This window comes from Novosphingobium sediminicola (assembly GCF_014196525.1).
Lineage (GTDB): Bacteria > Pseudomonadota > Alphaproteobacteria > Sphingomonadales > Sphingomonadaceae > Novosphingobium > Novosphingobium sediminicola.
In genome coordinates this window covers 1-55,074 of record NZ_JACIDX010000005.1, presented here as the reverse complement: position 1 = coordinate 55,074, position 55,074 = coordinate 1, and the positions used below count along the sequence as shown (strand labels likewise).

At 63.6% G+C, this 55,074-nt stretch carries 54 protein-coding genes, 2 tRNA genes and 1 pseudogene (1 of these 57 only partly in view); 25 read left to right on the top strand and 32 right to left on the bottom strand.

What is annotated here, in order from left to right; genetic code table 11:
* The 9 genes in view from GGR38_RS07560 to GGR38_RS07520 are tightly spaced (at most 11 nt apart) and all read left to right on the top strand, a layout consistent with a single transcriptional unit that may run on beyond the window.
* Positions 1 to 45 carry the end of a HypC/HybG/HupF family hydrogenase formation chaperone gene (locus GGR38_RS07560; RefSeq protein WP_183624190.1) on the top strand. It extends 198 nt beyond the left edge of the window, so the window shows 45 of its 243 coding nt (coding positions 199-243); its start codon lies beyond the left edge, outside the window; the stop codon is at positions 43 to 45.
* Positions 42 to 1,169 carry a hydrogenase formation protein HypD gene (gene hypD, locus GGR38_RS07555; RefSeq protein ID WP_183624188.1) on the top strand — a complete coding sequence of 376 codons (1,128 nt, stop codon included), beginning with the start codon at positions 42 to 44 and terminating at the stop codon, positions 1,167 to 1,169. The genes GGR38_RS07560 and hypD overlap by 4 nt, the downstream gene beginning before the upstream one ends.
* Positions 1,166 to 2,203, top strand: a complete 1,038-nt coding sequence (gene hypE / locus GGR38_RS07550; protein WP_183624186.1) for a hydrogenase expression/formation protein HypE — start codon at positions 1,166 to 1,168, stop codon at positions 2,201 to 2,203. Before hypD ends, hypE begins: the two co-directional genes overlap by 4 nt.
* An 11-nt stretch (positions 2,204 to 2,214) precedes the next feature.
* Entirely contained in the window at positions 2,215 to 3,705 is a 1,491-nt protein-coding gene (locus GGR38_RS07545; RefSeq protein ID WP_183624184.1) for a sigma-54-dependent transcriptional regulator, read from the top strand.
* Positions 3,702 to 4,757 (top strand): sensor histidine kinase, encoded by a 1,056-nt coding sequence (locus tag GGR38_RS07540; protein ID WP_246404326.1) that lies wholly within the window; start codon positions 3,702 to 3,704, stop codon positions 4,755 to 4,757. Before GGR38_RS07545 ends, GGR38_RS07540 begins: the two co-directional genes overlap by 4 nt.
* On the top strand, positions 4,754 to 5,782 hold the full coding sequence (locus tag GGR38_RS07535; protein ID WP_183624182.1) for an NADH-quinone oxidoreductase subunit B family protein: 1,029 nt from the start codon (positions 4,754 to 4,756) through the stop codon (positions 5,780 to 5,782). The genes GGR38_RS07540 and GGR38_RS07535 overlap by 4 nt, the downstream gene beginning before the upstream one ends.
* Positions 5,779 to 7,248: a nickel-dependent hydrogenase large subunit gene (locus GGR38_RS07530; RefSeq protein ID WP_183624180.1), complete on the top strand. Its 1,470-nt coding sequence runs from the start codon at positions 5,779 to 5,781 to the stop codon at positions 7,246 to 7,248. Before GGR38_RS07535 ends, GGR38_RS07530 begins: the two co-directional genes overlap by 4 nt.
* Complete coding sequence (hypF, locus tag GGR38_RS07525) at positions 7,248 to 9,488, top strand: carbamoyltransferase HypF (protein ID WP_183624178.1); 2,241 nt, start codon at positions 7,248 to 7,250, stop codon at positions 9,486 to 9,488. Before GGR38_RS07530 ends, hypF begins: the two co-directional genes overlap by 1 nt.
* Positions 9,485 to 10,720: a DUF3422 domain-containing protein gene (locus tag GGR38_RS07520; protein WP_183624176.1), complete on the top strand. Its 1,236-nt coding sequence runs from the start codon at positions 9,485 to 9,487 to the stop codon at positions 10,718 to 10,720. The genes hypF and GGR38_RS07520 overlap by 4 nt, the downstream gene beginning before the upstream one ends.
* Before the next feature lie 12 nt (positions 10,721 to 10,732).
* Here GGR38_RS07520 and GGR38_RS07515 read toward each other — a convergent pair whose 3' ends face one another.
* From GGR38_RS07515 to GGR38_RS07485, 7 genes are all read right to left on the bottom strand, one after another.
* On the bottom strand, positions 10,733 to 11,431 hold the full coding sequence (locus GGR38_RS07515) for a cupin domain-containing protein (protein ID WP_183624175.1): 699 nt from the start codon (positions 11,429 to 11,431) through the stop codon (positions 10,733 to 10,735).
* The gene (locus tag GGR38_RS07510; RefSeq protein ID WP_183624174.1) at positions 11,431 to 12,588 is read right to left on the bottom strand and encodes an amidohydrolase; all 1,158 of its coding nucleotides are present in this window, start codon (positions 12,586 to 12,588) and stop codon (positions 11,431 to 11,433) included. Before GGR38_RS07510 ends, GGR38_RS07515 begins: the two co-directional genes overlap by 1 nt.
* 12 nt (positions 12,589 to 12,600) lie before the next feature.
* Positions 12,601 to 13,095 carry an Lrp/AsnC family transcriptional regulator gene (locus GGR38_RS07505; protein WP_221227038.1) on the bottom strand — a complete coding sequence of 165 codons (495 nt, stop codon included), beginning with the start codon at positions 13,093 to 13,095 and terminating at the stop codon, positions 12,601 to 12,603.
* Between the two features lie 14 nt (positions 13,096 to 13,109).
* Positions 13,110 to 14,498 (bottom strand): aminotransferase class III-fold pyridoxal phosphate-dependent enzyme, encoded by a 1,389-nt coding sequence (locus GGR38_RS07500; protein ID WP_183624173.1) that lies wholly within the window; start codon positions 14,496 to 14,498, stop codon positions 13,110 to 13,112.
* A gap of 74 nt (positions 14,499 to 14,572) precedes the next feature.
* Positions 14,573 to 15,640 (bottom strand): tartrate dehydrogenase, encoded by a 1,068-nt coding sequence (locus GGR38_RS07495; protein ID WP_183624172.1) that lies wholly within the window; start codon positions 15,638 to 15,640, stop codon positions 14,573 to 14,575.
* A 5-nt stretch (positions 15,641 to 15,645) separates the two neighbouring features.
* Entirely contained in the window at positions 15,646 to 17,106 is a 1,461-nt protein-coding gene (locus GGR38_RS07490) for an NAD-dependent succinate-semialdehyde dehydrogenase (protein ID WP_183624171.1), read from the bottom strand.
* A gap of 3 nt (positions 17,107 to 17,109) precedes the next feature.
* Positions 17,110 to 17,964, bottom strand: coding sequence for a GNAT family N-acetyltransferase (locus tag GGR38_RS07485; protein WP_183624170.1), 855 nt, complete (start codon positions 17,962 to 17,964; stop codon positions 17,110 to 17,112).
* A gap of 237 nt (positions 17,965 to 18,201) precedes the next feature.
* Here GGR38_RS07485 and GGR38_RS07480 point away from each other — a divergent pair, with 237 nt between their 5' ends.
* Positions 18,202 to 19,671, top strand: coding sequence for an aldehyde dehydrogenase family protein (locus GGR38_RS07480; RefSeq protein WP_183624168.1), 1,470 nt, complete (start codon positions 18,202 to 18,204; stop codon positions 19,669 to 19,671).
* Positions 19,672 to 19,709: 38 nt separating this feature from the next.
* Here the strand turns inward: GGR38_RS07480 and GGR38_RS07475 are convergent, their stop codons facing one another.
* The 15 genes from GGR38_RS07475 to GGR38_RS07405 form a co-directional block, all read right to left on the bottom strand.
* Positions 19,710 to 20,846, bottom strand: a complete 1,137-nt coding sequence (locus GGR38_RS07475; protein ID WP_183624166.1) for an NAD(P)/FAD-dependent oxidoreductase — start codon at positions 20,844 to 20,846, stop codon at positions 19,710 to 19,712.
* Positions 20,843 to 22,213, bottom strand: a complete 1,371-nt coding sequence (locus GGR38_RS07470; RefSeq protein WP_183624164.1) for an FAD/NAD(P)-dependent oxidoreductase — start codon at positions 22,211 to 22,213, stop codon at positions 20,843 to 20,845. The genes GGR38_RS07475 and GGR38_RS07470 overlap by 4 nt, the downstream gene beginning before the upstream one ends.
* Positions 22,195 to 22,533 carry a (2Fe-2S)-binding protein gene (locus tag GGR38_RS07465; protein WP_183624162.1) on the bottom strand — a complete coding sequence of 113 codons (339 nt, stop codon included), beginning with the start codon at positions 22,531 to 22,533 and terminating at the stop codon, positions 22,195 to 22,197. The genes GGR38_RS07470 and GGR38_RS07465 overlap by 19 nt, the downstream gene beginning before the upstream one ends.
* Positions 22,530 to 24,302, bottom strand: a complete 1,773-nt coding sequence (locus tag GGR38_RS07460) for an ABC transporter ATP-binding protein (RefSeq protein WP_183624160.1) — start codon at positions 24,300 to 24,302, stop codon at positions 22,530 to 22,532. The genes GGR38_RS07465 and GGR38_RS07460 overlap by 4 nt, the downstream gene beginning before the upstream one ends.
* Positions 24,299 to 25,132 (bottom strand): ABC transporter permease, encoded by an 834-nt coding sequence (locus GGR38_RS07455; protein WP_183624158.1) that lies wholly within the window; start codon positions 25,130 to 25,132, stop codon positions 24,299 to 24,301. The genes GGR38_RS07460 and GGR38_RS07455 overlap by 4 nt, the downstream gene beginning before the upstream one ends.
* Positions 25,129 to 26,103: an ABC transporter permease gene (locus tag GGR38_RS07450; protein WP_246404324.1), complete on the bottom strand. Its 975-nt coding sequence runs from the start codon at positions 26,101 to 26,103 to the stop codon at positions 25,129 to 25,131. Before GGR38_RS07450 ends, GGR38_RS07455 begins: the two co-directional genes overlap by 4 nt.
* Positions 26,100 to 27,617 (bottom strand): ABC transporter substrate-binding protein, encoded by a 1,518-nt coding sequence (locus GGR38_RS07445; protein WP_183624566.1) that lies wholly within the window; start codon positions 27,615 to 27,617, stop codon positions 26,100 to 26,102. The genes GGR38_RS07450 and GGR38_RS07445 overlap by 4 nt, the downstream gene beginning before the upstream one ends.
* On the bottom strand, positions 27,617 to 28,897 hold the full coding sequence (locus GGR38_RS07440) for an NAD(P)/FAD-dependent oxidoreductase (RefSeq protein WP_183624154.1): 1,281 nt from the start codon (positions 28,895 to 28,897) through the stop codon (positions 27,617 to 27,619). Before GGR38_RS07440 ends, GGR38_RS07445 begins: the two co-directional genes overlap by 1 nt.
* A 5-nt stretch (positions 28,898 to 28,902) precedes the next feature.
* Complete coding sequence (locus GGR38_RS07435) at positions 28,903 to 29,571, bottom strand: haloacid dehalogenase type II (RefSeq protein ID WP_183624152.1); 669 nt, start codon at positions 29,569 to 29,571, stop codon at positions 28,903 to 28,905.
* 147 nt (positions 29,572 to 29,718) lie between these two features.
* A complete protein-coding gene (locus GGR38_RS07430; RefSeq protein ID WP_183624150.1) occupies positions 29,719 to 30,645 on the bottom strand; it encodes a 2-hydroxyacid dehydrogenase in 927 nt (308 codons plus the stop codon).
* Positions 30,642 to 31,619, bottom strand: coding sequence for a PepSY-associated TM helix domain-containing protein (locus tag GGR38_RS07425; RefSeq protein ID WP_183624148.1), 978 nt, complete (start codon positions 31,617 to 31,619; stop codon positions 30,642 to 30,644). The genes GGR38_RS07430 and GGR38_RS07425 overlap by 4 nt, the downstream gene beginning before the upstream one ends.
* A 78-nt stretch (positions 31,620 to 31,697) precedes the next feature.
* Positions 31,698 to 33,830: a TonB-dependent siderophore receptor gene (locus GGR38_RS07420; RefSeq protein ID WP_183624146.1), complete on the bottom strand. Its 2,133-nt coding sequence runs from the start codon at positions 33,828 to 33,830 to the stop codon at positions 31,698 to 31,700.
* 228 nt (positions 33,831 to 34,058) lie between these two features.
* The gene (locus GGR38_RS07415; protein ID WP_246404320.1) at positions 34,059 to 35,219 is read right to left on the bottom strand and encodes an acetyltransferase domain-containing protein; all 1,161 of its coding nucleotides are present in this window, start codon (positions 35,217 to 35,219) and stop codon (positions 34,059 to 34,061) included.
* 115 nt (positions 35,220 to 35,334) lie between these two features.
* Positions 35,335 to 35,481 carry a hypothetical protein gene (locus tag GGR38_RS07410; protein WP_183624142.1) on the bottom strand — a complete coding sequence of 49 codons (147 nt, stop codon included), beginning with the start codon at positions 35,479 to 35,481 and terminating at the stop codon, positions 35,335 to 35,337.
* 131 nt (positions 35,482 to 35,612) lie between these two features.
* Positions 35,613 to 35,978: a copper resistance protein CopC gene (locus GGR38_RS07405; RefSeq protein WP_183624140.1), complete on the bottom strand. Its 366-nt coding sequence runs from the start codon at positions 35,976 to 35,978 to the stop codon at positions 35,613 to 35,615.
* Positions 35,979 to 36,129: 151 nt separating this feature from the next.
* Between GGR38_RS07405 and GGR38_RS24120 the strand changes: the two genes are divergently transcribed.
* The 3 genes from GGR38_RS24120 to GGR38_RS07395 are packed head-to-tail and all read left to right on the top strand — an operon-like array spanning position 36,130 to position 37,411.
* On the top strand, positions 36,130 to 36,393 hold the full coding sequence (locus GGR38_RS24120) for a hypothetical protein (RefSeq protein ID WP_246404319.1): 264 nt from the start codon (positions 36,130 to 36,132) through the stop codon (positions 36,391 to 36,393).
* Positions 36,390 to 36,836: a periplasmic heavy metal sensor gene (locus tag GGR38_RS24115; protein ID WP_343059029.1), complete on the top strand. Its 447-nt coding sequence runs from the start codon at positions 36,390 to 36,392 to the stop codon at positions 36,834 to 36,836. The genes GGR38_RS24120 and GGR38_RS24115 overlap by 4 nt, the downstream gene beginning before the upstream one ends.
* The gene (locus tag GGR38_RS07395; protein WP_183624138.1) at positions 36,836 to 37,411 is read left to right on the top strand and encodes an RNA polymerase sigma factor; all 576 of its coding nucleotides are present in this window, start codon (positions 36,836 to 36,838) and stop codon (positions 37,409 to 37,411) included. The genes GGR38_RS24115 and GGR38_RS07395 overlap by 1 nt, the downstream gene beginning before the upstream one ends.
* Before the next feature lie 6 nt (positions 37,412 to 37,417).
* Here the strand turns inward: GGR38_RS07395 and GGR38_RS07390 are convergent.
* The 4 genes from GGR38_RS07390 to GGR38_RS07375 all read right to left on the bottom strand — a co-directional run bounded on the left by GGR38_RS07390 (position 37,418) and on the right by GGR38_RS07375 (position 40,478).
* Positions 37,418 to 37,494 (bottom strand) — tRNA-Pro (locus GGR38_RS07390).
* Between the two features lie 79 nt (positions 37,495 to 37,573).
* Positions 37,574 to 37,649: transfer RNA gene (locus GGR38_RS07385), tRNA-Ile, on the bottom strand.
* Between the two features lie 91 nt (positions 37,650 to 37,740).
* The gene (locus GGR38_RS07380) at positions 37,741 to 38,745 is read right to left on the bottom strand and encodes a polysaccharide deacetylase family protein (RefSeq protein WP_221227037.1); all 1,005 of its coding nucleotides are present in this window, start codon (positions 38,743 to 38,745) and stop codon (positions 37,741 to 37,743) included.
* A 26-nt stretch (positions 38,746 to 38,771) separates the two neighbouring features.
* Positions 38,772 to 40,478, bottom strand: a complete 1,707-nt coding sequence (locus tag GGR38_RS07375; RefSeq protein WP_183624136.1) for a histidine kinase dimerization/phospho-acceptor domain-containing protein — start codon at positions 40,476 to 40,478, stop codon at positions 38,772 to 38,774.
* A 309-nt stretch (positions 40,479 to 40,787) separates the two neighbouring features.
* Between GGR38_RS07375 and GGR38_RS07370 the strand changes: the two genes are divergently transcribed.
* Positions 40,788 to 41,255 (top strand): Lrp/AsnC family transcriptional regulator, encoded by a 468-nt coding sequence (locus GGR38_RS07370; protein WP_168602778.1) that lies wholly within the window; start codon positions 40,788 to 40,790, stop codon positions 41,253 to 41,255.
* 266 nt (positions 41,256 to 41,521) lie between these two features.
* Here GGR38_RS07370 and scpC read toward each other — a convergent pair whose 3' ends face one another.
* Positions 41,522 to 43,033: a succinyl-CoA:acetate CoA-transferase ScpC gene (gene scpC, locus GGR38_RS07365; protein WP_183624134.1), complete on the bottom strand. Its 1,512-nt coding sequence runs from the start codon at positions 43,031 to 43,033 to the stop codon at positions 41,522 to 41,524.
* Between the two features lie 407 nt (positions 43,034 to 43,440).
* Between scpC and GGR38_RS07360 the strand changes: the two genes are divergently transcribed.
* The 3 genes from GGR38_RS07360 to GGR38_RS07350 all read left to right on the top strand — a co-directional run bounded on the left by GGR38_RS07360 (position 43,441) and on the right by GGR38_RS07350 (position 48,301).
* Positions 43,441 to 44,412: a GGDEF domain-containing protein gene (locus GGR38_RS07360; protein ID WP_246404317.1), complete on the top strand. Its 972-nt coding sequence runs from the start codon at positions 43,441 to 43,443 to the stop codon at positions 44,410 to 44,412.
* Positions 44,413 to 44,591: 179 nt separating this feature from the next.
* On the top strand, positions 44,592 to 46,829 hold the full coding sequence (locus GGR38_RS07355) for a putative bifunctional diguanylate cyclase/phosphodiesterase (protein WP_183624132.1): 2,238 nt from the start codon (positions 44,592 to 44,594) through the stop codon (positions 46,827 to 46,829).
* 347 nt (positions 46,830 to 47,176) lie between these two features.
* Complete coding sequence (locus GGR38_RS07350) at positions 47,177 to 48,301, top strand: acyltransferase family protein (RefSeq protein WP_183624130.1); 1,125 nt, start codon at positions 47,177 to 47,179, stop codon at positions 48,299 to 48,301.
* A 217-nt stretch (positions 48,302 to 48,518) separates the two neighbouring features.
* On the opposite strand, the gene GGR38_RS07345 is transcribed toward GGR38_RS07350, so the two are convergent.
* On the bottom strand, positions 48,519 to 48,887 hold the full coding sequence (locus GGR38_RS07345; protein ID WP_183624128.1) for a hypothetical protein: 369 nt from the start codon (positions 48,885 to 48,887) through the stop codon (positions 48,519 to 48,521).
* Positions 48,888 to 49,207: 320 nt separating this feature from the next.
* Between GGR38_RS07345 and GGR38_RS07340 the strand changes: the two genes are divergently transcribed.
* Both GGR38_RS07340 and GGR38_RS07335 read left to right on the top strand, forming a co-directional pair.
* The gene (locus GGR38_RS07340; RefSeq protein WP_183624126.1) at positions 49,208 to 49,393 is read left to right on the top strand and encodes a hypothetical protein; all 186 of its coding nucleotides are present in this window, start codon (positions 49,208 to 49,210) and stop codon (positions 49,391 to 49,393) included.
* An 8-nt stretch (positions 49,394 to 49,401) separates the two neighbouring features.
* The gene (locus GGR38_RS07335) at positions 49,402 to 49,611 is read left to right on the top strand and encodes a hypothetical protein (RefSeq protein WP_343059027.1); all 210 of its coding nucleotides are present in this window, start codon (positions 49,402 to 49,404) and stop codon (positions 49,609 to 49,611) included.
* Between the two features lie 63 nt (positions 49,612 to 49,674).
* On the opposite strand, the gene GGR38_RS07330 is transcribed toward GGR38_RS07335, so the two are convergent.
* Entirely contained in the window at positions 49,675 to 50,367 is a 693-nt protein-coding gene (locus tag GGR38_RS07330; RefSeq protein ID WP_246404370.1) for a polyamine aminopropyltransferase, read from the bottom strand.
* The gene (locus GGR38_RS07325) at positions 50,367 to 50,867 is read right to left on the bottom strand and encodes a YaiI/YqxD family protein (protein ID WP_183624122.1); all 501 of its coding nucleotides are present in this window, start codon (positions 50,865 to 50,867) and stop codon (positions 50,367 to 50,369) included. Before GGR38_RS07325 ends, GGR38_RS07330 begins: the two co-directional genes overlap by 1 nt.
* A 338-nt stretch (positions 50,868 to 51,205) precedes the next feature.
* Here GGR38_RS07325 and GGR38_RS07320 point away from each other — a divergent pair, with 338 nt between their 5' ends.
* Together GGR38_RS07320 and GGR38_RS07315 are read left to right on the top strand one after the other, a co-directional pair.
* On the top strand, positions 51,206 to 51,412 hold the full coding sequence (locus GGR38_RS07320) for a cold-shock protein (RefSeq protein WP_172338674.1): 207 nt from the start codon (positions 51,206 to 51,208) through the stop codon (positions 51,410 to 51,412).
* A gap of 414 nt (positions 51,413 to 51,826) precedes the next feature.
* Positions 51,827 to 52,045: a hypothetical protein gene (locus GGR38_RS07315; protein WP_183624120.1), complete on the top strand. Its 219-nt coding sequence runs from the start codon at positions 51,827 to 51,829 to the stop codon at positions 52,043 to 52,045.
* A gap of 59 nt (positions 52,046 to 52,104) precedes the next feature.
* Here GGR38_RS07315 and GGR38_RS07310 read toward each other — a convergent pair whose 3' ends face one another.
* Positions 52,105 to 52,488, bottom strand: a complete 384-nt coding sequence (locus GGR38_RS07310) for an MFS transporter (RefSeq protein ID WP_183624118.1) — start codon at positions 52,486 to 52,488, stop codon at positions 52,105 to 52,107.
* A 206-nt stretch (positions 52,489 to 52,694) separates the two neighbouring features.
* Between GGR38_RS07310 and GGR38_RS07305 the strand changes: the two genes are divergently transcribed.
* Entirely contained in the window at positions 52,695 to 52,901 is a 207-nt protein-coding gene (locus GGR38_RS07305) for a hypothetical protein (RefSeq protein WP_183624116.1), read from the top strand.
* 165 nt (positions 52,902 to 53,066) lie between these two features.
* Here the strand turns inward: GGR38_RS07305 and GGR38_RS07300 are convergent, their stop codons facing one another.
* A complete protein-coding gene (locus GGR38_RS07300; RefSeq protein ID WP_183624115.1) occupies positions 53,067 to 53,624 on the bottom strand; it encodes a TetR/AcrR family transcriptional regulator in 558 nt (185 codons plus the stop codon).
* 367 nt (positions 53,625 to 53,991) lie between these two features.
* Between GGR38_RS07300 and GGR38_RS07295 the strand changes: the two genes are divergently transcribed.
* From GGR38_RS07295 to GGR38_RS07285, 3 genes and pseudogenes are all read left to right on the top strand, one after another.
* Positions 53,992 to 54,357, top strand: coding sequence for a hypothetical protein (locus GGR38_RS07295; RefSeq protein ID WP_183624114.1), 366 nt, complete (start codon positions 53,992 to 53,994; stop codon positions 54,355 to 54,357).
* The gene (locus GGR38_RS07290) at positions 54,347 to 54,691 is read left to right on the top strand and encodes a hypothetical protein (RefSeq protein WP_183624113.1); all 345 of its coding nucleotides are present in this window, start codon (positions 54,347 to 54,349) and stop codon (positions 54,689 to 54,691) included. The genes GGR38_RS07295 and GGR38_RS07290 overlap by 11 nt, the downstream gene beginning before the upstream one ends.
* A 94-nt stretch (positions 54,692 to 54,785) precedes the next feature.
* Positions 54,786 to 55,074 (top strand): annotated as a pseudogene (locus tag GGR38_RS07285) (hypothetical protein); the annotation flags it as partial.

Genomic DNA, 55,074 nt, shown 5'->3' with positions numbered 1-55,074 from the left:
GCCGAGGCGGGGTTGATCGAGGAAGAACTGGGGGGCGAGCCATGAAATATGTCTCCGAATTTCGCGATCCGGCGCTGGCGCAGAGCCTTGCCACAGCGATTGCGCGTGAGGCCGATCCGGCGCGCTCCTATGCCTTCATGGAATTTTGCGGCGGGCATACCCATGCGATCTTTCGCTATGGGGTGCAGGATCTGGTGCCGTCCAATGTGCGCTTTGTGCATGGGCCGGGCTGCCCGGTCTGCGTGCTGCCGATGCGGCGATTGGACGATGCGCTCGAATTGGCCGAGCGGCATGGCGTGATCCTGGCCACCTATGGCGACATGATGCGCGTGCCGGGCAGCGGGCGGCGATCCATGCTGACGGCTAGGAGCGCCGGGGCCGATATTCGCATGGTCTATTCGCCGCTGGATGCGCTGGCGCTGGCGCGGGACAATCCGGATCGGCAGGTGGTGTTTATGGGCATCGGTTTTGAAACCACCACGCCCGCCACCGGCATGGCGATCCTGACCGCGCGGGCGCAGGGCCTCGCCAATTTCAGCGTGTTTTGCAACCATGTGCTGACCCCGCCCGCGATGGCGCATGTGCTGGCCGCGCCGGGCGTGGCGCTCGACGGGTTTCTGGGGCCCAGCCATGTTTCGACGGTGATCGGGGCGGGGGCCTATCGCCCCTTGGTGGCGCATTACGGGCGGCCTTTGGTGATCGCCGGGTTTGAACCGCTCGATGTGCTGCAATCGGTGCTGATGCTGATCCGTCAGGTGAATGAGGGCCGCCAAGAGGTCGAGAACCAATATTCCCGCGTCGTGACCGAGGCGGGCAACACCAAGGCGCAAGGCGTGATCGAGGAGGTCTTTGCCCTGCGCGAGACATTCGAGTGGCGCGGTTTGGGCAGCGTGCCCGACAGCGCCCGCGCGATCCGCCCCGAACTGGCCGATTTCGACGCCGAGGCGCGTTTCGCCATCAGCGAGAAGCAGAGCCGCGAGGTGAAAAGCTGCGAATGCCCGGCCATCCTGCGCGGGGTGAAGCAGCCCAAGGACTGCAAATTGTTCGGCAAGGCATGTACGCCCGAAACGCCGATGGGGGCCTGTATGGTGTCTTCCGAAGGCTCCTGCGCGGCCTATTACACCTATCGCCGCGTCGAAACGATGGCAGAGATGGAGGCGGCGGAATGAGCGGCATCCTGCGCCCCGGCGCGGCGGTCGAAATGGCCCATGGCGGGGGCGGCATGGCCACCACGCGCCTGATCCGCGAGATCTTTGCTCGCCATTTCGCCAATCCCATCCTCGATCAGGGCCATGACGCGGCCCGGCTGAACCTGCCCCATGGCCGCATCGTGATGAGCACGGACGCCCATGTCATCAGCCCGCTGGAATTTCCCGGCGGCGATATTGGCTCGCTGGCCGTGCATGGCACGATCAATGATGTGGCCATGGGGGGCGCGGTGCCGGTGGCGCTGTCGGCGGCGTTCATCATCGAGGAGGGATTGCCGCTCGAAACGCTGGACCACATTGCCGCCAGCATGGGCGCGGCGGCGCGCAAGGCGAGCGTTCCCATCGCTACGGGCGACACCAAGGTGGTTGAGCGCGGGGCGGCCGATGGGTTGTTTATCACCACGACCGGCATCGGCCTGATCCCCGAAGGGATCGAGATCGCGCCCGAACGCATCGCGCCGGGCATGGCGATCCTGCTGTCGGGCACCTTGGGCGATCATGGCGTGGCGATCCTCAGCCAGCGGCAGGGGTTAGCCTTTGGCACGACGATTGAGAGCGACAGCGCGGCGCTGCACCGGATGGTGGGGGATATGCTGGCGGCGGCGCCCTCCATCGCCTGTCTGCGCGATCCCACGCGCGGGGGACTGTCGGCCACGCTCAATGAGTTGGCCGAGGCGGCGGGGGTGAGCATGACGTTGAAAGAGGCGGCGATCCCCGTGCGGCCGGAGGTGGCAGGGGCGTGTGAATTGCTGGGCCTCGACCCGATCCATATCGCCAATGAGGGCAAGCTGGTCTGCATCTGTCCGCCCGAACAGGCCGAGGCGGTGCTGAACATCATGCGCGCCCATCCCGAAGGGCGCGATGCGGCGCAGATCGGCGCGGTGGGCGCTCATGCCGCGCCCGGCACACCCGGATTGCTGCGCATGGAAACGCTGATTGGGGGCATGCGCGTGGTCGACTGGTTGGCGGGTGAGCAATTGCCCAGAATCTGCTAGAGGCTTGATCCATGACGCAATCCGGCCTGCCCACCATCCTTATCGTCGATGACGAGATTCGCAGCCTTGAATCCCTGCGCCGCATTTTGGAGGATGAGTTCGAGATCCTGACCGCCTCCTCCACGCGCGAGGCCGAGGAGATGCTGTCCCAGCATTGGGTGCAGGTGATCCTGTGCGATCAGCGTATGCCCGAGCGCAGCGGGGTGGAGTTCCTGACGCTGGTCAAGGAGCGCTGGCCCGATGTGATCCGCATGATTATCTCGGGCTATGCCGATGCGCATGACATTATCGACGGCATCAACCAGGCGGGCATCTTCCAATATGTGACCAAGCCCTGGCATCCCGACCACCTGTTGCTGACGCTGCAATCGGCCTGCCGCCTGTTTCAGCTTCAGCGCGAGAATGAATTGCTGGCGGTAGAACTGCGCATGGCCCCCAAGGCCGCCAGCGCCGTGGTGGACAAGCGCAAGGCGCAGGTGCGCCGCGCCTATGATTTCAACGACGGCATCGTGCGCAGCGCAGGCAGCCCGATGGATGATGTCTGCGGCGCTCTGGCGCAGGTGGCGCCGTTTGATGTGCCGGTGCTGCTGATCGGATCATCGGGCACGGGCAAGGAACTGGCGGCGCGGGCTTTGCACTATGGCTCGCTGCGCTGGAACAAGGCGTTTGTGGTGGAAAATTGCGGCGCGCTGCCCGACGAATTGCTGGAAAGCGAATTGTTTGGCCATAAAAAGGGCGCCTTCACTGGGGCCATCGACGATCATTCCGGCCTGTTCGAGCGCGCCGATGGCGGCACAGTGTTCCTTGACGAAATTGGCGAGATCAGCCCCGCCTTTCAGGTCAAATTGCTGCGCGTTTTGCAGGAGGGTGAGATCCGCCCGTTGGGCCATGGCCGCACGCGCAAGGTGGATGTGCGCATTATCGCGGCCACCAACCGCGATCTTGAACAGGAAATGCGCGAGGGCCGGTTCCGCGCCGATCTGTTCTATCGGTTGGCGGGCATGATCGTACGCCTGCCCGATCTGAAGGACCGTCCCGGCGATCTGCCCGTGCTGGTGCAGACCCTGCTGGACCGCGCGATGGGCAGCATGGGCAAGCGCGTTCAGGGCGTCTCGGACGAGGCGATGGCGCGCCTGTCGGCTTATGGTTGGCCCGGCAATGTGCGCGAGTTGCAGAATGAGATCCAGCGCATGTTGGTGCGCGGGGTGGAGGGGCGCTGGCTGGGGGTGGATGTGCTATCGCCCCATATCGCCGTGCCCGCCGCGCGCACGGTCATGGCGCAGGCTGAACCCATGCCCGATCTGGGCGACCTGACCGGCGATCTGAAAGAACGCGTCAGCGCGATGGAGGCCCGGATCATCCGCGAAACGCTGATCCGCCATCGCTGGAACAAATCGCAGGCAGCGCGCGAATTGGGCCTGTCGCGGGTCGGGTTGCGGGCTAAACTCGAACGCTATGGGCTGGAGAATGTCCATCCTTTGCGTGAAATGGCCGGGCGATGATGGCGCCGGGCGGATTTGACAGGTTCGGGGGCCGGTTCGATCCGTCCCATGTCGATTGTCCGCATGATCCGGTGCAGGAAGTTTCCGCGCTTGCGGACCTCGGCATGAATGGCGAGGATATGTGGATCGATGTCATCCGCAAGATGGATGATGTCTATGCCGATCTTGTCACCAGCCAGACCGCGCTGGAGGAGCGCAATGTCGCGCTGGAAAACGCTCTTGCCGAACTGGACACGGCGCATCGCAAATTGCGCCAGACCCAGCAGCAATTGCTGACCAGCGAGAAGATGGCCGCGCTGGGCCGTCTGGTGGCGGGCGTCGCGCATGAGTTGAACAATCCGATCAGCTTTGTGTTCGGCAATATGTATGCTCTGAAACGCTATGGCGGGGCGATCACGCAATATCTGGCCGCGATTGACGCCGGGCGGGGCGGGGCCGAACTGGCGGCTCTGCGCGAAAAGCTCAAGATCGACCGGGTGCTCTCCGACATCGGTCCGCTGGTCGATGGCACGCTGGAGGGGGCGGAGCGTGTGCGCGACATCGTGCAGGACCTGCGCCGCTTTTCCGCCAGCCAGCGCGAGCCGCTGGAAAGTTTCAACCTTGTCCGGCTGGTGCATACGGCGGCGGATTGGGTCTTGAAGGCCCTGCGCGATCCGCCTGAATTGCACTGCGCCCTGCCCGAAAGGCTGGAGATTTCCAGCCGCAAGGGACAGTTGCACCAAATCCTCGTCAATCTGGTCCAGAACGCCGCCGACGCGCTGCGCGACCGCGAGGATGGGGTGATCTATATTTCCGCCGCGCAGGATGGCGACACTATCGCCCTGTCGGTGGCCGACAACGGGCCGGGCGTGGCGCGCGATCATCAGGACAAGATCTTCGAACCCTTCTTCACCACCAAGCCGATTGGCGCGGGAACGGGGCTGGGCCTCTATGTTTCCTATACGATGGCGGGCAAATTGGGCGGATCGCTGGACTACGCCGATGCGCCCGGCGGCGGGGCGGTGTTCACCCTGCGCCTGCCGCTGACGGGGCCGGAAGGGGGCGAGGAATGACCTATCCCGCCGGAACCCCCACGCGCCCCCTGCGCCTGATCTGGCTGCAATCAGGGGGCTGCGGGGGCTGCACGCTCTCCTTGCTGGGCCAGCAGGAGCCTGATCTGGTCACCGCCCTGCGCGCCGCCCATGTCGAGGTCTTGTGGCACCCCTCGCTCTCCGAGGCGACCGGGGCGGAGGCGCGCGCCATATTGGATGCCGCCGCCGATGGGACACAGCCGGTCGATATTCTCTGCCTCGAAGGATCGGTGATCCATGGGCCCAATGGCACCGGCGGATTTCACCTGATGGCGGGCACCGGGCGGCCGATGCGCGACATGATCGGCGCGATTGCGCAACATGCGACCCATGTCATTGCGGTCGGCTCCTGCGCGGCCTTTGGCGGGATCACGGCGGGCGGCGGCAATGCGGTGGAGGCGGGCGGCCTTGCCTATGACGGCACGCGGGCGGGGGGCCTGCTGGGCGCGGGATTTCGCGCGCGGGGCGGGTTGTCGGTTATCAATATCGCCGGTTGCCCGATCCATCCGGGGTGGTTTGTTGACACGATCCTGCAACTGGCGGGCGGCACCCTGTCCGCCGCCGACCTCGACGAATGGGAGCGCCCGCTGGCCTATACATCGCAACTGGTCCACCACGGCTGCGCTCGCAACGAATATTATGAGTTCAAGGCCAGCGCCGAGGAACTGGGCGACCTTGGCTGCATGATGGAAAACCTTGGCTGCAAGGGCACGCAGGCGCGCGCCGATTGCAATACGCGGGCGTGGAACGGGTCGGGCTCATGCCTGACGGGGGGATACCCCTGCATCAACTGTACCGCGCCGGGCTTTGAAGAGCCGGGCCACAGTTTTTCGACCACGCCCAAAATCAGCGGCATCCCCATCGGATTGCCCACCGATATGCCCAAGGCATGGTTCGTCGCGCTGGCCAGCCTGTCCAAGGCCGCCACGCCGCGCCGGTTGAAGGAAAATGCCGCAAGGCCCACCCCCGCCATCCTGCCCCGCGACCGGCGCAAGGAGGGCGCATGAGCGAGAAGCCATCGCGCCTGATCCTCGGCCCGTTCAACCGGGTGGAGGGTGATCTTGAGGTACGGCTCGACATTGCGGGCGATCATGTCGAGGGCGCGCGTGTCACCTCGCCGCTCTATCGCGGGTTTGAGGCGATGCTGGTGGGGCGCCCTGCGGCGGACGCACTGACCTATGCGCCGCGCATCTGCGGCATCTGTTCGGTGTCGCAAAGCGTGGCGGCGGCGCGCGCGCTGGCCGGGGTGCGCCCCGCCGGGCTGGAGCGGCGCCTGCCCCCCGCCAATGGTCAGCATGCGATCAATCTGGTCCATGCGGTGGAAAATATCGCGGACCATATCACCCATTTCTATCTGTTCTTCATGCCCGATTTCGCCCGCGCCGCTTATGCGGGCGAGCCATGGCATCAGGCGGCGGCGGAGCGTTTCACGGCGCTGAAAGGCAGCGCGGCGACCCAGATGCTGCCCGCGCGGGCCGGGTTGATGAATATGATGGGCGTGCTGGCGGGAAAATGGCCCCATACGCTCTCCATCCAGCCGGGCGGATCGACGCGGGCTATCACGCGGGCTGAACAGGCGCGGTTGCGGCTGATGCTGTCGGGCTTTCGCGCCTTTTGCGAAAATACCCTGTTTGCCGCGCCTTTGGAGGCCGTGGCCGCGATTTCCAGCCGCGATGCGCTTTATGATTGGGCGCAGGGGCGCGGGGGCGATTTCGCCCATTTCCTGACCATTGCGCAAAGGCTCGATCTGGCGCGGTCCGGGGTGACGCGCCTGCGTCATATCGCCTTTGGCGCCTATGCCAGCGGGGATGGTCCGCTGTTTCCGCGCGGGATGTTCGATGCCGGGATTGGTGCGGCGGGGCCTTTGCCCATTGGCGCGATTGCCGAGGATGTGTCGCATGCATGGTATGCCGGTGATGGCGGCGCGCCGCGCCACGCCGCCCCCAAGCCCGACATGGGCAACCCCGACGCCTATAGCTGGTGCAAGGCCCCGCGCCTTGGCGGAAATGTGGCCGAGGTGGGGGCGCTCTCGCGGCAATTGGTGGCGGGCCATCCCTTGCTGCGCGATTATGTCGCGCGCGACGGGGCCAGCGTCGAGGCTCGCGTGGTGGCGCGGATCGTCGAGGTGGCGCTGGTGGTGATGGCGATGGAGCACTGGATCGCCGCCATCGACCCTTCGGCCCCTTTTCAGGACACGCGGTCCCGTCTGGACACAGGCGACGCCATGGGCCTGACCGAGGCGGCGCGGGGCAGCCTTGGCCACTGGTTGCGGCTGGATGGCGGGCGGATCAGCCATTACCAGATCATCGCGCCGACGACCTGGAACTTCTCCCCCCGCGATGCCCAAGGCATCCCCGGCCCGCTGGAGCAGGCGCTGGTCGGCGCGCCCATCCGTGCGGGCGAGACAGAGCCGGTATCGGTCCAGCATATCGTGCGCAGCTTCGATCCCTGCATGGTCTGCACGGTGCATTGATGTCGGCCAAAGGGCTTAGTATCCGCGTGCGCGGGACGGTGCAGGGTGTGGGTTTTCGCCCCTTCGTCTGGCGTCTGGCGCGCGAATTGGGCGTGACGGGCGAGGTGTCGAATGATGGGCAGGGCGTGCGCATCGCGGCATGGGGCGATGAGGCGGAGCTTGACGAACTGGCGCGGCGCATCCGGGATGAGGCGCCGCCCTTGGCCCGCGTGGTGGGAATCGAGGTGTGCGGGCTGGAGGGGCAAGGCTGGGGCGCGTTTCGGATTGTCGAGAGCGGGCAGGGCGCGACCACCACCGCCATCCCGCCCGACGCGGCAACCTGTCCGGGCTGTCTGGCCGAAATCCGCGATTCCGCAGAGCGGCGGCATGGCTATGCCTTCACCAATTGCACCCATTGCGGCCCGCGCCTGACCATTGCCCGCGCCATTCCGTGGGACCGGGCGCAGACCAGCATGGCGGATTTCCCGATGTGCGAGGCCTGCGCCGCGCAATATGGCGATCCGGCGGACCGGCGCTTTCATGCCCAGCCGATTGCCTGCGCCGCCTGTGGGCCGCACCTGTGGATCGAGGGGGCGGAGGGGGAGCCTATCGCTGCGGCAGTGCAATTGCTGCGCGCCGGGGCGATTGTGGCGGTCAAGGGGCTGGGCGGGTTTCATCTGGCCTGCGATGCGATGAATGCGCAGGCGGTGGCCGAATTGCGCCGCCGCAAGGCGCGCGATGCCAAGCCCTTTGCCGTGATGACCGCGCGGCCAGAGGACCTGTGCGAGGTTGGCGCCCCGGCGCGGGCCCTGCTGGAAAGCGCGGCGGCGCCGATTGTGCTGTTGCCTCGCCGGGGGGCGGTCCCTGATGCTCTGGCCCCGGATCAGGATCATCTGGGGGTGATGCTGCCCGCCACGCCCTTGCATCATTTGCTGATGGCCGAATTTGGCGGGCCTTTGGTGATGACCTCGGGCAACCGCAGCGACGAGCCGCAGGTGATCGACAATGCGCAGGCTCGGGAGACTTTGGCCGGGATTGCCGACGCGTTTGTGATGCATGACCGCGCCATTGAGAACCGGCTGGATGACAGCGTGCTGGCCATGGACGAGGCAGGCGCGCCCATCCCCATCCGCCGCGCGCGCGGGTTTGCGCCCGCGCCCATTGCGCTGCCCTTCGATGACCTGCCGCCGGTGCTGGCCTGCGGGGGCGAGTTGAAGGCGACCTTCACCCTGATCCGGGGCGGCGAGGCGATGGTCGGCCCGCATATCGGCGATCTGGAGCAGGCAGCGGCGCTGGGGGATTATCGGGCGATGCTCGATCTCTATCGCCGCCTGTTCGATTTCACGCCAGAGATCGTCGCGGTAGATGCCCATGGCGGCTACCTCTCCACCCAGATGGGCGAGCGGATCGCGCAGGAGACGGGCGCGGCATTGGTCCGTGTGGCGCATCACCATGCCCATATGGCGGCTTGTATGGCCGATAACGGGGTGCAGGATGGACAGCATGTCGGCCTGTTGCTCGACGGGCTGGGGTTGGGGCCGGATGGGGCGCTGTGGGGCGGCGAGGCGCTACGCGGGGGCTATCGCGGGGTGGAGCGTGTGGGCGGTTTCGCTCCGGTGCCGTTGGTCGGCGGGGCCGCCGCGATGAAGGAGCCATGGCGCAATCTGCTGGCCCATTTGCGTGTCGCGTTCGGGGCGGATTGGCGCGCGGCGGCGGGGCCGGTCATCGCGCATCTGCCCGATGAGGCCCGGTTGCGCTTGGCCGAAAGCATGATCGACAGCGGCACGAATTGTCCGCCATGCTCATCGGCAGGTCGGTTGTTTGATGCGGCGGCGGCGGCGCTGGGGATCTATCCGGCGCGGATCAGTCATGAGGGGCAGGCTGCCATGGCGCTCGAAGCCTTGGCGAGGCCCTTTGACGAGGCGGCGTGGGATGTTGCGCCTGCTCTGGAGTGGAGCGGATTGTGGCGGGCGCTGCTGGGTGATTTGGACGCGGGCGTGGCGCCGGGGCGGATTGCGGCGCGGTTTCACGCCACACTGGCAAGGGCGTTGGCGCATCAGGCGGCTGCTGCGGGTGCGCCGGGCGGGCATGTCATCCTGTCGGGCGGGGTGATGCAGAACCGGGTGCTGCTGGCCGCCCTGCGCCGGGAAATTCGCGCGCGGGGCATGGTGCCGGTGGCCCACAAACAGGTGCCGGCCAATGATGGCGGCCTGTCGCTGGGGCAGGGGATAATCGCCGCATTAGGGGAGAGGGGTGAATGAGGCTCGACGAACATCCGCTTCGGCGGCAGGTGGTGGGCGAGATGCATCTGCGGCGCTGGCCCGCGATCCATGCGCCGACACAGATCCTTCAGGTGCTGCGCCTTGTCTCGCCCGAGGAGCGGGCAGGGCAAAGGGCGATGCTGGAAAACTGGCTCGGCCAATCGGACAATCCGCGCCATGCCGAGGGCGAGCTTGGCCCCGGCATTTCCTTTGTTTGGGAACAGCATAGCGAGGCCTGCGGCATCACGCTGTTCATGCACGAACCCCACGCTGATCCTGCCGATGCGCTGGCATGGATCGAGCGTTTTCCAGGCCAGACCATACGTGCCACCCGCATTCATGTCGTCGAAAACCAGGCGCAGGCGCGCGACCTTTTGCCGCAGATGGGCTTTGTCGGCTCGGATCTCGTTTCCTGTATGATCGGCGCGTCCGGCGTGCGGCTGTGGTCGGATTTCCGCATCGGGGCCGAGGGGCTGGGCATTGCGCTGGTTTCGGCCAATGGCGCGGCGCCTGCCGATCTGGCGCGATTGCTGCAAAGGTTTCAGGAGCTTGGCAATTACCGCAATCTGGCGCTGATGGGCCTGCCGGTGGCGCAGGCCTATTGGCCAAGGCTGGACGCGGCCGAGGCAACCTTGCGCGAACTGGCCGCCGATGTGGCCAATCCCGATACGACCGACGATGCGCTGCTCGAACGGGTTTCTGTACTCAGCCTCGATCTGATGTCGTTATCGACCGAGACGCATTACCGGATGAGCGCGACCTCCGCCTATGCGCAACTGGTTGAGGAGCGGTTGGCCGGGCTGGCCCCGCGCCCGATCCCCGGCCACCCCAGTCTTGAGGATTTCACCCAGCGCCGCCTGCTGCCCGCGATCCGCACCGCGCAGGCCTATTCGCGGCGGCTGGAGGATTTGACCGGGCGGGCGGCGCATTTCACATCGCTGCTGCGCACCCGCGTCGAAACGCGCATCGAGAACCAGAACGGGCGATTGCTGCGCTCGATGGAGCGCTCATCGAGCCTGCAATTGCGGCTGCAACAACTGGTCGAGGGTCTCTCGGTCGTCGCGCTCAGCTATTATGGCATCAGCCTGATCGGCTATATGCTCAAAGCCGCCGAGCATCGTTTCGAACATTTCCCGGCGGCCGAGATCATGGGCGTGATGGTGCCCATGGTGGTGGTGGGCATGTGGATGGGGCTGCACCGCATGAAGGCGCGGGTTCTGGGCGAACACTAGGCCCCATACGCTTTATTTGGGGCGATAGATCGCGAAGATCTTGGTTACGTCCTCGCGGCTTTCCCAACTGCATTGCGCGTTCTGTTCGACAAGGAACAGGTCGCCCTTGCGGAAGGTGCCCTCGCGGCCTTCCTCGTCGATGAAGGTCACGCTGCCGTCCAGCAGATACATCAGTTCGAAGTGGCGATAGGGCATCGCGCGGCGGTGATACGGGCTGGAATCCCAGACGCCGACCATGAACTCGCCATCGGCGGACAGGAACTGGGTGTGATTATGGCATTGCGGCGTGGGGCCGATCAGCAATTCGGCCAGAGGTGCGCCTGAGGGGACGCGCTCGGTCGTTGGATCGATGGCGGTGACGCCCGCTGCTTCGCCTGCGCCGCCGGTATAGCGCATGGTGACGATGCGGGCCTTGTCCGCGCTCCACTCAAAGCCTTGCGGGCCGGAGAGGACGAGGCTTTCGCCCTTGGCCAGCGCGTGCGTCTGACCGCCTGCGGTGATCCGGGCTTCGCCTTCGGCCACGATCAGCATCGTGTCGCCGGTTTGTGTCTCGGCGCTGCCCTTGCCAGAAAGGACGCTGGCCAGCAATTCAACCGGCCCGCCGCGCAGGGGCAGCAGCGCCGCATCCGCGCCAAACGGGTCCGCGCCCGGTTTGGCGGTTTGGGCAAAGGCGGCAATGTCGATGAAGGAGGGGCAAGTGGTCATGGTCATCACTCCTGCGGGGCCAGCCAATGGCGGGCCAGCGCGAGATGGAGACGCAGGCCGGTTTCCAGCACCGCGTCGTTGAAATCATAATGCGGATTGTGCAGCGGCGGCGGGTTCTCGCCCGCGCCTTGTCCCAGCCAGATATAGGCGCCGGGGCGGGCCTGCAGCATGAAGGAAAAATCCTCGGACGTCGCCGCAGGTTCGGGCGCGCGTTGCGCCGTGCCGACTGTCGCCGCGATTGTCAGCGCGTCCTCTGCGGCATCGGCGTCATTGATCGTGGCGGGGTAATAGCGGTCATAGTCCAGTTCGGCGCTGACCTCGAAACCGGCCTCGATCCCGGCGATGATCTGGCGCATGCGTTCTTCTATGCGGTCCTGAACGGCGGGGTCGAATGTGCGCACGGTGCCCGCCACCATCGCCTCGCCGGGGATGACGTTGTGGGCGTGGCCGCCGTGGATCTGTGTGACCGAGAGCACAGCGTTTGCGCTGGCGGGGGCGTTGCGGGCAATGATCGTGTTCAATTGCTGCACCAGCGATGCTGCGGCCAGCAGCGTGTCATTCGTGTCATGTGGCACCGCAGCATGGCCGCCGCGCCCGCGCAGGGTGATGTGGAATTTGTCCGCCGCGCCCATGATCGCGCCCACGCGGGTGGCAATCGTTCCGGCGGGCAGGGCGGGCCAGTTATGCAACGCATAGACCCGGTCGCAGGGGAAGCGCTCGAACAGGCCGTCCTCGATCATCGCGCGCGCGCCGCCTTGCCCTTCCTCGGCAGGCTGGAAGATGAAATGGACCGTGCCGTCGATGCCCGAAGGATCGGCGGCCAACGCCTGGGCCGCGCCCAGCAGCATCGCCACATGCCCGTCATGGCCGCAACCGTGAAAGCATCCCTCGTGACGACTGGCATAGGGCAGGCCGGTTTTTTCATCGATAGGCAGCGCGTCCATATCGGCGCGCAGGCCCACGGTGCGTGAACTCGATCCATGGTGCAGAACGCCCACCACGCCGGTGCCGCCGATGCCCTCATGCACCTCCAGCCCTGCCGCGCGCAGCGCATCGGCGATTACCCGCGCCGTGCGATGTTCGGCAAAGCCCAGTTCCGGGTGGGCATGGATATCATGGCGCAGCGCCACCAATGGCGCCAAGAGCGCAGCTATGTCCGTCATGGTATGAGGCCCTTAAACCGTGTTGCCGAACAGGCTCTGGATCGGGAAGTGATGTTTGATGAAGGGCGATTTGATCACGACATAGGAGAAATATTTCTCGATCCCGTAATCGCTTTCCAGCATCCCTTCGATGATCGACTGGTAATGCGACACGCCGCGCGTGACGAATTTGAGCAGATAGTCATAGCCGCCCGACACCAGATGGCATTCGACGATCTCGTCCAGTTTCACGATCCGGCTTTCAAAGCGCGAAAAGTCGCCGCGTCGGTGTTCGGACAGCGTGACCTCGGTGAAAACCGTCAGAAACTCGCCCAGCTTGCCAAGGTTCAAATGCGCCCCATAGCCGGTGATATAACCGGCCTGCTCCAGCCTTTTCACCCGCGTCAGGCATGGCGAGGGCGATAGGCCCACCGCATCGGCCAGCTCGACATTGGTGACGCGCCCGGCCTGTTGCAGCTTGGCAAGGATCTTGAGATCGATGCGGTCGAGTTTGGGGCCGGGCATCATGGGGCGTTTTCCTCTTATTGGCCGATTGCGGCGCGAATATCGGCCTGATCGAGCAGTTGGTCGAGGCACAATTGCACGCGGTCGAAGATGATGTCCATTTCGTCGGGCGTGCAGGTCAGCGCCGGGGCAAAGCCGATCACTGCATTGGCAAAACAGCGCGCGATCACGCCATTGTCCCATGTCATCTGCGAGAGGCGATCACCAATGCTCAGATCGGCGGCGAAAGGTTCCTTGGTGTCCTTGTTGGCCACCAGCTCGATTGCGCCCAGCAGGCCGCGATAGCGCACATCGCCCACCAGCGGGTGGCTGCGGATCGCCTCCATGCGCGCGGCAAAGCGTTCGCCCACCATCACGCCATTGGCCAGCACGCCGCCCTCGCGATAGAGGCGCAGCACTTCCAGCCCGACTGCTGCCGAGACCGGATGGCCCGAATAGGTGCCGCCATGGCCCACCGGCAGCGGGCTGGCATCGGCAATCGCCTGATAGATATGGTCGGCCATGAACAGCGCGCCCATCGGGGCATAGCCTGCGGTCAGACCCTTGGCGGTGGTCATGAAATCGGGGGTCACGCCCTCGGCCTCGCAGGCGAACAGGGGGCCGGTGCGGCCAAAGCCGGTGATGACTTCATCGACCAGCAGCAGAATGCCCAGCCGGTCGCAAGCCTCGCGGATGGCTTTCAACCAGCCCACCGGCGGTACAATCACCCCGCCGCTGCCCTGAATGGGCTCGCAGCAGAAGGCGGCAACCTTGTCCGCGCCGATTTCCGCCACCTTGGCCTCCAGCGCCGAAATGGTGCTGGCGATCACGGCGGCATCGTCATGGCCCTGCGGGTGGCGATAGGGATAGGGCGAGGCGATATGGTGCTGCCACTTATAGGGCAGATCGAAACCGCGATGGAAATTGGCCAGCGCCGTCAGACCCGCGCCCATTGCCGAGGAGCCGTGATAGCCCCATTCGAGCGCGATGAACTCTTTCTTGTCCGGTTTGCCGATGGCGTTGAAATAGTGGACGATATAGCGCACCGCGCTGTCCACCGATTCCGAACCGCCTTGCGTGAAATAGACGTGATTGAGGCCCTCAGGCGTCAGCGCGGTCAATTCTGCCGCCAACCGGATCGCCGGTTCGCTGGCAAAGTGGAAATAGCCGGTGGCATAGGGCAGGCGGCGCATCTGATCGGCGGCGGCTTCGACAATGCTGTCCTGACCATAGCCGACATTGACGCACCACAGGCCGGCAAAGGCGTCGATCACGCGCTTGCCCTCTATATCGGTCAGCCACATGCCGTCCCCGCTGGCCAAAACGCGCGCGCCATGCGCCTCATGGCCACGGAAAGAGGCCACCGGGTGGATCAGGTGATCGCGGTCAAGGTCGATCAGCGAGCGGTTGGTCAGGGTTTCGGTCATGAGGCAAACCTATGCTAGCGGTTCAGGCGTGTTTCGCCAAACAGGGGCAGGGGCGCGGCATTTTATGCCGTGGTTCAGCCGATGGCTTGCGCAATCGCCTTGCCGCATTCCACGGTGTTGGCGCTGCCCCTCAAGTCGCCGGTGCGGCCCGAGGGGGTGGAGAGCACATGCTCGATGGCGCGCATGATGCCTGCCGCTGCTTCCGCCTCGCCCAGATGTTCAAGCATCATCGCGGCCGACCAGATCTGGCCCACCGGATTGGCAATGCCCTTGCCCGCAATATCGGGGGCCGAACCATGGACCGGCTCGAACAGGCTGGGGTGTTCGCCGGTGGGGTTGATGTTGCCGGACGGCGCGATGCCGATGGTGCCGGTGCAGGCCGGGCCAAGGTCCGACAGAATATCGCCGAACAGATTGGAGGCCACCACCACGTCGAAACGCTGGGGGTTCATCACGAATTGCGCGGTCAGGATGTCGATGTGGTACTTGTCATGGCTCACATCGGGGAATTCTTCGCCAATGGCTTCCACGCGCTTGTCCCAGAAGGGCATGGTGATGGCGATGCCGTTCGATTTGGTCGCGCTGGTCAGGTGCTTGCGCTCCCGCTTCTGCGCCAGGTCAAAGGCGAAGCGCAGCACGCGGTCGACGCCTTGGCGCGTCATCACGGTTTCCTGAATGACGATCTCGCGCTCGGTGCCGGGGAACATATGGCCGCCGACGCTGGAATATTCGCCCTCGGTGTTTTCGCGCACGACCCAGAAGTCGATGTCGCCCGGCTCACGGCCCGCCAGCGGGCAGGGCACGCCCGGCATCAGGCGCACGGGGCGCAGGTTGACATACTGGTCATATTCGCGGCGGAATTGCAGCAGCGATTGCCACAGCGAAATGTGATCGGGCACCGTTGCGGGCCAGCCCACCGCGCCAAAGAAGATCGCATCGGGGCGCCCGATCTGATCCTTCCAATCCTCGGGCATCATGCGGCCATGCTGGGCATAGTAATCGCAGTCGGCGAAATTATGCACTTGCAGGTCCAGCCCGAAACCATAGGCGCTCGACGCTTTTTCCAGCGCGCGCAGGCCCTCGGGCATGACTTCCTTGCCAATGCCGTCCCCGGCGATGACGGCGATCTTGTAATTGCGCATGGGTCTTATGCCCCCAATTCCAGCCCGCCGATGTGGAAGGCCTTGGTTTCCAGATATTCCTCGATGCCCTGATGCCCGCCTTCGCGGCCAAGGCCTGATTGCTTGACCCCGCCAAAGGGCGCCATTTCCATCGCGATCCCGCCGGTGTTCAGCGCGATCATCCCGGCCTCCAGCGCCTCGGCCACACGGAACGAGCGCGAGAGGTCGCGGGTGTAGAAATAGGCGGCAAGGCCAAAGGGCGTGTCATTGGCCATCTCGATCGCCTGCCGCTCGCTGGTAAAGCGGAACAGCGGGGCGAGGGGGCCGAAGGTTTCCTCTGACGCCAGACGCATGTCGGGATTGGCGTCGCCGATGATGACTGGGCGGACAAAGCGATCATCGCTCCGCCCCTTGCCATGCCCAAGGATCTTGCCGCCCTTGCTCAAGGCGTCTTCAAGATGGGCGCTGACTTTCTCGACGGCGGCGGCATTGATCAGCGGGCCAACGGTGGAATCGGCCTCCATCCCCGGCGCGGCGTTCAATTGGGCGACCGCAGCGGCCAGCTTTTCGGCAAAGGCGTCATAGATTTCATCGGCCACCAGCATCCGGTTCGCACAGACGCAGGTCTGTCCCGCATTGCGGAATTTCGATGCCATCGCGGCCTTCACCGCCAGATCGAGATCCGCGTCCGCAAAGACGATCAGCGGCGCATTGCCGCCCAGCTCCATGCTGGTCCGCTTGATGGTCTTGGCGCATTGTTCCAGCAGCAGCGCGCCCACGCGGGTCGATCCGGTGAAGGACAGTTTGCGCACCAGCGGGCTGCCGGTAATCGCCGCGCCGATGGCCGTGGGCAGGCCCGTCACGATATTGATGACGCCCGCAGGGAACCCTGCGCGGATCGCCAGTTCGCCCAGCGCCAGCGCGGTAAAGGGCGTCATTTCCGATGGCTTGATGACCACCGGGCAACCGGCGGCCAGCGCGGGCGCGCATTTGCGCGTAATCATCGCGGCGGGGAAGTTCCACGGCGTGATCGCGGCGGAAACACCCACCGGCTCAGTCAGCACGATGACGCGCCGGTCACGCTCGGGCGAGACGACATTGCGCGCGCCCGTGCGGCGGCCTTCCTCGGCAAACCATTTGATGAAGCTGGCGGCATAACGGATCTCGCCCTGCGCCTCGGCCAGCGGCTTGCCCTGTTCGGCGGTCATGATGAGGGCCAGATCGTCCAGATTGGCCAGCACGAGCGCATGCCATGCCTCCAGCAGCGCGCAGCGTTCGCCCGCCGTGCGCGCGCGCCATGCCGGCCATGCCACATTGGCCGCCGCAATCGCCTCCTGCGTGTCGTCGCCCGTGCAATCGGGCACCGCGCCAAGCACCGCGCCACTGGCCGGGTCCTTCACCGCCAACGCATCGCGCGAGGAGGCGCCAAGCCATTGTCCGCCGATCAGCGCGGCCTGCTTCAATAGGGTGGAATCGGAAAGTTGCATGGTTTACCCCAGTGCTTGGGTGGTGAGAGCAAAGAGCGTGGCATCGCCCGAAGTTTCCGGCAAAGGCCCGCGCGCCATCATGCGTACCGTATCGACGCGAGGCAGGCCAAGCCCTTCAAGCCATGGCGAAAGTCCGCTCTCTTCGGTTACGTCGAGGCGGGTGAAATTGCCCGCATTCTGGGCCAGCCAGTGCAGGATCAGCGCCTTGGCGCCATCACTGTCGGGGGCCACGACGGGCGCAACCGACCATCCACGGCCAAAGCGGCGCAGCAGGGCAAAGCCCACCGGAATATCGTCATGGGTCAGCACCACCGCGCTGTCCTGCGCGGTCAGCGCGCGCATCATGGCGTGGCGGTCGCTGCCGGTGGCTTTGCCGTACAATTCGCCCGGCGTCTGTTCGGATGAGCCGAGCGGGCGGATGCGCTCGCCGCTGCGCAGCGCGGCCAGCGGGGCCAGCGGGATCGTGCCCTGATGCTGATACAGCGTGCCGATATCGGCAAAGCCCAGCTTTTCATACAGCGGCGCGCCCTCGACTGTGGCCTGCAGCAGCACGGTCCGGTCGCCCAGGTGGTCCAGCATGGCCTGCATCAACTGGCGGCCATAGCCTTTGCCCTGATGCGCATCATCGACGATCACCATGCCCAGCGTGGCGACGCGCTCGCCATAGGGAAAGCCGATGATGGTGCCGATCACCTGTCCATCGACCTGCGCCACGATGCCGTCGCCCAATGCCAGGAACAGCGCCCAGTCCTCTTCGCGGTGCGGCCAGAACAGTGCGCGCGACATTTCCACCGCACGCTCGATATCCTCATGCCGCATCGCTCGAAAACTCACGCCGCTGGTCACCAGCTCGCCCATCGCCGCACTCCTTCTCTTTGCCCCACCAACCGGATTGGTGTGTCGGCGCATCCACAGGGGATGGGATGCGCCAGTTCTGATAATGGGTTAGCGCCGCGCGAATGGAATAGGCTGCCGCCTTATGCATAAGATCAGAAGATTATGGCGTTGAGCGGCCCGCTTTGCCCAGTCGATTCTGCCGCAGGGCAATAATCTTGCCCCCAGAACCCCCGAAGAACCACTGCGGAGCCATGCCCCATGACGATTGCCTTCAACCCCGATTCCATCCGGCCCGATCTGGCGGCCAATTTCATCGGTGGGCGCAAAATTCTGGGCGCTGGCGTGGTGTTCGATGTGCTGCGGCCTTCCGATGGCGCTCTGCTCTCGCCCTTGCACGCGGCCAGCATGGACCAGATGAGCCAAGCGGCAGAAGATGCCGCCACGGCGCAGAAAAGCAGCGGTTGGGGCCGGATGGACCCGCGCGCACGCGCCCGCATCCTGCGCCGCTGGGCCGATGCGATTGATGCCGACCGCGCGGTTCTGGCCCCGCTGGAAGCGGTCGGCTCGACGCGGACGCTGGCCGAGATTCTGGCATGGGATCTGCCCTATACCGCCGAATGTATCCGCTTTTTCGCCGAATTTGCCGATAAGCACGGGGGGGAGGTGGGGGCGACCGCCGATGACCGTTTTGGTTTCACCGCCAATGAGCCTTATGGAGTAGTGGGGGCGATTGCGCCGTGGAACCTGCCGCTGGTGATGGCGGCGTGGAAATTGGGTCCGGCGCTGGCGGCGGGCAATGCGGTGGTTTTGAAGCCTTCCGAACTTACGCCTTTCTCGGTGGTGCGTCTGGCCGAACTGGCGGTGGCGGCAGGGGTGCCTGCGGGCATCTTCAACGTGGTTCAGGGCATGGGCCACGATATTGGCGACGGCCTTGTCCGCGCCGAGCAGGTGGGCAAGGTCAGCTTTACCGGATCGACCGCCACGGGCCGCGCGATCATGAGCGCCTGCGCCGCCACCGGGCCAAAGCCCTGCACGCTGGAACTGGGCGGGAAAAGCCCGCAGATCATCTTTGCCGACGCGGATATGGACAAGGCCTGCGCGATTGTCGCCCGCGCGATCACGCTTAACGCCGGTCAGGTCTGCGTCGCCGGTTCGCGCCTGCTGGTCGAGGCCGGGGTAGCCGATGAAGTGACCGAGCGCATCGCCGCCCTGTTCCGCGCCCACCGTTTGGGCGAGACATGGGCCGATGGCACGACCATGGGGCCGATCGTTTCGGAAAAGCAATTGTCGGGCATCGACGCCATCGTGCAGACTGCCCGCGCCGAGGGTGGCGAGGCGATCACCGGCGGGGCGCGGGTCGAACGGGCGGGGACTTTTTACGAACCCACGCTGATCGCGGGCCTTTCCGCCGACGCCACCGCCGTGCAGAGCGAGATCTTCGGCCCGGTGCTGACGGTGCAGAGCTTTGCCGATGATGAGGAAGCCTATGGGCTGGCCAATGGCACGCGCTATGGTCTGGCGGCGGGGGTTCATACGCAGAACCTGAGCCGCGCGATCCGCGCCACGCGGGCGCTTGAGGCAGGCACGGTCTGGGTCAACCGCTATGGCCGCTCGGACGATTTCATCCTGCCCACCGGCGGCTTCAAGCAATCGGGGCTGGGCAAGGATCTGGGGCGCGAGGCCTATCTGGCAAGCTGCAAGAGCAAGACGGTTCTGATCGGGCTGTAACGAAAAGGGGGCAAAGGTTCGTTACCTTTGCCCCTTACTTATTTGGCAAACCGCGTCACGCTGTAATGCTCCAGCGGAATATCGGTCGCGCCCGTGGCGATCAATTCGGCCATGGTTTCGCCCACGCCCGGCCCGATCTGAAACCCGCTGCCCGAAAAGCCGAAAGCGTGGAACAGGCCCGAGACCTTCGCGCTCGGCCCCATGATCGGCAGGGCGTCATCGGTATAGCCCTCGATCCCGCTCCACACGCGGATCACCTGCAGATTGGCCAGAGCGGGGGCCAGACGGCGCAGATGCTCAAACTGCGTCATCGTGTTTTGCGGCAGGACATAGGAGCGATAGTCGTCGGGATAGGACTGCGCCCGCGTCGATCCGCCCAGCACGATATTGCCACGCGCCACCTGCCGGAAATAGACGGTTTCCACCTCTTCGGGCGTCATCACGCCAACGGCGGGCGCGATGGCGTAAGGCACAGGTTCCGTCACGCTCATCGTCGGCGCGCGCGGGGTGAGGGGGATGTCCTCGCCAAACCAGCCTGCGATTTTGCCCGCCCATGCGCCCGCCGTAATCAGCAGGATGGGCGCGGCAAACTGGCGGCCATCACTGGCAGTCAGGCGGAAATCTTCACCCACCTTCTCGGCATGGACAATCTTGGTGTCCTCGACGATGGACGCCCCCAGCCGCGCCGCCGCCCGCGCAAAGGCAGGCGCGGCAAGGCGCGGGTTGGCATGGCCATCACTGGCCGAATAAGACCCGGCCAATACGTCCGGCCCCAGCCACGGGAATTTCTCCCGCAAGGCATTGGCGGACAGCAATTCGAGATCCAGCCCTTCCTCACGCGCAAGGGCGGCATATTCCTCCATCTTGCCGATGTTTTCCGGGCGCTCGCGAAAGCACACGCGGATATGACCGCTTTGCAGATATTCCACATCCGAGCCCAGCAATTGAGGGGAATCGCGCCAGATACGGATCGCCCGATTGGCAAGGGGAAGCTGAAAGATCGGTCGGCCCTGGCGGCGGACATTGCCGAAATTGGTTCCGCTGGCCTGCCGCCCCACCTTGTCGGTTTCCAGCACCGTGACCGACAGGCCGCGCTGGCGCAAAAAGAACGCCGCGCTGCATCCCATCAAACCGCCGCCGATGATGGCGACATCGCTCTGGTGGATCTGGCTCATATGTCGTTCCGCTTCAGGCTCACGGGAATGGGTTTGACCGGGGCCTGCCCGCGCAGGCGGCCGGTTTTTTCCAGCGATACGGCGCGCGCCGCCGCGATGATTTCGGCGCTGGCATGGCCGCAATAGCGCCCCTGACAACGGCCCATGCCGACGCGGCTGAAGGCCTTGGCGCGGTTGGCTTCCTGTGCGTGGGCGGTGCTCACGCTGGCGCGCAGGGCGGCGGCGGTCACGGCCTCACAGCGGCAGACGATGGCGTCGTCAGGGATCGCGGCGACCAGTTCATGCGGCCATGGAAAAGCCTGCGCCAGCCCCTTGGCGAAGGTCGCGTAATTGGCCTTTTCGGCCAGCAACCAGCGGCGGCGATCCGCATCCACCGTCAGGCCCAGATCGGCCAGCGCCGCCATGGCGGCCAACTCGCCCGTCACCTCGGCGCTGCGCGCGCCCAGCACGCGGGCACCATCGCCGCCAAGGTAGAGCGCATTGCCCGCCCGCCCATCGGCATCGGTCTGGGGCAGCCATTGGCGCGTGGCTGGATCAAAAGCGAAAGTGGCGCGGGCCAGATCGGCAATCTGCGCCTCGGGTTTCACATGCCAGCCCATCGCTACGGCATCGCCCGCGAAATGCCTGACCGCGCCCTTGTGGCGCACGGTCACGCCCGAAACGCCGTTCTGGGGATCGCCCTCGATTTCCACCGGCGTCACGCCCGTCAGCACCGGCACGCCCGCGCGCTTCAGATCGCGCAGCAGCTTGACCCCCTGCCACAGCAGTTCGGGCATCGCGGCCAGTTTCGGCGCGGCCTTCACCCTCAGCCAGAAAGGCGAGGTGTCCAGCACGGCGGCAACCTCTGCTCCCGCCTTCACATATTGCGCGGCGGCCAGATAGAGCAGCGGGCCGGAGCCGAGGAAAATCACCCTATGCCCGATGGCGCAGCCCTGAGCCTTGAGCGCAATCTGCGCGCCGCCCAGCGAATAGCACCCCGCCGCCTGCCAGCCCTTGATCGGGGCGACGCGGTCGCTCGCCCCGCTGCACACGATCAGCGCGTTATAGGGGATCGCCTGCGTCTCGCCTTCATGCGCGGCCCAGACATGACCTTCGGCCACATTCCACACCAGCGTTTCGGGGCGATAGTCGATATGGGGCAGGAGGGCGGCGAAATCCTCATGGATCGCGCGGGCTCGCGCTGCCTCGGTACCGTAAAGCGCTTCGTGGTCGCGTTTGAAGTTTTCCGGCGGGCGGCGATAGATCTGGCCCCCGGCGCGGGAGGCCTCATCGATGACAATTGGGCGCAAGCCGGCGCGCACCACCGCCTGCGCCGCGCGCACCCCGGCAGGGCCCGCGCCGACGATGATTACGCGATGTTCGCCCATGTGGCCTCCGGCTGCCGGGTGGAAATGGTCATGCCGTTTTGTACCGGCGTCGAACAGGCGCGCAGACGTGCGCCCGACGCGGTCCAGACCCAGCAGTCCTGACAGGCGCCCATCAGGCAGAAGCCCGCGCGGCGGCCATCACTGGGCTCAGGGGCGGCCGGTTCGCTTGCCGCAAATTCGCTGGTGCGCAGGGCATCGCCATTGGTCAGCATCGCCACCATCAGCGTATCGCCCAAAAGCGCGGTCACGCTCACGCCATCAATGGTCAGGCTGACCGGGGGCCGGTCGGTTTCGACAAGGCGGCGGAAACGGGCGGTCATGCAGGTTCCTTGATGCTGGGGGAATGGTGGCACAGCCAGCGCATGCCGTCGCCCTCACGCAAGGGCGCGGGCACGGCATCGCACAGGCCGGGGACGGCATCGGCGCAGCGCGGCTGAAACGGGCAAAGGCCCTCGACCCGGAAACCGCGCAGGATCGGTGGGCGCGTGGTGTCGAGCCATGCGCGGTCCATCGTCGGCAGGCTGGATTGGAGCAGGCTGGTATAGGGATGATGGCGCGGGCCATTGAACGCTGCGCGCGTGGCCAGTTCCACCGGCGTGCCGCCATAAAGCACCAGCACCTTGTCGCACAGCGCCGAGACGGCATGGATATCATGGCTGATAAACACCGTGGCCAGCCCCAGATCGCGGCGCAGATCCTCGATCAGCGCAAGGATCGCCGCGCCCACCACCGTATCGAGCGCGGAGGTCACTTCATCGCAGAGCAGCACCTTGGGTTCGGCCGCCAGCGCGCGGGCAAGGTTGACGCGCTGCTTCTGGCCGCCCGACAGCTTCGTCACCGGCCGGTCGATCACCTCGGCGGGCAGGCGCGTCAGGTCCAGCAATTCGGCCACCCGTCGATCCGCCGCCGCGCCGGTCAACCCGTGGTAATGCTGCAAGGGGCGGGCAAGGATGCGCCGCACGCTATGGGCCGGATTAAGCGCGGTATCGGCGTTTTGAAACACCAGCTGCACGGTGCGGAATTGATCGAGGCTGCGATCTTCCAGCCGTGGCGGCAGGGCGCTGCCGTTCAGCAGGACCTCGCCTTGCGCGGCGGGCAGCAGCCCGGCGATCACACGCGCCAGCGTCGATTTGCCCGATCCGCTCTCGCCAATGATGCCCAGCGCGCCGCCCGGCGGCAGATCAAACGCCACATCGCGCAGTACCGGGATTTGCGGCATGCCATCAACCACACGCCCATAGCCCGCCGTCAGCCCCCGCACCGAGAGCACCGGCGCACCATCATCACCCACCGGCGCGGCAGGCACCGGATGGGGCGCATTGACCAGCACCTGCGTATAGGCATCGCGCGGCGCGGTCAGCACCTGCTCGGCCGGGCCTTCCTCCACCAGCCGTCCTTTGAGCAGCACGGCGATGCGGTCGGCCATCTGGGCCACGACGGCAAGGTCATGGCTGACATAGATCGCAGTGGCGCCCCGGCCATGATTGGCCTGCGCCAGCGCCGCCTTGAAGCATTTCAGAACTTCGACCTGGGTGGTCACATCCAGCGCCGTGGTCGGCTCGTCCAGGATCACCAGTTCGGGATCGGTGATCAGCGCCATCGCCGCCATCAGACGCTGCAATTGCCCGCCCGAGACCTGATGCGGATAGCGATCCCCGATGGTTTCGGGCGAGGGCAGGGCCAGCGCGCGGAACAGGTCAACCGCCTTGGCCTCGGCCTCCTCGCGCGTCATGATGCGGTGGATCAGGGCCGGTTCGATCACCTGCGCCATGATCCGGCGCGAGGGGTTGAAGGCCGCCGCCGCGCTCTGCGCGATATAGGCGATGTGGCGGCCCCGGATGGCGGAGAGCGCTTCCTCGCTCTTGCCCTCGATCACCATGCCGCCCACGCGGATCGTGCCTTCCGCGATGCGCCCGCCATGGCGACACCATCCCATCAGGGCCAGCGCGGTCGTGCTCTTGCCCGAACCGGATTCGCCGATCAGCGCCAGAACCTGTCCGCGCGGCACGGTAAAGGAAATGTCTGAAACAATCGGCACATCGCCCACCGCCACGGTCAGGCCGGAAACTTCGATATGGGGGGCGCTCATCGCTTGTCCTCGGGCTTGAGGGCGTCAATCAACAGGTTGGTCCCCACGGTCAGCACCGCAATCGCCAGCGCCGGGGCAAGAATGGCGGGCGCGCCCTCGGTGAGGCCCGAGATATTTTCGCGCACCAGCGAACCGAGGTCGGCATAGGGCGGCTGCACCCCAAGGCCAAGGAACGACAGGCCCGAGAGCAGCAGCACCACGAACACAAACCGCAGGCCCAGATCGGCCAGCAAGGGGTGGACCATATTGGGCAGCACCTCGTGGAGCGCGATGGCGAATTTGCGCTCGCCGCGCGCGCGGGCCGCCGCCACGAAATCCAGCGCGGCAAGGTTCATCGCCAGCGCGCGCGCAATGCGGAAATTGCCCGGCACATAGGTCAGCGCGCAGATCAGCAGCAGGAGCGGCAAGGACGAGCCGCAGGCCGCCACCAGTACCAATGCGAGGATCTTGGAGGGAATCGAGATCAGCGTGTCCATCAGACGCGAGATGACTTCATCAATCGCCCCGCCCGACAAGGTGGCCCAGAGCGCGAGGGCCGTGCCGCAGCAGGCCGCCAGCAGCGCCGCGCCCAGACCCAGAAACACCGTATAGCGCGCGCCATAGAGCAGGCGCGAAAACACATCGCGGCCCAGATAGTCGCTGCCCAGCCATAGGCGCGCGGACAGGCCGGAAAACACGTCCTGATCCACAAAGGCGCCCACCGGATGCGGCGCAACCCAAGGTCCGCCCACGGCCAGCACCAGCCAGAAGCCGACGAATCCAGCCGCAACGCGCGTGGCCAGAGGCGCCCTGGTCAAAGCCCCGACCAAAAGGGAGATCGAGCGTTTCATTGCGCACGCAACCTTGGGTTGGCCAGCAGCGCGACCATATCGGCCACCAGCATCAAGAGGAGATAGGCCGAGCAGAAGATCATCGCGCAGGCCTGCAACAAGGGCATGTCGCGGCTGGTCACGGCATTGACCATCAGGCTGGCAAGGCCCGGAAAGTTGAAGATCGTTTCGACAATGATCGCGCCGCCCATCAGATAGGAGAGCGAGAGCGCCATCGCATTCACAATCGGCCCCAGACAATTGGGCAGCACATGGCCCAGCACCACGCGCGAGAGCGAAGCGCCCTTCAAACGCGCCATTTCGACATAGGGCCGGTCAAGCTGGTCCGCGATGGCCGCGCGGGTCATGCGCGCCATTTGCGCCACCACCACCACCGTCAGCGACAGGATCGGCAGCGCGCAGGAGCGCAAAGTGTCGCTCCAGCTCGCCTCGGCCGAAACCATCGCGATCGAGGGCAGCCACATGAGCTTGACCGAAAAGATCAGCACGCCCACCGTCGCCACCAGAAATTCGGGCAGGGCCACCATGGACAGGGACGCCAGGTTGATCGCCCGGTCGATCCATGTGCCGCGCCGGATTGCCGCCGTAATGCCCATCACCAAGGCCAGAGGCACCGCCAGCACCGCCGTCATCCCCGCCAGCATCAGCGTGTTGGGCAGGCGTTCGGCAATGATCGCGCCCACCGGCATCCCGGCGACCAGCGATTGGCCCGCATCGCCCCGAACCATGCCCGATAGCCAATGCGCATAACGCACCGGGGCGGGCTGATCGAGGCCCATCTCGTGGCGCAGCGCGGCCACCTGTTCGGGCGTGGCCGACTGGCCAAGGGCCTCCTGTGCCGCATCGCCGGGCAGCAGGCCCGCAATGGCGAAAATCACCATAGAGACCAGCAGCAGCGTGAGCAGAGCCGATCCCACCCGCCGGATCAGCATGGGCCACAGGCTGGCCTTTCCGGTTTTGGCCCCGCTCATGCCGCCCACCATACGTGTTCGGCAAATTGATAGCCCATCAATCCCCCCATCGGCAGCGGGTTCAACCCCTGCAACCGCCGGTCATGGCCGTCGATCAGGCTGATGAAGACCGGGATGATCGAGCCGCATCGGTCATGCACGATCTGCTGCATCTCGCCATACATGGCCTTGCGGTTCGCCTCGTTGGTCTCGCCCCGCGCGGCCAGCAGGAGTTGGTCGAAGCGCGGGTTTTTCCATCCCGTCTCGTTCCATGCGGCGTCGGATTTATAGAAGAGCGAGAAGATCAGATCGGCGGTCGGGCGTGGATTGGTGCTGCCAAAGGAAAGCGGATGGCGCATCCAGTGCGTGGACCAGTATCCGTCCGAGGGCACCCGCGTGATTGCCAGATCGAGGCCGACGCGCGCACCATATTCCTGAAGCACCGAGGCCATATCGACCGAGCCTTCGACCGCCGGGCCGCAAAAGATAGGCAGGCGCACATTCTGCAACCCGCCGCGCTGCACATGCCATTTCGCCCGGTCCAGATCAAGGGCGGTCTGGGGAATGGCGGGGTTGTAATAGGGGTGGAACGGCGGGATCGGCTGATCATTGCCGATGGTGGCATAGCCGCGAAACAGCGCGCGTTTGACCAGCGGTCGGTCGATCAGATGTTTGAGCGCGGCGATGAAATCGGGGTTGCCGCTGGGCAGGCGATCCATCCGGGTGATCAGATTGGAATAAAGCGCGGAAGGCGCGGTGGCGATGGCATGGGTGGGCGATGCCTCGACGCGCCGGGTGGAATGCGGCGCCACTGCGTTTACTAATTGCACATCGCCCGCCAGCAGCGCGTTGACCCGGCTGACCTCATCGGGAATGGCGATCAGCTCGATACGGTCGAGATAGGGCCTGCCCGGCACCCAATAGTCGGGATTGCGCACCACCACGGTGCGGATGCCCGGTTTGAAATCGGCAAGACGGAACGGGCCCGTGCCATTGCCGTCGGGCCGATCGGCCCCATGGCGCACGATCAGGAAATGCGACTGCGCCAGCATGGCGGGCAAATCGGCATTGGGGCCCGACAGGCGAATGGTCACGCCATAGCGGCCATCGGCGCGCACATCGACGAATTGCCCGGCGATGCTGGCCATCTTGCTGCCCAGCTTGGGGTCTTTATGGCGCAGCAGCGAGAAGACGACATCGGCGCTGGTCAGTTCGCCGCCATGATGGAAATGCACGCCTCGGCGCAGCGCGACATGCCATGTGATGCGGTCGGCGCTCTCCAGCCGTTCGGCGAGTGAAAGATGTGCGAGCAGGTCATGCCCGATCCGCGTCAGGCCCGAATAGAGCATGTAATGGCGCACATAGTCGGTAGACAGCGCGCCCTTTGCCGGATCGAGCGTGTCGGCAGTGGAGACCGATTGCGTGGCCACGCGGATCGAACCGCCGCGTTTGGGCAGGGAGGCGCCCATCGCGGGCATGCCGATCAGACCCGCGCTTAATCCGCCCAACATCATGGCGCGGCGTGAAAAGTCCATCATTGGAAATAATCCAGCACGCGATAATAGGCGCCCACAAAGGGCAGGAACCATGGCTTGCCCAGATGGCCGGGAATGGCGGGCCAATTCAGATCGGCAAAGGGATTGGCATCGGCATCGCCGCCCATCACCTTGGCCATCTGTCCGCCCATATGGGTGGCCATCTGCACCCCGTGGCCTGAATAGCCCATGGCGTAATACAGGCCTTCATGCTGTCCCGCGCGGGGCAGGCGATCCTGCGTCAGGTCGATCGCGCCGCCCCAGCGGTGGTTGATTTGCGTGCCTGCCAGATCGGGAAACAGGCGCATCATGGCCTTTTCCAGAATATCCGCGCCCTTCAGATCCGAGGCCGGATTGGACAGGGCAAAGCGCGCCCTCCCGCCAAACACCAGCCGATTGTCGGCGGTCAGGCGGAAGTAGTTGCCGATGATCCGGCTGGTGACGTAATTGCGGCGGCCGGGAAACAGATAGTCGACCAGCGCGGCGTCGAGCGGGGCTGTGGCGATGGCGAAGCTGCCCACGGTGACGATGCGGCGGCGAAACCAGCCGAAGGGCGCCTGCGGGCTGGCCCCGCCGGTGGCGACCAGCACCTGAGATGCCGATATAGCGCCGCGCGAGGTTTCCACGCGATAGGCTGCGCCCTCACGTTTGATCCCGGTAACGGGCGCCTGTTCCCAGATATGCGCGCCCGCGCGGGCGGCGGCATGGGCAAGGCCCACCCCGAAACGGCCCACATGCAATTGCGCGCTGGTATGCTGGATCAGTGCGCCATAGAACCCATCGGCACGGATTTCCTGAGCCAGGCCATCGGCGTCCACCAGCGAAACATTGGGGTCCACCTCGGAGGAGAGCAGCTTGTAGGCCGCTTCGATCTTGGTGAAATGCTCCGGCTTGGCGGCCAATTTGGCGCGGCCTGCGCGGCGGAAATCGCAGTCGATGCCTTCCTCGCGGGCGAGGCGTTCGACCGTGTCCACCGCGTCGCAATGGGCCAGATACCAGCGCCGCGCCTTGTCCACGCCGTGCGCCGAGGCAAGAGCCCCGAAATCATGCGCGGTGCCCGAATTGCATTGGCCGCCATTGCGCCCCGATGCCGCCCCGATCACCGCGCCTGCCTCCAGCAGGGCCACCCGCGCTCCGCCCCGCGCCAGCGCCAGCGCCGCCGAAAGGCCGGTAAACCCGCCCCCGATCACGGCCACATCATAGCGGCCTTCGACGCCGCCCGCCTGCCCGCCGGTAAAAGCGGGGGCGGTGGCTTGCCAGAGGGAGGGGACAGGCTCCATCGCGATCAGAGGCCGACCAGCGCGGGCAGGCAGCCGATGTGCGGGATTTCGACATCGCGGTAATTCGCGTTCGAAGGCTCATGCCCGCGCCCGACGAAAACGCGCGTGCCAAAGCCAAGGTCGGTCGCGGTGTTCTGGTCATAGCGGAAGGAAGAGGAGACATGCATCCCCACCTCAGGCCCCCAGCCGAGCTGGTCGAACATATATTCAAACGCCTGCATGCGCGGCTTGTAGGCCTGCGCGCTCTCGGCGGTATAGACGGCGTAGAAAGGCGCGCCCAGCAGGGCCACATTGTCGTGGATCTGGCTGTTCATCGCGTTGGACAGGATCACCAGCGGGATCTTGGTGCCGATTTTCGACAGGCCGCCCGGCACGTCCGGGTGCGGGCCCCAGGTGGGCACGGCGTTATAGATGGCCTCGCCATAGGCTTCGTCATAGGCAACGCCCCACTTCTTGGCGGTGCGCGACAAGGCATTGCCGATGATTTCGCGATAGGGCTTCCACGCGCCCAGCACTTCGTCGAGGCGATAGGCCGAGAAGTCGCGGTTGAAGGCGGGCATGTTTTCCGCCCCGATCACGCCCTCGTAAAAGTCGCGGGCCATGTCGCTCATGTGAAACTTGATCAGCGTGCCATAGCAGTCGAAGCTGATGAACTTGGGAGTGAAAATGGTCATGGGTCCATCCTGAAAAGGGTGCGCGACCGGCACCGAACACCCTCATAATAGGCCACCGCCGCGCCGGAAGAAGAAGCCGATTGGCATCGGCCCAAGGGGGCGCATACGGTTTTTTAAGCGGGCCTTTCGGCACACTATGCTGCGCCCTTAATAACCCCTGCTGCGGTCGATGTCGCCTGCCACGCTCTGGCCCGCCATCACGCCTTTGAGCGCGTCGATCAGCGCGTAAACCGCTGTGTCGATGCGGGTGACGCCCGCGATATGAGGGGTAAGGAAAACCGCGGGATGGCTGCGCAAAGCGTGGGTTTCGGGCAGGGGCTCGGGGGTCGAGACATCAAGGAAGGCAGCACTTATGGCTCCTTCATCAAGCGCAGACAGCAGATCCTCCTGCACCAGATGCCCGCCGCGCGCGACATTGATGAGCGCGGCGCCGCGCGGCATTTTGGCAAAGGTTTCGCGGCACAGAATGCCGCACGTTTCCGGCGTCAGCGGCAGCAGGCAGACGAGGATATCCAGCCCGCCCAGAAAGGCGTCCATGCCCTCTTCGCCCGCGAATGTCTCCACGCCTTGGATTTCGCGCCCGCTGCGGCTCCAGCCCGAGAGGCGAAAGCCGATGGGGGCGAGCATGCGGATTGCGGCCTGGCCCAGTTCGCCCAATCCCATGATCCCCACGCGGCGCTCGCGCGCCATCTTGACCGGCATATAGGGAAACGTCCCGGCGCGCTGTCCCGCCACCAGCGCGGGCAGATCGCGATGCAGCGCCAGCACCGCCATGGTCACATATTCGGCCATGGTGGTGGTAATGCCCGGCTCAATCATGCGGATCACGCGGACATGGGGCGGCAGGATCGAAAGGTCGAGTTGATCCACCCCGGCGCCGATGGAAAACAGCACCTCCAGATTGGGTAGGGCGCTGATGACTTCCTCGGACAGCGTCCATGCGATCAGATAGCGCACGTCCTGCGCATCGCCGATGTCGGGCCAGCAGCGGAAGGGCACCTCCGGCAGATCGCGGGCGAAGATTTCGGCCCATGCCGCGCCGCGCTTGGGGTCGCCGCAGTGTACAATCGTCATTTGCTTTTTCCTTTGCGGGCGCGGTTCCATGCGATCACGCCGCTGATGGTGAGAAAGAGGAGCGCGCCGCCGACCAGCGCGATGATGATCTGTCCGAAAATGCCCAGCGCATCGCCCGTATGCAAGGGCAACAGCCGCATCCACAGCGCGGGCGCATCAGCGGCGCGGATGACGCGCGGGCGACCATCGGGGGCGATCGTGACGGTGTCGAGATCCCAATGATTGCGGCTATGGGCGGCAAAATGGAATGTCGCATGGCCGGAGGGCGCAAGGCGAATGTCGCGCAGGGGCTGGCCCGGTAGGGCGGCGCGGGCATAGGCGGCATCCAGCATCGGCGCGGGATCGGCGCGCAACGGCCCTGCGCCGGGCGGCGCAATCAGCGGCCAGACCAGCAGCAGCCCCGTCACCGCCATCATCCCCAGCAGCGCCGAGGCGATCACCCCGGTCGAGCGATGCCAAAGGCGCAATCTCAAACGCTTGGGCGCGCGGGCGGGGATCGACAGGCCCTGACGCAGCCGCCCCTTGCCGGGCCACCAGAAGATGATGCCGCTGATCGCCAGAGCCAGCAGGGCGGTGGCTTCAACCGCCACCAGTGTTGAACCAATCGGCCCGGAAAACAGGCTGTTGTGCCATTCCTGCGCGATGCGCCATGGGTCATGCCACATTGTGCCTTGATCAAGCACGCGCGCGGTGGCCGGGTTGATGGTCACGAAAAGGCGTTGGCCTTGGGGATTGCTCATCCGCGCCACCACCGGGGCATCGGGCGGATAATCGAGGCGGAAGGCCTGAAATCCGGGCGCGGCCCGCATCGCGCCGGCCACCAGTGCTGATGGGGGCAGGGTGGGGCCGGACGTGACCGCCAGCGAGGGCGGGGGGATCAGCAGGAGCAGCCCCGTCATCGCCTGCAACAGAAATAGCGGCGCCAGCGCCAGCGCGATGCGGCGATGCCAGATCAGCAGGCTTTTGCGGTTCATCGGCGGCTTTCCGGCAAGGAGGCACAAAAAAGCCACCGCCTGCTTGGGAATGCAGGCGGTGGCCAGTCAGGATGGAAATCAGAACGCGTAGCTTATGCGCCCCGTGATCGTGCGCGGCGCGCCCGGCGCCACCCACAGCGTCGAGTAGGACGAGGCGTACCACGTCACATCAAACAGGTTTGTGACATCCACGCCCAGGCGAATGCGCTTGGTCGGCTCATAGGTCATCAGCGCGCGGGTCAGCGTATAGGCGGGCAGGATGAAGCTGGTCGCCGTTTCGCCCAGGCGCGAGGAGACGTAATTGACGCCCGCGCCCACCGTCACCTTGCCCTTTTCGCCCAGATCAAAGCCCTTGGTCACCAACAGGTTGGCCGTGTGGGCCGGGATGTTGATGAGCTTGGACCCCGGATTGATGGCAAGGCCGAAGTTGAAGTCCTTCGACGTGCTGGTCCAATGCGCGTCGGTATAGGCATAGGTGCCGTGGACCTCGATCTGGCCCGGCAGGTGGGCGTCCACCCCGGCCTCTACGCCGGTGCTGCGCGCGCTGCCGCCCGCGATGGAGAAGCCCTGATGCGAGGGGTCGGGGTCTTGCGTCAGCACATTGGCCTTGGTCATGGTGAACACCGCCAGCGAGGCCGAGATCACCTTGCTGGTATAGCGCGCGCCCACTTCATAGGACTTGCTGGTTTCCGGGGCGAAAGGCTGGCCATAGAAATCCTGACCGCTGTTGGGGCGGAAACCGTTGCCCCATGCGGCATAGAGTCCCATGCGCGGGGTCATGTCATACAGCAGGCCGACGGTCGGGCTGAAGCGTTCCTTGACCGTGTTGACGGTGGGGTTGAAGCTGCCCACGCGGGCGCCGATCAACTGGTTGAAATGGTCAAAGCGGCCGCCGAAGCGGATCTTGACCTTTTCGCCGATGTCCATCTGGTCCTGAAAATAGATGCCCCAGCTCTTTTGCTTTTCCAGCGAGTTGAGCACGGTTGCCGTGGGCGTGGGCATCTGGCCGTAGACGGGCGCAAAGACGTTGATGGCATTGCTGGCCGTGGTCACCGGGTTGCCTGCGGTATAGGCAACGGGGCGATAGCGGGTCTGCCAGGTGTTGATGTCGAATTCATCCATATCCGCGCCCAGCATGACATGGTGCAGGATCGGACCCGTGGTGATCCGGCCCGAAATTTCGGCGCGGCCGGTGATGTTGCGGGTGCGGAAATCGCGAAAGCGGCGCTGGCGGGCCAGCATCGTGCCGGTGCTGAAGAAGGGCTGGCGGCCGGTGGCCAGTTCGGCATCTTCCGAGAAGCCGATCATGCTGGTTTCGCGCAGGCCAAAGCCAAGGATCGCCACCCAGTCGCCGCCCAGCTTCTGCTGCAATTGCGATTGGTGGCCAAAGACCTTGACGCGGGTCGGCCCGTCGCCGGGTTCGCCAAGGAAGGTGTTGCGCGAGACAGCGCCCAATTGCCCGTTGATCGCCACAATGCCGCGATCAAACGGCGTGGCCAGCGCAACATATTCCATCTCATAGGACAGCGAGGTCTTGTCCGAAGGCTGCCACAGGATCGAGGGGTTGATGACTTCCTTGTGCGATTTCACCGTGTTGCGGAAAGAGCCTGCGTCCTCCATCGCGCCATTGACGCGGATGGCCAGCTTGTCGCTGATGCCAAGGTTGATGTCGCCTTCGCCGCGATAGGTGTCGAAGGAACCGGCCTGCGCGCCGATCTTGCCGAACGTATTGCCGATCTTGGCCTTCTTGGTGATGATGTTGATCGTGCCGCCCGGTTCGCCCCGGCCAAAGACCGCGCCATTGGGGCCTTTGAGCACTTCGATGGTTTCCACGTTGGACGCATCGCGCGCGCCGCCATAGCCGCGCCCGCCGTTAAACCCGTTGACCAGCACGCCCGAGGGGAAATTCTCGTCGCCCGCAAAGCCGCGGATGGCGAAACTGTCCCACAGGCCGCCGAAATTGTTCTGGCGGACAACGCCGCTGGCGATGTCGGTGATGGCTTCCATCTTGGTCATGTTGACCACGTCCATCATCTTGGCGTCGATCAACTGGATCGTCTGCGGCAATTCCTTGACTGGAACATCGCCGCGATAGGCTTGACGCTGGCCGGTGACGACAATCGAACTGGGATCGTCAGCGGCAAAAACGGGTGTCGAGAGCAGCGCGGCTGTTGCCAGCAGCACGGGTTTGATAGCGGATCGGTCGATCATTCTGAAATCCCCCTGATGAATGCTTGTTCTCAACCTGCTTGGGTGTCGGACCGATCCTGCCGTAGGTTTGCACCCCTGTTTTACGGCGGCCAATCTCTTTTGTGACAATTGTGAGGCTATGCCCTTTATAAGGAATCTTTAGTCGAAGCGGGCCGACTTGACGGACGATCATGTCGAAAAGAAGGGGGGCGCGGCACGATTGCTGCGCGGCCCCCTTGGCCTGCCGGGTCACAGATACTTAAGCCAGGCCAGATCGCGGCGGCGCTGTTTCAGCCCGGCAAACCAGCGCGTGGGCAGGTAGAGCACCGGCAGCAGGATCGCCACCCAGATCCACACGGTGGACAGGTGATCGACGCCGAAGAACTGCCCCTTGACCGGACCATACAGCGCCATGGCGACATTATAGATCAGCTTGAGCGTATAGAGATGCAGCACGTAATAGAAGAGCGGCGCCCCCCCAAGGCATGCCAGCATCGGCATCGCGCGATGATCGCCCAGCCGTTCAAACCACGCCAGAAGCAGGCATCCCGCGCCAAGCGTGGGCATCAGGAACAGCAGGCTGGGCGGATATTTGGTCAGCGCAAGGAAGCTCATGACGGTGCGCAGCGGGGTTTGCGCCACGAACCACGGCTTGTCGCCATAGACATTGGCAAAGCGCAGCAGAACAAAGCCCAGCACCAGCCCAAGCCCCAGCAGCGCCAGACGCCGGATGCGCGGCGCCGGATCGCTCCCGCGCGCAAACCACGGCCCCATGCCATAGCCCAGCGCGATCACCCCGATCCACGGCAGGATGGGATAGGTTATCTTGACCGTCATCCAGTCGGCCGCATGGATCGCGGCGCGCTGGTGCAGCAAGGCCCAAGGCACATACCACGCATCGCCTTCAACCAGCCGGATCGGGTCGAGCAGATTGTGCAGCGTGACAGTCCCCAAGCCCAGCGCCACCAGCACCGCGCGCGGCAGATGGATCAGCGCCGCCAGCGCCAGCATCGAGCCGCCGATCGCCCACATCACCTGAAACCAGACGGTGGGCGGGGGGAAATGGTTCGCCTGCGTGGGCCATGCATAGCATACGACCGAGAGTTCGAGCGCGATCAGGAACAGGCCGCGCTTGATGAGGAAGGTGCTGACCTCGCCCTTGCTGTGCGATTGGCCATAGAGCCATGCCGAAAGCCCGGTCAGCGCGACAAAGGTGGGCGCGCAGAAGGTGGAGAGGAGGCGCGTAAAGAACAGGCCCGGATCGACAGTATTGGCATCGACCGGATCGCTGACCTGCAAATGCAGGAAAAAGGTCTCGCGCACATGGTCGACCAGCATGAAGGCCATCACCAGCCCGCGCAGGGCGTCGATGGCGATCAGACGCGTGGATGAGGAAGGTTTTTGTGTCATGTTATATCCTCTTATCGAGGTCATTCTTCTGCGGTCAAGCCGTGATACGGGGCCTGTCCCTTATTCCGGCGCGCTGGGCCGAATAAAATTCAGCTTGGCCAGATGCTCGGCAAAGTCATATTTCCGCGCCCCCACCATGGAACAATGCGAGATGCTTGTCGCGCGAGGCGTAGGAGCTGTCATGGGCGCCGGCGCGCGAGGCGAGCATCGTCGCCCCCATCGCCGCGCACCCCAACGCGATCAGCGGCAGTTTCATCATCATGCGGCCCCCCGTTCAGCAAGGCCGCCAGACGGCCCCGCGTTATGACGAGCTTATGACAGAAACGCACATTACTTTGCCGAAATTGATAGGTCCGGCGGCAGAGTGTCGCGTTGGGGTGGGTCTTCTCGGTATTAGTGCGTGTTGAAGGTCAGCGCGCCGCTGGCCTTTTGTGCGCTCTTGTCGGCCACATGCCAGCGCACGGCATAGGTCCCCTCGGACAGCGGGCGGGCCAGCGTGGCGACCAGCGACCGGCCGTCGGGTGAGACGGCGACCTTGACGCCCGCCATCTTCATCGGATCATGATGGTCCATGCCCGGCATGCCGGTCATCATCACATCAACGCCCGATGCCGCCGGGTCGACCGCTTCGCTGAAATTCAGCGTGATGCGGGTGATATTGGCGGTGTCGCTGCCTTCGGCGGGCGTGGCCGAGGTCAGGGCGGGGGTGGCCATGGCGGGCGTGGCAATAGCGATCAGGGGCAGGATCAGGAAACGCATGGGCAAATTCTCCGCTTGAGGATAGGCATGTTTGAGAGAGTCATGGGCGGATACGCATCGCGCGGCGCTGCCCCTCGCAGATATGGTGAGGGGTGGGGCAATGCGCCGCGTATAGAGAGCAAGGTCAGTTGCGAAAGACGAGGCAAGGATAATGGTGCAAATCGACGATCTGCTGGCGCAGTTGGGCGCGGCGGGCCCCGATCCCCGGCTGGAGACGATCGAGGCGGCGGTGTTGCAGGGCGCCGAACTTGCGCGCCAACCGGCGCTGTCGACGCCGATGCTGGCCGGGATTGCGGCGCTGGCGTTGGTTTCGGGCGCGCTGGTGGGCGGAGGCGCTGTGCGCCGCGCGCCGGTCGATCCGCTGGGGCAGGGTTTGGCGCTGGCGCCCTCCACCTTGCTGGAGCGGGCGCTGTGAACCGCAAGGGATCGCTGCTGCTGGCGCTGGCGCTGGGTTTTGCCGGGGCGCTGGGCGGGGCGATGGTGGCGCGGATGATGCCGCATGGCGCGCAGGATGAAACCGCGCTGCACCAATTGCTGCATGATGAATTGACGCTCGATGCATCGCAGCAGGCGCGGATCGCGGACATGAACGCCCGCTTTGCCGTGCAAAAGGCGCAACTGGTGGCCCAGCAGCGCGCGGCCAATGCCGATCTTGCGGCGGCCTTGCGCGATGAACATTCCTATGGCCCGCGCGTGGCCGCCGCCGTCGATCATGCGCATCATGCGATGGGCGCGCTGCAAAAAGCCACGCTGGAGCATGTCTTTGCCATGCGCGCAGTGCTGCGCCCCGATCAGGCGGCGCGCTTCGATGCCGGGGTTGCCCGGATGCTGACGGCGGAGGCGGATCAGCCCCGCTGATGCCTGCACCCGACGCCTGGAGCCCGGAAGCCTTGAGCGATGGCGATCTGGCCGCGCTGGCGCTGGGCGGGCGGCAGGCGGCCTATAGCGCCTTGCTGCATCGCCACCGCGACGCGGTGTTCCGCATCGCGCGCGCCTCCTGCGGCGATGAGGATGCCGCTTTGGACATCACCCAGCAGAGTTTCATCAGCGCGTTTGCCGCGCTTGGCCGCTATGACCAAACGCGGCCCTTTGCGCATTGGATTGCGCGGATCGCGCTGAACAAATGCCGCGACCGGGCGCGCCGCCGAAAATTGCGCGCGCTCTTCTCTTTCGCCATGCCCGAAGATCACGAGCCGAACCTGCCCGATCCGGCGGTGGGGGCCGATGTTGCTTTGGTCGACCGGCAGGAACTGGCCCGCGCTATGGCCGCCATCGCGCGCCTGCCCGCCTCGCAGCGCGAGGTTCTGGTGCTGCGCGGGGTGGAAGGCATGGCCGAGGCCGAAGTGGCCGCTTTGCTGGGCATTACCGGCAAGGCGGTGGAAACGCGCCTTTATCGCGCGCGCCGCGCGCTCACGGAGATGCTGGAAAATTAAGAGAATTGGTCGGGGAGACAAGATTCGAACTTGCGACCCTCTGCTCCCAAAGCAGATGCGCTACCAGGCTGCGCTACTCCCCGACACGGCCAAGCCCCTAGGGTTACGGGGCGTGGTGCGCAAGTGGAAAACTGCAATTCATATAGCTTGCGCCAGTCATCATGGTGGGCCCGGCAGGATTTGAACCCGCGACCTAGCCGTTATGAGCGGCCAGCTCTAACCGCTGAGCTACAGGCCCCAACCATGTTTTGCGCAAGATGCGCGGCCCCGCGTTAGCCGCGACATGCGCAACAGGCAAGGGCTTCCATCGAACACCTTAATCGAACCTCTCAATCGAACAGGGTTGTTTCCATCACCTCGCGCACGCTGGTGGGTTTGACCCCGCGCGCGATCAGCAATTCAAACACTTGGCGCCACCATTCGTACATTTCGTCCAGATCGGCCTCGGTGCGCACATAGGGCGTGTGGCCGGGACAGAGCGAGGGACTGTGAAAGGACAGGACGATCACCGGCAGATCTTCGTCCACCGCGATGTTGACCGCGCGCAACGCCTCGCCCACCGTCACGCCTTCGGGCGTCAGAGGTATGCGCTCGAGCAAGCCGACCCGCGCCATCGCCCCGCGCAGCCGATCAAAACGCGACAATTTGGGATAGAGCCATTGCCCATAGCGCCGCAAAAGCCCCGAAAACACCGTGGTCAGCGGCATTTCCATCAGGCGCCCCGGCTCGCCCACCCAATAGGGCCGCAGCGTCAGATCGCGGAAATTGGGCCCGCCCCAACCGCTGTAATCAAAGCGCGAGCGCACCGATGTGTCGATCGCCACCCCGGCCTCATGCAGCACATCGGCGGTGTTGGGCCCGATGCCATAGCGCCCGGCGCGATAGATCATCGGCGCGGCGCCGAAATTTTCCGCAATCGTGGTGTGCAGCTTCAGGAATTTGGCTCGTTCCAGCGCGAAGGGCAGGTTGCCCGAGAAGCTGTTATACTGGTTAACCTCCTCCTCGTAAGGAGGGTTAACCCAGGGGTGAAGCTGAACCCCGACTTCGGCCCGTCCGGCGATCACCGCGTCGCGCAGCAATTCAGCCGCCAGCGCCGATGTCGCCACCGGATAGTCGATCAGATAGATCGGCACGATGCCGAAACCTTCGCAAAACTGCTGAAACTTGCGCAGGCGCGAAACCGTATCGACCCGGTGCCGCGTGCGGGTCAGCGGCTTGGTCCAGTCGAATTCTTCTTCGGTATCAATGGTAACCACGAAGCGCTGACCCACGCCTTCGCGGAAACGCACAAAGGCGTCCTGCGCGGGCTGGTCGGTAATCTGGTGAAATGACAAATCGGGCCCCCTGCCGCGCTGTGAAATCAAGCCACCGGTGTTTTGCACGCCTCAGGCCTGTTTTCAGGCACTTGGCTAAGGTTAACCATTGGCAGGGTCAAGCCCGGTAATGTAAGCAAAAGTTGCTGTCCCTCGCGGATCAAACCGCCTCCTGCGGCCCGCGCCTCGGCGGCGGCAAGGCGCAGGGCAAAGCCGGTGCCGAACATGCCCGCGCCGGGCTGATGGGTGGCAGGCGCGGCGCCATGGAACAGCGCCTCGTCGCTCAGCGCGGCCAGCGTCTGCGGCAGGGTAAACATGGCCAGCACCGCGCCCCCGCGATGGCTCAGCCGTATCGGCAGCGCTTCGCCCGCCCCGCCATTGCCCGCCAGCGTTGCCAGCAGGCGCCAGCACAGCCGTTCCGCCTCGGTCCCGTCCAGTGCGATGGGGCAGGGGCGTTCATGCCCCTCCAGACGCAAGGCTGGTCCGCGTTCGTCGCCCGCAAGCCGCGAGACCAGCGCATCGAGCGCGGCGGCCAGATCGCATTCGCCGCCTGCCAGCGCGAGGCTGCCGCTTTCCAGTCTTGCATAGCGGTCGAGTTCTTCAAACCCGGCCAGCATCAGCGCGCTGTCTGCCGCAACAACGGCGGCCAGCGCGCGATATTCATGCGGGGTGGGGCCGAACAACTGCTGCTGGATCACCTCGGCAAAGCCCTGAATGGCATTCACCGGCGTGCGCAATTCATGAAGCAGCTGGCGCAGGCGGTCCGTCTCGCTGTCCTGCGCCGGGGCGGCCGGGACAGGCGCCGCGGCAACCGCCGCAGGCCGTCGAAAGCGCCCCAGATGGCCAATATAGCGCCCGCCCAGCGGATCGAAGCGCGGCACAGCGTCCACCTGCCATTCGCCAGCAATCGCCGGAGCCCCGGCCAGCGTGACCATCACCGCGCGGAAGGGTTGATGCAGCCGCACCGCATTGGCCCCCGGCCCATTGCCGCCCAGCCCATAGCCCACCACCATCGGCGCAACCCGCGCCTCGGCCCAGACGATGCGACCTTCGCCATCGCTGGCGAAATCAAAGGACCGGATCGGTTGGCCCGGCTTGGCCTTCTTGGATTGGGCGGGGCGCGCAGCCTCGGCGGCGATGTTGTTTTCGCGGGCCTGACGGAATGCTTCGATTCGCCGCACCAGCGCGCCGATCGTATCCTCGGCCAGAGGCGGGGAAGCCTGATAGGCCGACGCGCGCGCGGGTTTGGAAGGAATTTCGGTCTGGACCGGCGCGGGCGCTTCTTCAACAGGCGCCGGTTCTTTGGGCGCAGACGTGGCGGGCAATGCCGGATCGCCGATACCCAATCGCGCCAGCAGCGCCCGCGCGCCCGGCCCCAGATCGCGCCGCATCCCCAGCGCCCCGCGCGAGGCCAGCGGCAGCGCCGGGATCAGGTCGATCCATTGCTCATCGCTCAATTGCGCGGAGTGGAGCGCGGACAAAGACACCACCGGTTCGGCCCCCGCCAGCGCCGCGACCAAGCGCGGCGCGCGCAGCCGCAGGCCGGGCTGACGCAGAATCGCCGCGCGATCCGCCGCTGGAATTCGTCCGCCCAATTCGCCAAGGCGCAGATAGGCCAGATCGACCATCTCGCCCTGCTCATCAACCGGCAGCGTGCCCAGCAGGTCCAGCAATTGCCGGAACTGAATGCGCGCAACGCCTTGCCCGACTGGCGTCAGGCGAAGGGCGGTGGCAAGGCGGTCGTCATAGCGCATGGGTTTGTGTATCAGCAGTTATGGTGTTGCAGATGGCCTTTCCAAGCCAATACGATCTTAATTCCTAGCGAGTGGTTAGGATCGCCGACGGAACCTGTGTACAACTTTATTCCGCATCCTATCACACCTGCCGCCGAGCGAAAGCACGTAGCGCGGTGGCGTTGCAATGTGGGACGATTGCGGCCATAGATAATAATATTAGCACGGCCCGCAACAGATGGGCTGATTCTTTCATCTTTGGCGACCCCGCCGACAGGAAGGGTCTTTCTGCCGCGATCGGCGGGCCGCAATTGGGGAATTTCCGGGCTTATGGCCAATCTTGATCAGATCGACCGGCGCTTGCTGGCCGAATTGCAGGACGAGGGCCGCGTTACCAATGTCGAATTGGCCCAACGCGTCGGGCTGACCGCGCCGCCTTGCCTGCGCCGCGTGCGCGCGCTCGAAGAAGAAGGCGTCATCCGGGGCTATCATGCCGAACTGGATGGGGCAAAGCTGGGCTTCTCGATCACCGTCTTTGCCATGGTCTCGCTGAAAAGTCAGGCCGAGGAAGCCTTGCGCGGGTTCGAGGACCATGTGCGCGGCCTTCCTGAAGTGCGCGAATGCCATATGCTCAACGGCGAAATCGACTTCATCCTGAAAATCGTCTCGCGCGATCTGCAAAGCTTTCAGGAATTCCTGACCAGCAAGCTGACGCCTGCGCCCAATGTGGCCAGCGTGAAAACGTCGCTGACGATTCGCACATCCAAGCATTTGCCGGGGGTGCCGTTGGAGGATTGATGCGGGGGTTTTAGGCCTTTGTTTATGCCTCCGGCGGGCAAAGGGTCTTGACCCTTTGCAATCCCATTATGGGGTGGTTTGGGGTTTGCGGCCTTTCGCCATGGATAAAATTATAAAAGCCTGCGGCGCTATAAAAGGCGCCGCAGGCTTTTAATTTTCAACGCCGCGCCCAACACCCAAGGTCGAGTTCATAACGCAACACATACATTGCCGGGATTGCCAAGGGACGAGTCCCTTGGCCCGCCGGAGGCATCTTAAATGCCCCCTTAAACCTTCATCGACCCCGTCTCGATAAACCGCTGATGCCAGCTCAACGCCTCACCGGGCAAGGACGGCGCATGCAGCCCATAGGAGCCCTTGAGCGCGCGATCATAATAATCGGCCAGCATCGGGCGGAAATCGGGGTGAGCGCAGTTCTGGATGATGGCCAGCGCGCGCTGCTTGGGGCTAAGGCCGCGCAGGTCCGCAAGGCCCTGTTCGGTCACGACCACCTGAACGTCCTGTGCGATATGGTCCACATGGGCGACCTGCGGCACGATGGCGCTGATCTTGCCGCCCTTGGCGGTGCTGGGCGTCATAAAGATCGAGACATAGGCGTTGCGGGCGAAATCGCCGCTGCCGCCGATGCCGTTCTGGATGCGGCTGCCCATGACATGCGTGGAGTTCACATTGCCGTAGATGTCGGCCTCGATCAGGCCGTTCATGGCGATACAGCCAAGGCGACGGATCAACTCGGGATGGTTGCTGATTTCCTGCGGGCGCAGGATCATCTTTTCCCGATAGGCCGACATGTTGCTGTTCATTCGCTCCGCCGCTTCGGGGCTCAGCGAGAAGGAGGTGGCCGAGGCCATGCGCAGCTTGCCCGCGTCGAGCAGGTCGATCATGCCGTCCTGAATCACCTCGGTATAGGAGGTGAGGTTTTCGAACGGGCTGTTGACCAGACCTGACAGCACTGCATTGGCGATATTGCCTACGCCCGATTGCAGCGGCAGCAGGTTTTCCGGCATCCGCCCCTGCTTGACCTCGTTGGCAAGGAAATCGAGCAGATGGCCCGCAATGCGCAGAGCCGTTTCGCCCGGCGCGTCAAAAGGCAGGTTGCGGTCGGGCGCATCGGTTTCGACAATGGCCACGATCTTGTCGGGGTCGCATTGCAGCGTGGGCTGGCCGATGCGGTCATCCGGGCGGGTAAGAGGGATCGGCACGCGATGCGGGGGCAGGCGGGTGCCGTAATAGATGTCGTGCATCCCCTCCAGCTCTTCGGCCTGCCAGTGGTTCACCTCAAGGATGATGCGGTCGGCGCGGTCCAGCCAAGTCTTGTTATTGCCCACCGACGAGGAAGGCACGAGGCTGCCGTCGGCGTTGATGGCGGTAACTTCGACCAGTGCGACGTCGAGCGGGCCAAGGAAGCCCTGCCACGCCATCGGCGCCACCTGCGAAAGGTGCATGTCGAAATAGTCCATCTGGCCGCTGTTGATCTTTTCGCGGGCGATGGGGTCGGAATTATAGGGCAGGCGAAATTCGATGCCATTGGCCTTCGCCAGCGCCGCGTCCAGTTCCGGCCCGGTCGAAGCGCCGGTCCACACGCGCACCTGAAACGGATCTCCCGCGCGATGGGCATCCTCGATCCGCGAGGCCAGCGCCAAAGGCACTGCCTTGGGATAACCGGAACCGGTAAACCCGCTCATGCCTACCGTATCGCCCGGATTAATAAGGGCGGCGGCCTGTTCGGCGCTGGTGATGCGGGATTTGAGCGTCTGATGGGCAATGCGCGCAGACATGGCGAGGGCTTCTCCTGCGTTTGTGTTGGCCTGACAATGGGATAGCTTTCCGGGGCCGTTGGGGCCGGGGATTGTCGGGGCGGCTCCGCGCATGCGCCCCGATTGGTTACTTTGCAAGCGAGTCGGGGGCCAATACGACCAATGTCTTGGGTCTTTGGTACAAGCGCTAAACCCCTAGGCCGGGCGCGTATAGTTAAGGAAAGCTTCGGGCGAATAGGGGAATCTTGTGGCGGGCAGCATGGCGCATTTGAAGGAAGCTTGGTTCTAATCCGGCATCAGTGCAAACGTTACTTATAAAGGATTCAGCCTTGCGCTTGTTCAAGTTGGCTTTGGCCTCCTCCGCTGAATTTGATAATATGTCGCAAAACCCTGATGCCACGCCCTTGAACGACGTGCGCAGGGAGCAATTGATTGATCGTATTAAAGAATTCTTCGTCGATAATAAATTGGAAGTAACCGCCGAGAACCTGCTGGCCGTTCATGCGGCCTATTCGGGGTCATCGCCGCGCCTTGCCCGCAAATTTGGCGTTATGCGCGAGGAAAACCGCGTCATCACTCAGGCCTGGATGGACCAGGTTACCGAAAAGGATGAGGACGGGGCCCTGCGCGAGAATGCCCAGCAGATGCTCAACCGGTTAAGCAGCCGTTTGGAGGTGTTCACCAGCACCGCCGCGCGGGCGCGCAGCGATTCCGGATCGTACCACGCCGCCCTCGAACAGGTGGTCAGCGTGCTGCCTGGGGCCGAGGGGGGGGAATTTGTCTCCAGCCTGGCCGAGCTGACCCGTGCGATGATCGAGCGTACGCATCTGCTCGAAGAAAGTATGCGCCGCAGCGAGCAGGAAGCGACCGCGCTGCGCAAAAGCCTCGACCGCGCCCAGCGTGATGCCCATGTCGACCACCTGACCGGCCTGCCCAACCGCCGCGCTTTTGAAGCGGTGCTGGAAAGCGAATATCGCGAGGCGCAGGTGCGGATCGAACCGCTCTGTCTGGCCTTTTGCGACATCGACCATTTCAAGCGCATCAACGACACCCATGGCCACGAGGCGGGCGACCGCGTCATTCAGGCCATCGCCCAGACGCTCCAGCATCTCTCGGATGACAAATGCCATGTGGCGCGCCACGGCGGCGAGGAATTCGTCATGCTGTTTCGCGACAAGACCCCCACGCAGGTTCACCAGTTGCTGGACGAAGCGCGCGAAAAGCTGTCCCGCCGCAATTTCGTCAACCGCAGGAGCGATGAGCCCATCGGTCATATCACCATCTCGGGTGGGGTGGCCAATGTCTTTGCCTTTCCTAATGCCCGCGCTGCGCTGGAGGCGGCCGATGCGGCGCTTTATCGCGCTAAACGCGCCGGGCGAAACCAGATCTGCATGGCCTGAAACGCGGCGCGCGCCATCGGTGGCGCGCCGCCTCTGAAACGGCCCGCGATGGCCCCTAGGCGCAATTGCGGAGGAGGGTCTGAGCTAAATCTGCAAGTACATTTATTTATTTGCGATCAACACAACCGAACACTGGCATGCTTTTGTAAAGCAACAGCAAGGGAAGGCTGACGCTGATCATGATCAACCCCAAGACCCCTCGCGCCGAGAGGGCTGGCGCCGGTGTCTATGGCCCCGTCATTGCACTTGCCGCCGGGGTTCTGGCGGTTTTGACGCTGGTGGTGACTGTCATGGTCAACCAGTTCGACGATGTTGCGCTCTCGATGCAGATCCAGACCGCAGAACGTGGTTACCGCAATCGCCTGGCCAGCTTTGCCGCGATGGTGCAGCCGAGGCTGGAATCGGGGGACGCGCTGCGCCATCTGACCGGAGCATTCGATCCGGCATGGGCGGAACAGAATCTGGCGCGCTATTTCCTTGATCGCAACAATATCACGCGTTTGATCGTGGTGGATGGGCGCGACCGCCCGCTGTTCTTTGCCGTCGACGGACGTCGGGTCGATCCGGGCATGATCAGCACAACCTATGCCGGCGCGATGGCCGACCTTTTGCGCCGGGTCCGGACGGCGGAGGCGTCCATTCCGTCGGGCAGGGCCGACACTCTGCCCCAGCCGATCCAGTTCACCAATATCCTGTTTGTCGAAAACCAACTCTACATCATGACCTCGACGCTGGTGCGCGGGCGGACCGATACAGGGCGGGCACCCGTAGTGGTGACGATGGCGCCGGTGGATCACTCGGTGCTCTCGATGTTCGGCGTGGGCAAACTGGTCAATAATTTCCGCGTGACCACCGATCTGCGCACCAATGATGATACCGCGATCCTCCCGCTTCAGGATCTGAGCGGCAAGGTGGTGGCGGGGCTGTCATGGGACCGGCGCAATCCGGGCAGCGATCTTCTGGTGAGGCTGATGTGGCCGATGGTGGCGATGCTGGGGCTGTTGGGGTTGCTGGGGGCCAGTCTGGCGCGGCAAACGCATCGCTATGCGCGCGGGCTGATCCTGTCCGAGGCGCGGGCCCGCCATTTGGCTTTTCACGATACGCTGACCCAATTACCCAACCGCGCGTTGATGTTCGAGCGGCTTAATCAGCTGCGCTCGCTGGCCCGGCGGTCGGGGATGGATGTGGCGGTGCTGTGCCTCGATCTGGACCGGTTCAAGGAGGTGAACGACACGCTGGGCCATCCGGCGGGCGATACGCTGATCCGCGCGGCGGCGCGCAGGTTGGCCAATCTGCTGCGCGATACCGATACGGTGGCCCGGCTGGGGGGTGATGAATTCGTCGTCCTGCAACCGCATTCGGGTGCGCCGGGGGCGGCTCACCTGGCAGAGCGGATCATCAATGCCTTTGCCCGACCCTTTGATATTGATGGACAAATGGTGGAAATCGGCTGCTCGATCGGCATCACCATCATCAACGATCCCGATATTTCGGCCAGCGAGGTGCTGCGTCAGGCCGATCTGGCGCTTTATTGCTCAAAGGAAAAGGGGCGCAACCGGGCGACCTTTTTCGAGCCGGAAATGGATGCGGCGCTGCGCATCCGGCGCCAATTGGAAACGGACCTGCGCGAGGCTCTGAACGAAGAGATGCTGCATATGGTCTATCAGCCGCAGGTGGATGCCCATGGGCGCATGCGCGGGGTCGAGGCGCTGGTGCGCTGGAATCACCCGGAAAAGGGCCTGATCCCGCCCAATGCCTTTGTGCTGCTGGCCGAGGAGAGCGGGCTGATCGCGCAACTGGGCGCTTTTATCGTCGGCCGGGTTTTTGCCGAAACGCGCAATTGGCATGGGGTGCCCGTGGCCATCAACGTCTCGGCGCTGCAATTGCGTCAGCCTGCCTTCATGGTCACGATCAGCCGCCTTGTGGCCGAACATGCCATTGACCCGCGCCAGTATGAATTCGAGATCACGGAAACGGTGCTGCTGGGCGATGATGCGGCCACCCGCGATAATATCGCCACGCTCAAGCAGGAGGGCTTTGCCATCGCGCTCGATGATTTTGGCACCGGCTATTCCAGCCTGTCCTCGCTGCAACGTTTCGCGGTGGACCGGATCAAGATCGACCGTGCCTTTGTGCGCAATCTGGACGATGATGACCCTGATGCGCTTCGCCTCATTCAGGCGATCATCCAACTGGCGCAGGCGCTCGATCTGGATGTGATTGCCGAGGGCGTGGAAACCGAAGGCCAGCGCGCAAGGCTGCTGGAATGCGGCTGCGATCATTTTCAGGGCTTCCTCTTTTCCCGCCCGGTCAGCGCGGAGGCTTTGGGCCAGATGATCGAAGCGCGCAGGCCTTTGGGCCCCGGGCATCAGCCGGTGGCGCTGGCTGCATCCGGGGGAGGCCAGACGCGGGCTTGATGGCCCGGTGGCATTTGGTGTCGGCGCTTGAATCCAAAAATAGTATTTTAGAACAGAGCTATAATTGGCACTTTGCCTGCTCATTCATGCCGCGGTGGTATCGCGCCACCGGCAGGAGAATGTTGGACCGACATTCCAATTCTTTGTACTTATAACGATTAAATGTTTGAAATACCTATGCAGAGCCACATGGACCATATACCCCTTTGATCCGTCGATGCCGATCTGCTTCCGCTGCCATCAATGCGATGGCCAACTCGCTGATATTTCAAGCCCGCGGAGGGGAATAGCTCGACAGAAGCGGTGATGGCACTTGATCCATCGCCGTCATGCACTGGACGGGGTCTATGACCAATCAGGCAGGCGAAAGCATTGTTCACTGGGGCTATAAACCTCATTTACTCGATAGCGGTCTTTCGGTTTGGCTCGATCATTTTCGCTGGATTGCGGCGTTTGCCGTGGTTTGCGATCATGTTCGCTGGATTATTTTCCCCAATTTCGAATCTCGCGGGCTGCATCCGCATTTCACCTTGGCCGAAAAGGCATTCTTCTTTTTAACAAGGTTTGGATTGCAGGCGGTTGTTCTGTTCTTTGTGATATCCGGCCTGCTGGTTGGCGGTTCCTTGCTGCGCAAGGTACAGGAGGGGCGCTTCCACACCCGGAATTATGCTCTGGATCGGGTCTCACGCCTCGGTGTGGTTCTGGTCCCTGCGGTTGTCTGGGCAGCCGCACTTCAATTTGCTGGATATGGACTGGCCTGTCAGGCGCCCGACAATGGGGCAACATTGCTCGGCAATCTGGTCTTTTTACAAAACCTTGGCTTCGTCGCGCCGCTTTGCAACAACCATCCCCTGTGGAGCCTGTCGAGCGAAGCCTGGTTCTATGTGATCGCCCCGGCATTCATGCTGTTATGGGTCGGGCAATTTCGGATCAGCGTCATCATAACGTTGATCGCCGCTTTGGGCTTGGGCGTGCTGGGATTGCGGCTGGACCACGAAACACCGTTTTTTGGTTTGCTGCTGTGGTCGGCGGGTTTGTTGCCCTGGTTTGTCACTTTGCGGATACGCCCGCTGTTTCCGGCGATCGCGCTGGTTGTCGTATTGGCATTAACGCGCACATCGCTGTTTGAAACACATGCCATGAAGGATGTGCTTATAACGCTGTGCTTTACCGCATTGCTATGTACGGACCCGGCGCAATGGAGCAAACCGGCTCCACGTTTCGCCCATTATTTTGCGGGTTTTTCCTATTCGCTCTACCTTGTCCATATGCCTGCGGCTCAGGCGGTAGGGAGCGTTCTGGGCACCGATCATCCCGCCGATCAGACAATTTCCTATGTGCTTTACGTTGGCACTGTAGGTCTGATGGTGCTTGTCGGCTGGATCTTTGGCCAATTGTTTGAAAAGCAGACCCCTGTGATACGCAATTTTCTGTATCGTTTGACCGGGGCGATGCGATGGAAATCGGCGTGAAATTGAACGAGCAGCTCTTTTAAAAGACGCAGGGCGAGGGCCGGGGACTGATGGTCATCGAACGTACAGCTGGCAATCACGCGCTCCCTGACGTTGAACGTCCTTCCCTCGAGGGTGATCGGGGGCGGGCGGTCATGCCAGAGTGGCGCGCGACCAGATAAACCGATGTTGAGGTAATACGGTCAACCGGGGCCGTGGATGGGGGGTATTGGGGCGATCACTCCGTTTGCAGGTGCCTGATCCTGGCTGTACCGGCTGATTGGCGCAGAGCCTTGACGGCGTCCACGCATTCCTCAGCCTTGTCATAGGGGCCGCCTGATGCGCGAACATGGCCGCCCGGCTCGCACAGGCGCCATTGCCATTGCTCGCCTTCGACGGTTGCGGAAACTCCGGGCGAGGGTACGGCCTGATAAATTTCAAAATAGGCCTCTGCGCGATCATTGGAAACCCACAGGGGAATGGAACGCCACGGCGGTGTGCCGCGCAGATCGGCATGGCCGTCGCTCAGATCCATATAGATGTGGGCTTCCTGAACGCCAAAGCGGCATCGCAGACCGGAAAGGGCATGATCGGAGAGGTTGGACATCGTGGTCCTCCTGCATGGCAAGCGGGAGCACATATGTCTCTCTGTCACAGGGGAGCTTGCGGCCGGAAATCGCGTGATGGACCAATATACCATGGCGTGAACCAGATGGCATTTTTAATTTTAGGCAGATGATCGCAAATTTTTCTCCTCTGATCGCAAAGGATATCTGTAATAAATTGCATCATTTTCAATCATTGCATTCAGATTTTATCTTACATTTTTCTGGATAACAGCTATATAACAGGCATTGCGGAACTTCTCTCGTAGGCATCCGCGACTGAGAGACAAATGTGCTCCCGCTTACGCAAGGGAGTCTTATCATGGATCTCAACCAGCTTTATTTTCGACATCAGCTCTTGCTGATGCAGGCAAATTCCGCCTCCGACGAGGGCACCGGCCTGAAATATGAAGCAAAGGCGGCAGGTGTCGCCCGCAGCATCATGGCCTTTCAGGAGGATCTGGGGGCTTGGGCTGCACGGTCCTGGCAGGCGGAGTGCGGCCAATGAGCCGCGCGATGAACATCGCCCTGCCCGAAGCGCAGGTCGCGGCCATGTGTGAACAGGCCGGCGTTCGGATCAGCGATATCGAAACCCTGCCTGCGGGCGGCACCCATCTTGTCTGTGTGACCAGCGAAGGGGCCGATGAGATGCGCCTCCGATCGAAAGGGCATCTTATCGAGGGAATGGTGAAGCGCTTTCCCTTCTATCACGCCCGCCGATACTGACGCAGCAAAGCATTCGTAACATGGCCCGGTCGGCGGATGGACCTACCGACCGGGCCATGGATATCAGCGCTTGCGGGCAAACCAGATATGGTGGTTCACGCATGGCCCATCGCTGGCCTGATCGGTGTCGGCGGGAAAGGCGTTGACCTTGACCTCGCTGACATCGAACCCGGCCTGCTCCAGCCGCTGGGTGAAATCCCCGTCGCCATCGGCTGACCATACCGCGAGCACGCCGCCGGAACGCAGCGCCTTGCGGCTCGCCTGCAATCCGGCGGGGGAATAGAGAATGTCGTTGCGGCGGCGGGTCAGACCTTCCGGGCCATTGTCCACGTCCAGGAGGATGGCGTCATAACCGCTTGCCGCAGAATGGATCAGCAGGCCGACATCATCGATCACCAGCGTCACCCGCGCATCGTCAAGGCAGCCATCGGTCAGGCGATGCATAGGCCCGCGCGCCCAGACCAGAATTTGCGGCACCAGTTCGGCCACGATCACGCTGGCATCCTTGCCCAGCGCCGCCAGCGCGGCGCGCAGCGTGAAGCCCATGCCGTAGCCCCCGATCAACACCTGAGGTGCGTCCTGCGCGGCGATTCTTTCGCAGGTCAGAGTGGCCAGCGCCTGTTCCGAGGCGAACATATCGCTGCTCATCAACTCGTTCTGGCCAAACACGATGGCGAAATCCTCGCCGCTGCGCAGCAATTGCAACTCGACGCCGCCGGGCACCTGCGCGCGGTCAACAAGGTCATATTCTCTCATCATCGCGGCGCCTCGCGTCCGAGGCGGGTCAGCACCTCATCCAATGCGGAAAGGAAGCGCGACCGGTCAGCCTTTGAAAAAGGCGGCGGCCCGCCGATGGCATCGCCCATGGCCCCGGCGCGCAGATCGGCCATGATCGCGCGCGTGGCTATCGCCCCGCCGATTGAGCTGGCGGTAAAGGGCTTGCCCGTTGGCGCCAGAACCATGGCGCCCGCCTTGATCGCGCGGTCTGCCAGCAGGATGTCGGCGGTGATCACCACGCAGCCCGGCGCGCTGGCCTGCGCTATCCAGTCATCGGCGGCGTCGAAGGAATCGCTGACGACCACGCGGCGCACCAGCGGGTGATCCGGTACGCGGATCGGGCGATTGCTGACGATGGTGACCGGCACCTTATGGCGCAAGGCGACCTTGTAGATCTCCTCCTTTACCGGGCAGGCATCGGCGTCGACAAACACATGGCGGTTGGGGGATGATACGGCGGCGGAGCTGGGATCAGGCACGGAAATGGGATGAAAACTCCGGCAAAGACGCGGGTCGATCCACGATGCGTCGCGAAACTTGCCGGGTTGGGGCCTTGTGGTGGGATGCGAATGCCCGCCGAATGGGCGTACGGGGCTGCTAGGCGAAATGGGGCCAAGTTGCCACGATAATCGACCCGTCCGATTTTGGATCGCTTAAATTGACTTTCATACAGGGCTGCCCTATAGGAATATCCGCTAACGTCGCCTGCGACGGAATTTGACTCCGATTCGTTCGGTTATCCTTCCTTTCACATGCTGCCAGCTCTATCCGCGCTTTTGCGGATGGATTCTCTTGTTTTCGTGAAAAGGAAACACCCATGCCCATCGGCACCGTTAAGTTCTTCAATACTGACAAAGGCTATGGCTTCATTGCGCCCGAAGAAGGCGGCAATGACAGCTTTGTCCACATCAGCGCAGTTCAGCAGGCCGGAATGACCACGCTGAACAAGGATCAGCGTCTCAGCTATGAGGTCGAAACCGACCGTCGCGGCAAGCAGTCTGCGGTCAATCTGGTTTCTGCCTGATTCAAGCGTTCGCCGGTGTCCGCAGGGGCACCGGGAACTGTCCGTCGCGATGAAGGGTTTCCTTTCAACGCGGCGGCCCGTGTCTGGCCCGCTTGATCCGCTTTGCGTGATCGCGGCCGGGCACGGGAAATGCAGCCTATAATGTCCCCTTGCGCGCCTTTGGCCGGGAAGGGCTGCTGCCTATTTCCATTTAACCCATCCTTACGCGGCCATGAGGGCTGCAGTTTTACCTGAGTTTTTGACAATCCCTATGCATATTATTTTGAAATTTATCGCTTCTCTGAAATTCTCTTCGGTTCACCCTTCTTTTTCCCATCCGCTGCCATCGGGTGTTCTCACTGTCGCCGAAATGCAGCGATTGGTGGCCGATATGGTGGATTGATCAACAGCTCATCCCACCGGGAAGGGATCGCCATGGCCAACACGAGCGAATATTACCAGCATTGCGCTGAAGAAAGCCTGCACCATGCCGAAGCAAGCATTCTGGCCAATGTCCGCGAACGCCATTTGCATTCGGCAGCGGCATGGCAGGCAATGGCAGAGCGTGTGGCCAAGATTGAGGCCAATCGCCGCGAAAGTCAGGAGCGCGAGCTATCCTCGCGCTTGCGCGATCATGGCAGGCCCTTTCCGTAAACGGTTTTGCGGCCAGCTCTGCGGGGTTGGTTCCAGCAGCGCCGCCGATGGTGGCTCCCTCAGCCGCATGAGTGAGATCGCCAGCGGGCTGGTGAACTGGCCGAGGAAGAAGCAGGCGCTCCAGATCCCATGGCGCGTCCGGGCCCATGAAGCCGAGGAACGCGGCAATCTGCCTCGCCGCGCCGGATGGACAAAGGTTTGAACGCCTGCCCACCCAGAAACACACCGATATTGGCAAGGCTGACCAGCATATCGACCTTATCCGCCGCGTGCAGGCCGATGCCTTCAAAGGCCGACCCGATCTGGACGATATAAGCGTAATAGAGCGAGGCTCCGAACAGCGCCACACCGCCGCAAGCCGCGAAGTGGCATGTGGGGAAGGCTTCGCCGCTGGCGTTGCTGCTGACCCATGCGTGCGCTGGTTCGAACAGCCAGACCGCCATGGCTCCGGCAATCGGCAGCGCTATGGCATAGATCAGGAACGGCAGGTGTCAGTCGAGCGCGGCCAACTGGCCCGATCCTATCAGCACCGATACGTCGAAAATCGGGCCAAAGGCGGCCTGTGCCATCAGCCAGTTGCGGCGGCCTGCTTCGGGATAATAATTGGCAATCAGCGTGTTGGTGATCGTCAGGATCGCTACCTCGCACGTTGCTGAATGTGATGCAGGCCGTCACGCCTGCTGATACAATGGTCGAAATTTCGGTGCGGGTGATGGCCTTCTGGTCAGTGATTTATGGCTATGCGATGCAGCGATCCAAGCCGATGCTCAAGCCTTATGAGCCCTCCGACCTGTCCGCGCAGGCGGTGGACCGTCGCGTGCTGGTGCAGGCCGTGAAGGCAGCCCTGGTCGACTAAAGGCGCTCGTCTTGCTGGCGCTGTTGCGCAAAAGCGTTAAAACGCCGCGCCATGCTGACGACAGTTGCCCCTAGTCTCGGCTTTGCGATGGAAAGCGTGAAAAATTATAGAACGAAATTTTCGATTTAAGTAAAAATTATTTCTCAACGATTTCCAAAAGGCCAATTATGCCAGAATATATCGTATAATCATCTTGCTAATTTCATCAATCAAAGCCTCCCATTCTATCCTTTGTAACGAGGAAGATTGCGAATCCTGGCTGATGTGCCGAGCAAAGGTTGCGAACAGCACGTGGAATACAACCTGCGCGCGCATCTCGACATTGGGCGGAACCTGATCGCGGTAATGCGCAAGTGCGTTCGCAAAGCGCTTGGCCGCCGCCATTTCCTGTTGCTCTCCGGCGTCTGACATTGCCTGATCAGCCGCCGCCTTGCGCATGGCAAGGCGGAGCATCAGAGCGTGGCCCTTCACGATCTCGGCCTGCGCACGGACATAAGCCAGAATGAAATCCTCAACCCCGCTGGCTGCCTTGAGCGTGGAGGCGATCGCCTCAACCTCATCGGCAGCCATTTGCGCCAGATCTTGTCCGATCACGGCGCGGACCAGATCATCCTTGTTCTGAAAGCGGAAATAGATCGAGCCGATAGAGACTTTCCCCAGAAAACTGACTTCCTGCAGGGTAAAATCCTCGCTCTGCCTTTCCACCATCAACTCGCGCGCCATGGCCAGCATCCGATCAAGTGAGGCTCGGCTTCGCGGCTGGGATGGCTTGCGCGATTTTTGCACGCCATCATCGGCTTTTGCGCTGCTCTCTTCTGATTTAACTACCCTTGCCATTCCCACTCACCTTGATGCCGCGCTTTCAAGACTGCGCGGATCACACCATTCCATTTGAGCCAACGCCGGGCATCTGTCCATGCCATGGCCGTTCGGCACGTAAGAGAATGGATAAAGGCCAGCATGGCCCGCGCGGCCGTCACAATCACATCACGCCTGCCGACGTCAACGTTCCCATTGTATAACTAAAATCTAGTTCTATAAAGCGAGTCGAGCAACACAAGATCAGCGCAATGCCGAAGCGGAGAGGAAAGTGAGCAAAATCAAATGGCAATATGCCGACCATTGGCGAACCGACTCGCCCAAGGGGCCGGTCAACCAGTTTGCCTCACGCGTGGAAATGGACCGCTTTATCAAGCAGATCTCGGCGGTTGGCCTGCGCGGCGTGGGCATGTTCGCGTGGAACCTGGGCGCGGTCTCGGCGATGTTTGGCGGGCTGCCAGCCTACAAGGCTTTCCTTGCCGAACGCGGGATCGAGAAAATCGTCGATCTCTTTTGGTGCCAGCCTCAGGCCAGCCCCGGCATGACCATCCACAATCGCGCTGCTGCTGGACCTGTGCGATCCGGCCACAATTGGCCTATCGCTCGACACGGCGGACGCGGCGATCATGGGGCTTGATCCGGTGGCCATGATTGGCCGCTTTGGTGCGCGGCTGCTCCATGTCCAGCTCAAGAACGCGCTCGAGCGCGACACTCTCGACGAATACAAACTGCCGTTTCCTGACAAGTTCATGCTGGCCGGTGGCGGCGCGCGCAAGATTGCCCGCTGGTACACCGAGTTGGAGGACGAGGACGGCATCGTCGATATTGCCGCCTGCCATGCCGCGCTGGTCGCGCAGGCCTTTGCCGGATGGATCGTGGTTGAAAGTGAACAAAGCCCAGTTCCGGCGACCAGCTCCATGCTCAACGGCTGGTTTGTCAAAAACCGGCTCAGGCAAGCAGAGTTGGCCTGAGCCATTGACTGGGTAAGCCGCCATCAAGGCGGCGACACTCTGCCGGGTGCTGGATGGCAATCCCCCGGCCTTTTGGGAATTATCGGAGAGAACCATGACAGCCCCCTATCAACTTTCCTCCTGCATCGAATGGCAGTTTGCCGATGCGGGCGAGTTGGATGCTCGCCTGCATGCTGCCAAGGCGGCTGGTTTTGCAATGGCCGAATTCCACCTGTGGCGCGACAAGCCAGTGGACGCCATTGCCGGAGCCTTGAGCGAGACCGGCATGCGCCTGACCGGCATTTGCGTTGATCCGGCGCTCAAGCTTGAGGACCGCGCCGAATGGGATAAGTGGCAAGAGCTGCAAGGTCAGCTTTTCTTCCGCGAAGGCCTCGTTAACGACA

Excerpts from the sequence above, each read along its gene's own strand:
- hypD (WP_183624188.1), top strand. The coding sequence starts at position 42 with ATGAAATATGTCTCCGAATTTCGCGATCCGGCGCTGGCGCAGAGCCTT.
- hypE (WP_183624186.1), top strand. The coding sequence starts at position 1,166 with ATGAGCGGCATCCTGCGCCCCGGCGCGGCGGTCGAAATGGCCCATGGC.
- GGR38_RS07545 (WP_183624184.1), top strand. The coding sequence starts at position 2,215 with ATGACGCAATCCGGCCTGCCCACCATCCTTATCGTCGATGACGAGATT.
- GGR38_RS07540 (WP_246404326.1), top strand. The coding sequence starts at position 3,702 with ATGATGGCGCCGGGCGGATTTGACAGGTTCGGGGGCCGGTTCGATCCG.
- GGR38_RS07535 (WP_183624182.1), top strand. The coding sequence starts at position 4,754 with ATGACCTATCCCGCCGGAACCCCCACGCGCCCCCTGCGCCTGATCTGG.
- GGR38_RS07530 (WP_183624180.1), top strand. The coding sequence starts at position 5,779 with ATGAGCGAGAAGCCATCGCGCCTGATCCTCGGCCCGTTCAACCGGGTG.
- hypF (WP_183624178.1), top strand. The coding sequence starts at position 7,248 with ATGTCGGCCAAAGGGCTTAGTATCCGCGTGCGCGGGACGGTGCAGGGT.
- GGR38_RS07520 (WP_183624176.1), top strand. The coding sequence starts at position 9,485 with ATGAGGCTCGACGAACATCCGCTTCGGCGGCAGGTGGTGGGCGAGATG.
- GGR38_RS07515 (WP_183624175.1), bottom strand. The coding sequence starts at position 11,431 with ATGACCATGACCACTTGCCCCTCCTTCATCGACATTGCCGCCTTTGCC.
- GGR38_RS07510 (WP_183624174.1), bottom strand. The coding sequence starts at position 12,588 with ATGACGGACATAGCTGCGCTCTTGGCGCCATTGGTGGCGCTGCGCCAT.
- GGR38_RS07505 (WP_221227038.1), bottom strand. The coding sequence starts at position 13,095 with ATGATGCCCGGCCCCAAACTCGACCGCATCGATCTCAAGATCCTTGCC.
- GGR38_RS07500 (WP_183624173.1), bottom strand. The coding sequence starts at position 14,498 with ATGACCGAAACCCTGACCAACCGCTCGCTGATCGACCTTGACCGCGAT.
- GGR38_RS07495 (WP_183624172.1), bottom strand. The coding sequence starts at position 15,640 with ATGCGCAATTACAAGATCGCCGTCATCGCCGGGGACGGCATTGGCAAG.
- GGR38_RS07490 (WP_183624171.1), bottom strand. The coding sequence starts at position 17,106 with ATGCAACTTTCCGATTCCACCCTATTGAAGCAGGCCGCGCTGATCGGC.
- GGR38_RS07485 (WP_183624170.1), bottom strand. The coding sequence starts at position 17,964 with ATGGGCGAGCTGGTGACCAGCGGCGTGAGTTTTCGAGCGATGCGGCAT.
- GGR38_RS07480 (WP_183624168.1), top strand. The coding sequence starts at position 18,202 with ATGACGATTGCCTTCAACCCCGATTCCATCCGGCCCGATCTGGCGGCC.
- GGR38_RS07475 (WP_183624166.1), bottom strand. The coding sequence starts at position 20,846 with ATGAGCCAGATCCACCAGAGCGATGTCGCCATCATCGGCGGCGGTTTG.
- GGR38_RS07470 (WP_183624164.1), bottom strand. The coding sequence starts at position 22,213 with ATGGGCGAACATCGCGTAATCATCGTCGGCGCGGGCCCTGCCGGGGTG.
- GGR38_RS07465 (WP_183624162.1), bottom strand. The coding sequence starts at position 22,533 with ATGACCGCCCGTTTCCGCCGCCTTGTCGAAACCGACCGGCCCCCGGTC.
- GGR38_RS07460 (WP_183624160.1), bottom strand. The coding sequence starts at position 24,302 with ATGAGCGCCCCCCATATCGAAGTTTCCGGCCTGACCGTGGCGGTGGGC.
- GGR38_RS07455 (WP_183624158.1), bottom strand. The coding sequence starts at position 25,132 with ATGAAACGCTCGATCTCCCTTTTGGTCGGGGCTTTGACCAGGGCGCCT.
- GGR38_RS07450 (WP_246404324.1), bottom strand. The coding sequence starts at position 26,103 with ATGAGCGGGGCCAAAACCGGAAAGGCCAGCCTGTGGCCCATGCTGATC.
- GGR38_RS07445 (WP_183624566.1), bottom strand. The coding sequence starts at position 27,617 with ATGGACTTTTCACGCCGCGCCATGATGTTGGGCGGATTAAGCGCGGGT.
- GGR38_RS07440 (WP_183624154.1), bottom strand. The coding sequence starts at position 28,897 with ATGGAGCCTGTCCCCTCCCTCTGGCAAGCCACCGCCCCCGCTTTTACC.
- GGR38_RS07435 (WP_183624152.1), bottom strand. The coding sequence starts at position 29,571 with ATGACCATTTTCACTCCCAAGTTCATCAGCTTCGACTGCTATGGCACG.
- GGR38_RS07430 (WP_183624150.1), bottom strand. The coding sequence starts at position 30,645 with ATGACGATTGTACACTGCGGCGACCCCAAGCGCGGCGCGGCATGGGCC.
- GGR38_RS07425 (WP_183624148.1), bottom strand. The coding sequence starts at position 31,619 with ATGAACCGCAAAAGCCTGCTGATCTGGCATCGCCGCATCGCGCTGGCG.
- GGR38_RS07420 (WP_183624146.1), bottom strand. The coding sequence starts at position 33,830 with ATGATCGACCGATCCGCTATCAAACCCGTGCTGCTGGCAACAGCCGCG.
- GGR38_RS07415 (WP_246404320.1), bottom strand. The coding sequence starts at position 35,219 with ATGACACAAAAACCTTCCTCATCCACGCGTCTGATCGCCATCGACGCC.
- GGR38_RS07410 (WP_183624142.1), bottom strand. The coding sequence starts at position 35,481 with ATGATGATGAAACTGCCGCTGATCGCGTTGGGGTGCGCGGCGATGGGG.
- GGR38_RS07405 (WP_183624140.1), bottom strand. The coding sequence starts at position 35,978 with ATGCGTTTCCTGATCCTGCCCCTGATCGCTATTGCCACGCCCGCCATG.
- GGR38_RS24120 (WP_246404319.1), top strand. The coding sequence starts at position 36,130 with ATGGTGCAAATCGACGATCTGCTGGCGCAGTTGGGCGCGGCGGGCCCC.
- GGR38_RS07395 (WP_183624138.1), top strand. The coding sequence starts at position 36,836 with ATGCCTGCACCCGACGCCTGGAGCCCGGAAGCCTTGAGCGATGGCGAT.
- GGR38_RS07375 (WP_183624136.1), bottom strand. The coding sequence starts at position 40,478 with ATGCGCTATGACGACCGCCTTGCCACCGCCCTTCGCCTGACGCCAGTC.
- GGR38_RS07370 (WP_168602778.1), top strand. The coding sequence starts at position 40,788 with ATGGCCAATCTTGATCAGATCGACCGGCGCTTGCTGGCCGAATTGCAG.
- scpC (WP_183624134.1), bottom strand. The coding sequence starts at position 43,033 with ATGTCTGCGCGCATTGCCCATCAGACGCTCAAATCCCGCATCACCAGC.
- GGR38_RS07355 (WP_183624132.1), top strand. The coding sequence starts at position 44,592 with ATGATCAACCCCAAGACCCCTCGCGCCGAGAGGGCTGGCGCCGGTGTC.
- GGR38_RS07350 (WP_183624130.1), top strand. The coding sequence starts at position 47,177 with ATGACCAATCAGGCAGGCGAAAGCATTGTTCACTGGGGCTATAAACCT.
- GGR38_RS07345 (WP_183624128.1), bottom strand. The coding sequence starts at position 48,887 with ATGTCCAACCTCTCCGATCATGCCCTTTCCGGTCTGCGATGCCGCTTT.
- GGR38_RS07340 (WP_183624126.1), top strand. The coding sequence starts at position 49,208 with ATGGATCTCAACCAGCTTTATTTTCGACATCAGCTCTTGCTGATGCAG.
- GGR38_RS07335 (WP_343059027.1), top strand. The coding sequence starts at position 49,402 with ATGAACATCGCCCTGCCCGAAGCGCAGGTCGCGGCCATGTGTGAACAG.
- GGR38_RS07330 (WP_246404370.1), bottom strand. The coding sequence starts at position 50,367 with ATGAGAGAATATGACCTTGTTGACCGCGCGCAGGTGCCCGGCGGCGTC.
- GGR38_RS07320 (WP_172338674.1), top strand. The coding sequence starts at position 51,206 with ATGCCCATCGGCACCGTTAAGTTCTTCAATACTGACAAAGGCTATGGC.
- GGR38_RS07315 (WP_183624120.1), top strand. The coding sequence starts at position 51,827 with ATGGCCAACACGAGCGAATATTACCAGCATTGCGCTGAAGAAAGCCTG.
- GGR38_RS07310 (WP_183624118.1), bottom strand. The coding sequence starts at position 52,488 with ATGGCGGTCTGGCTGTTCGAACCAGCGCACGCATGGGTCAGCAGCAAC.
- GGR38_RS07300 (WP_183624115.1), bottom strand. The coding sequence starts at position 53,624 with ATGGCGCGCGAGTTGATGGTGGAAAGGCAGAGCGAGGATTTTACCCTG.
- GGR38_RS07290 (WP_183624113.1), top strand. The coding sequence starts at position 54,347 with ATGGGGCTTGATCCGGTGGCCATGATTGGCCGCTTTGGTGCGCGGCTG.